This is a genomic window from Phyllobacterium sp. P30BS-XVII, assembly GCF_014138335.1.
Lineage (GTDB): Bacteria > Pseudomonadota > Alphaproteobacteria > Rhizobiales > Rhizobiaceae > Phyllobacterium > Phyllobacterium meliloti.
Genome location: NZ_JACGXO010000011.1, coordinates 57672 through 108982, shown reverse-complemented (window position 1 = coordinate 108982; position 51311 = coordinate 57672). Strand labels below are relative to the sequence as shown.

Genomic DNA, 51311 nt, shown 5'->3' with positions numbered 1-51311 from the left:
CCACGACCGATCCCGTATTCCAATCGCCGGAATATTGGCAATACCAACCCGAATTTTGCTATTTTGTACAAACTAGAAAGTTGTCAGAAAATGAATGGTTGTAAACGCCGTTAAGGCGGAAGCAGGGTGAGCGAGCCGATGAGGTGTTAACGTGGAGTGGACGGGAGAGCCGGGGAAAACCCAATAAAAGCAGTGCTGTAGCGCCGAGCAGATGCAGGAAAATCAAACCAATCGACCTTCAGTGCAGCCACAGAGCGAAATAAGCTTTATAAGACAGCGTAGCAACGGGAGTAACTAATGAGGAGAGAGTATGTCAGTCCACAGCAAGGAAATTATCATTGCGATAATTGCGGAATAAGTGAAATAACACAATAAAAACAACAATGATCTGCTATTGAGAAGAGTAAAGTTAAGCGGCCAATGTGCGATAAGTAGGACAAATTAGGTAGTGATGGCGTTTGAGAATAGGCTAAGACGATGTCGGCTCGGTTCGAGCCCCTGCTGCAACGAGATTGGCCAAAGGCGGAATCGATTTGACGCCAGTTACTCAGATAATGATAGAGGGATAGTCTTGCCTTTCTGTCGGTCTTCATGAGACCGGGCATGGTGTAGCGTGCGATGCTACTATCATGGCGGACCTGAAGTATTCCTATTGACGGTAGTCAAACCAATCGAACGGCAATCGTTCAATGTGACGCCGAAAACAGTCTCCAGGAATAGGATCCAACCGCCGGAACATCGATTGCAATCCGATCTAGCAAATATATGAACAACAATATCGAGCAGGATCACAGACGCATTAAACGGAGGGCACGTTCAATTCTTGGCTTCAAGAGTCTGAGAGAGCGGGTCATGCCAGAGTCCTGGCACCGCCTGCTTCGCGCATTGCCGCAGGCAGGGTTTCCCATGCGCGGATCAATTCTCCTATTGAAGCAGCCTCCATCTTGCGCATGACGTTGCTGCGGTGCAGCTTGACTGTCACTTCGCTGATACCGAGATCGAATGCGATCTGCTTGTTGAGGCGTCCGCGTGCTACTTCATGCAGTACTTCACGCTCGCGCTGTGTTAGTGTTTCGAGATGTTCGATATTGCGGTTGGCGATCAATGCCTCAGCCCGTCGTTCGGCATCCATTGCTATCCCCGCAAGCACAGCATCGAGCAACGTTTGGTCTCGTACCGGTTTGGTAAGAAAGTCCACAGCGCCTGCCTTCATTGCCTGAACCGTCATCGGGATATCGCCATGACCGGTCAGAAAGATAATCGGTTTGGGATTGCCGTTTTTCGCCAGATGACGTTGCAGATGGAGTCCACTTGTACCCGGCATACGCACATCGAGGATCAAGCAGCCTGGACTTTGCAGGATATTGGCGTCGAGCAACTCGCGGGTCGACGCAAAGCTGACAGGCTGGAAACCGGCCGAAAGGATCAGCTCTGACAGAGCCTCCCGAACGGAAGCGTCATCATCCACAATCATGACGAGCGGCTGATCCTCTTCAGTTTTCCGCTGCGGTAATGGCGGTGTCGATTTCTGCAGCAACGGTTGGTCGACTCTCATGTTACCCCTCCATCTCTTGATTGCGTAAAGCATCAGCAATAGCAGCGAGCAGGGCTTGAGCATCGAAGGGTTTGCGGAAACATCCGCTAAAGCCTTGAGCGCGTCCTTGGTCTGCTATCTCGTGGCGGCCCGTGATCAGGAATACCGGCAGATCCGGACGTAACTTCCTCACCAGTTCACGAAGTTCAAAGCCATCGATGCCAGGCATGCCGATGTCTGTGATAAGCACATCTATATCCGATAGACCGTTGACGAGCAGAGATTCTGCCGATGGAAAACAGCAAGATGCGTAGCCCGCGGATTCCAGAAGATCGCCCACCGATTCAAGCAACCTCGGATCATCATCAACGATTGCCACGACATGTCTTGTAATATTCATCTTCAATTTCCTCCCCCTCGGCGCGAGTGGGTAATCGGTATTTCTAATCTTTCTGCAATGCGCACCAGATCGGCGAGCGACGCCGCTGCCATCTTCTGCATTACGTTTCGCCTGTGGATTTGCAGTGTAACTTCGCTGATCCCCAGTTCAGCGGCAGCTTGCTTATTGAGAAGACCGCTCACGACAAGAGGCAACACCTCGCGCTCTCGCGGCGTCAGTTCGACGTAACGTTGTCTCAATTCGCCGAGTTCAGAGCGTTCCGATCTTTTTTGCCGATCCCGTGCGATTGCCGCGTGGATTGCCAACATGAGGTCCGCATCGCTGAAGGGTTTGGTCAGAAAGTCCACAGCGCCGTGTTTGATGGCTTGAACGGATGACGGTATATCGCCATGCCCTGTTATGAACACGATCGGCGGGTGGTCATGGGTCCCGATCTGCGTCTGCAACTCGAGACCATTGATGTCTGGTAGTTGGACATCGAGGATGAGACAGGCTGAGATATCGGGTTTTTCTGCATTGATATACTCGCCCGCCGATCCGAACGCCTTGGCGCGCATGCCGTGTGAGGCCAGCAGCTCGCACAACGCTTCTTGAATGCTCTGGTCATCATCAACAATGAAGACAATATGTTCTTCCATCGTCATGGTGCCGCCTTCATTTCGATCGGCAACGTGAAGATAAACGTGGCTCCATGCGGTTCATTGTTTTCCTCCCACAACCGTCCACCATGGGATTCTATGATCGAACGGCAGATCGAGAGCCCCATGCCCATGCCTTGGTCTTTCGTGGTGAAGAACGGCTCGAATATCCTATCGGGAAACGCGATACCCGGTCCGTAATCGCTAATTTCCGTTCGAACTACGTCACCTAAGTATCGTACCCGCATCCTAAGAACACGGTCGCCCGCGGCAGAATCCATCGCGTCCATGCCGTTGCGCATCAGGTTGATCAACACTTGCTGTATTTGAATGCGATCAATTGCAACAGGCGGAAGATTCCTTTCAACATCGACATTGACGCGGATGCGACGCCGGACAGCCTCTTCGGTCAAGAGTTCACGTGCTTCGGCAACGACGCCGTCGAGCATTGTAATGGTCCTCGTCTCCACAGATTGCTTGAACAAGGCGCGGATGCGGCTCACGACGTCGGCAGCCGAGTTGGCGTCGCGAATAATGCGCTCGACCGTTTTATTCGCGCGCTCGAGATTTGGTGGCTCAGCAGTAAGCCAGCGCTGGCAGGCATGCGAGTTTGCCACGACGGCCGCCAGTGGCTGGTTCACCTCATGTGCGATCGAAGCAGAGAGCTCGGCAAGGCTGGCCGCCTGGCTTGCGCGCGCCAAACTCTCTTGCGCCAAACGCAATTCTCCCTGCGCGCGAACCTCGCCATCAATATCCAGGCAAATGACATTCCATTGCACAATGTTGCCCTCAGAGTCGCGCATGGGAGCTGCACGTGTCTCGACCCAACGATATTCGCCATCGAAGCGCCGCAGACGGTGCCTGCGTGCGTAAGGCTCGCCGGTCGACAGGCATTGGGCGTACTGTTCCTTGACCCCGGCGAGATCGTCCGGATGGACACCGGCGTCAAGTGTACCGTCCAGCCGTGACTTTATCGCACCGTCAAGCTCTTCAAGCTCATAGCCGAGGAATTCACGGAGCTGCTGACTACGATAGACTGGCTCGCCATTTGGCGCCGCGCAATCAATCATTGCCGGCAGCGTTTCCACGAGTTGCCAGAGAAAACGTTCTCTTTCTCGCAACGCTTCCTGCGCCTGCATCTCGTCTTCTATGTCGATTGAAGCAATGTACCATTGCACGATCGAGCCATCCACATCGCGCAGTGGTTGCGCTCGCGCTTCTATCCAGCGATAACTGCCATCCTTCAAGCGCCGGCGAAAACGGTTCACGAAAGGCTGGCCGGTTGCAAAGCCATTCTTCGCTCTTCTGAACATTGTTGGAAAGTCTTCAGGATGTGCCACGTCTCGGGCCAACGCGTCGAAGTCCTGGATCTGCTCCGCCGGCGATCCGACCTGATCTTGATATCGTTGGCTGGCATAGGTCATCCTGCCAGAAGGTGCGAAGCTCAGAACATTGAAAGGAACGGCGTCGATCATCTGTTCCAGCTGCTGCTTGCTGCTCCGAAGCTCTTCTTCGGCCTGCAATTGGTCTTCAATGTCATGCGAAAGGCCGTACCACTGAAGGATGCGACCGCTCTCATCGCGCAATGGTTCTGCACTGCCTTCGACCCAACGGTAAACGCCATCGGCGCGGCGTAGACGAAACCTCTTGAAGAACCGTTCGCCGGTGGCAAGGGATCGGTTGAGTTTTTCCAAAAGGCCGGCTGCGTCTTCAGGATGGATTGCGGCCTTCAGGATGGCGGCCAACTGGCTCGCATATGGCTTGTCTCTATACGCGGCGTCGACGCCGAGAAAACGTATCAGGCGCTTGTTGAAGAAGGTCGGTTCGCCTATCGGGTTTAATCGCCAGAGTAAGCTCGGAACCATGTCCACAAGTTGTGAGAGTTCCCGTTCCCGGTCGTGCAGTGCTTCCTGTGCACGCATCTCATCATCTATGTCGATGGAGATTGCATACCATTGAATGATCGCTCCGCTTTGATCTCGAAGCGGCTCCCCGCGTCCATCAACCCAGCGGTACGCACCATCCGCACGACGCATTCGATACTTCATGGAGTAAGGCTCGCCGCTGGCCAGCGAATGGCGGATCGCCTTTGTGAGAAGATCTGAGTCTTCGGGATGAACAAGGGTCTGCATTGCCGACGCCAAGCGGCTCGTTCCTGCCCCACCCAATTGTGCGACGTCGTTCAAACCAAAGAAATCGAGCAAGCGTTTGTTAAAGTAGGTCGGCTCCCCTTCCGGGGTCAAACGTCTAATCTGAACCGGGACCATATCGACGAGCTGGGAAAGCTCCCGCTCGCGGCCACGCAGCGCCGCTACGGTTTTCTTGTAAACATCATTATCAAGGGCTATGCCGTACCATCCCGTGATACGGCCTTTTTTGTCGCGCGATGGCCGCGCCGCGGTTCGAGCCCAGACATAGTTGCCACTCGCGCGCCGGAAACGAAACTCCACGTTGAAATGATCACCGGTCTCCAGGCAATGACGCCATGTGGCGGCGATTTGGTCGTAATCATCAGGATGAAGCAAACGCTTCCAGGCCGTATGCCCATCCTTCAACGAGGCGTTCAGATCGTCGAGTGTCACTCCAAGGGAATTCTGTGCAAACGGATGTAGATATATCCACCTACCGGTCGCATCGAATGCCCAGCCATTGCCAAAAATACTCTCAACGACGCTTGCCGACCGAATTGGCCCTTCTTCGCTTTCGTCCACAAGGTCTGGTACCGTCGTAACCAGCGGCTCTCTATCTGTCGCCAGATCGTCGATGTCGACACTTACACTATACCCGGGCTCCGAACGGGTCTCGGTCCACCGATAACTGCCTTCGGCGTCGAGTTGTCGATGTCTCGTGATTTGAGGGACGCCCGTCCAGAAGGCACGCGCGTCTGCATGGGCTGCAGTTGTGCGGTCATCCGGATGGATAAGGATAAGTGAATGCGGAACATCTGGAGCTGCTTTTTCTTTGAGAGCAGCACTTGTCACATCAGCAAATCGCTCTTTAGCGGTGGACGAAATATCACCGTCAATCACCGTGCCATACCATGCAATGACTTGGCCGTGGTGATCGCGCAACGGTTGCCCCGAGCTTCGGCTCCACCCGTAAGCACCACTCGCGCGTAACACCCGGTGCTCAACATTGTAATGTTCACCAGACTGTAAGCATCGATGCCATGTGGCGATGGTGCTGCCATAATCATCTGGATGGATTATCCGCTTCCAAAGAGAAACACTTTGTTCGGTAGGAGACCTGAGTTCCTCCAACGTCACACCGAGGACAAGCAGCGCTGCTGGACTCATATAAATGAATTTGCCCGCGGCGTCGGTTGCCCATGCGTTACCGACCACGTTTTCGATGATCCGCGCCGCTTGTAGTGCTTCGGATTCACTTTCGTCGGGTGAGTTGAACGCTATCGTCATTGCTTTCTCCTGCCGGACGAGGAAATCCTGCGAACTGCCTGCGCTTGGTGCAATACGTATCCTTATATCTGGCTGGCGAACTAACTGTCCTATCCTAGTCCCGCCTTGCGTCAACCGCACCCTATGGAAATCCATGAGACGGGATGAATCCTAACCAAGCCTTCGGGATAATTTGCCCAGACCAAGTGCGACGTTGCAGTACTGGCAGGCTAACGCATTCGTTGCATCCTCGCCATGATCTTGTGGCGGAAGTCTCGCTACCTGTGCCAAGATTAATGCGGCAAGCACCACCGCGGCAAACCACTGGACCAAATGTCTCGTACCCTAGACTTCAGCATGGGTCGACTAAACCTGATGACTAGTGCGTTATGCCCTCTGCACAATAGTATGATTTTCTCTCTCCGGTCACTGTTGGAAGCGATCGAAAGATCTGAAAGATTCACAACAATGAGAGATGATAATGGCTCAGCGCATCAACTATGCAGAACAGTCACCAGAGCTTCTCAGTAAATTCCCCGAATTTCTGTCGGAGCCCGTGAGAGTATGATCGAAGAGCCGATCCGCAATCTCGGGGTCGTTCCTACCGCTCAGCCGAACGGCTGTACGTTTTGCCTCGATATACACGCCATGCAGGCAAAGTTCGGCCTCGACAGGTCTGCGCTTAGCCAAAGGCGATAAGCGCAATACACGCTCGACTTGTCCAAGCCGCCAACATTCGTGCGACCAACTTTAGACAGTTGGAAATTTAAGTCACTGGCCCGACTGGGTCGAATTTGGGAGCCATATTATGAAAATTGTTGTTATAGGTGGGACCGGCCTTATCGGTTCTAAGACTGTCACGCGTCTGCGCAACAAGGGTCATGAAGTACTGGCCTCCTCGCCAAACTCCGGTGTCAATACCTTCACCGGCGAAGGCCTATCAGAAGCGCTTGCGGGGGCCGATGTAGTACTTGACCTCGCCAACTCGCCGTCTTTTGAAGATGCTGCTGTTCTTGAGTTTTTTGAAATCGCAGGACGCAACCTGCTTGCTGCCGAAGCAATGGCTGGTGTGAAGCACCACATCGCACTCTCCGTCGTCGGTACTGAACGTCTTCAGGAAAGCGGTTATTTCCGGGGTAAGCTTGCTCAAGAAAAAATCATCAAGGCCTCGCCAATTCCCTATACCATTGTCCATTCCACTCAGTTTATGGAATTTCTGAAGGGAATCTCGGATTCATCGACCATTGGCACCATTGTTCATATCTCGCCAGCTTACGTCCAGCCGATCGCAGCGGATGATGTTGCCGATGCAATGGCGGATATCGCGCTCGGTAGGCCCCTCAATGGAACCCTAGAGATTGCCGGTCCCGATCGTATCCGCCTGAGTGATCTCGTCGGCCGTTTCTTGAAGAACAGCAACGATCCACGCACGATCGAAGCCGATATTCATGCACGTTATTTCGGTGCAGAACTGAATGATAAATCGCTGGTGCCCGGTGAGGGCGCGCGTCTCGGCAAGATTGGATTTCAGGACTGGTTACATCAATCCCAGCACACTGAACCAGCGCAATAAATACCGCGAGAAAGCAGATGGGGATGGGTCAATAAACATCTCTCAGCTACCAACCAATTCGAGGATAAATAAAATGTTCCGGACCATCCTGATTTCGGCTGCTGTCATGATCGCCGCCAATGCAACGACCTTTGCTGGCGATGCTGACAAGGAGTCGAAAGTGACGCTCGTGTTTGATCATGAACTACCCAATGCTCCCGGAATGAGCATGAAGGGTGTCTTGGTCGAGTATGGACCGGGCGGCACATCCGTAGCTCACACGCATCCCAATTCGGCATTCATTTATGCGACCGTTCTGGAAGGTGCCATAAAAAGTCAGGTTAATGATGGACCCGTCAAGGTCTACAGCGCCGGAGAAAGTTTTGCCGAAAATCCCGGTGATCGCCATGGTCTCAGCGAAAATGCAAGCCAATCCAAGCCTGCAAGACTATTGGCGGTATTTGTCGTCGATACGAAGGAGCAAGACCTCGTACTGCCTTATCGCTAATAGAGACGCGAGCTGCAGTCCTCAACAATCGCTGTGACGATCCTGATGGCCCGCTCTTCCTTGCTGAATCAATAGAATCTGACGGCGGTTCCGAAGGCACGTCCAGACTTGGCCAACCATCTTTCTTCATCGCGCGAGTTGAGGTGTTGAAATGAACGGAGACCGTATTCCGGGTGTTTGACAGCGCCTGAATACCGCATCTGTCATTTTCGCGAGGCGGGTGAGGCCAAATTCAATCGAAAAGGGAGCAAATGATGAAAGTCACAGTTGTGGGAGCAAGCGGACTTATTGGAGCGCTGCTCGTTGGAAAGCTTCGTCAGCTGGGTTTGGAAGTGATCCAAGCTTCGCGTTCGTTTGGAATTAATACCATCACAGGTGACGGCCTCAATGTAGCGATGGCTGGTGCTGATATTGTCATTGATGTTACGAACTCCGCATCATTCGGCGACAGTTCCGCATTGGACTTTTTCAAAGTATCCACCGAGAATTTGCTGGCCGCGTCTGTCAGTGCTGATCATTATCTCGCGCTTTCTGTGGTGGGAACACCTCGCCTCGTCGAGAGCGATTATTTTCGCGCGAAAATGGTACAGGAAAACCTTATCAGAGCTGCAAGGAGGCCCTACACGCTCCTGCATTCCACGCAATTTTTTGAGTTTATCAGCGGCATAATTGACCAGGGTGCCGATGGAGATGTTCTGACATTGCCCTCTGCATCTGTCCGGCCCATTGCAGCTGCGGATGTGGTCGAAATTTTGGCCGAATTGGCGATCGGAACGCCGAAGAATTCCACCGTGGAGATCGGCGGGCCAGAACAATTTGGGCTCGATGAAATCGCACTTACAAATCTCGCAATCAATGAAGATACACGTCAAGTGATTAGCGACGATAGAGCGACTTACTATGGCGTGAAGCTGAACGATGACACGTTGCTCCCGCTAAAAGGGGCGCGTTTAGCGTCGATGCACTACGTCGACTGGTTGTATCGCTCCATGGCCAATTAGACGGCACCTCAGCTTTTGTTGCTCTGGCATTGAGCAGTCTTCTTCTTCAACCGTTTTCCAACAATCAACGTGAAAGGACGCACGACATGGGTCTCCTGAAAACCAAAGACGGCACGGATATCTCTTACAAGGATTGGGGATCGGGGCAACCGATCGTCTTCCATCACGGGTGGCCACTCTCAAGTGACGATTGGGATGCGCAAATGCTCTATTTTTTAGGCAAAGGTTATCGCGTAATTGCACATGATCGGCGTGGCCACGGACGATCCAGCCAAACCGCAACCGGACACGATATGGATACCTATGCTGCGGATTTTGCGGAGCTCGCTGGGGCGCTTGACTTGCGCAATGCAATTCACATTGGTCATTCGACCGGTGGTGGTGAAGCTGCTCGCTATGTCGCACAATATGGCAGGGACCGTGTAGCAAAATTAGTTTTGATAGGCGCCGTGCCTCCGATCATGGTAAAAACCGCTGCGAACCCCGCTGGTCTGCCAATCGAAGTTCTGGATAGCTTGCGCTCCCAATTGGCAGCCAACCGCTCGGAATTCTACTGGAACTTTCCTATTCCATTCTATGGTTTCAACCGCAAAGGAGCGGCGGTATCCGAGGCCGTGCGCGTGAACTGGTGGCGGCAAAGTATGATGGGCGGCGCCAAGGCACAGTATGACTGTATCAAAGCCTTCTCGGAAACAGATTTTACGGAAGACCTGAAGCGCATTGATGTGCCAACGCTTGTGATGCATGGGGACGACGACCAGATCGTGCCAATTGCCGATTCTGCGCTTCTGTCCATCAAGCTGCTCAAGAACGGCTCGCTGAAGATCTATGAAAACTACCCGCATGGCATGTGTACGACTCAGGCGGACATCGTCAATGCCGATCTCCTCGACTTTATCAAAAGTTAAGCCCGGATGGCTGATCGGCCGCCGGGTCTCTGGACTCGGCCGTCCAGCTCGCCAAACAAAGGAACAAAGAAAATGAAAATCGTTGTCATTGGAGGCAATGGCCTCATCGGTGCAAAACTTGTTGGCAGGTTGAAGGATCGTGGCCATGACGTCATCGCTGCCTCACCGCGAACCGGCGTCAATGCGGTAACGGGCGAAGGGTTGGACGAGGCGTTAAAGGGCGCGAACGTTGTTATTGACGTCTCCAACGCTCCCTCCTTCGAAGATCAGGCGGCAATGGAATTCTTCCAGAACTCGGCCCGAAATATAGCGGCGATTGAGATAGCGGAAGGCATTCATCACCACATAGCACTGTCGGTCGTGGGCACAGACGGCCTGCAGGAGAGCGGATACTTTCGAGCCAAGCTTGTTCAGGAAACTCTCATTAAATCCTCCGGTGTTCCCTACACGATCGTTCGGGCAACCCAGTTTTTCGAGTTTCTCGACTCAATTGTATCTTTTAGTTTTGTCGAAAACGCGATCCGCTTGCCAGCGGCGGCTTTCCAGCCAATCGCAGCAGGGGATGTGGCCGCCGCTTTGGAAGAGGTCGTTCTTGGCGAACCTGTAAATGGTACTGTAGAAATAGCCGGTCCAGATCGCGGCACGCTCATTGGTATTGTTGAATCTTACCTTCGCACAACTGGCGATACCCGATCGATCGTGACCGATCCAAATGCACCATATTTCGGGGTGTCGATCGATGAATTTTCTCTGGTTCCCGGACGGGGCGCAAGACTGCAGCCGACCACTCTGCAGCAATGGCTGCAGAAATCCTCCCACTGATCACGGAAAGAACTGACCTATGAAAATCTCTCTTCTGTCTAACCTGATTGCTCTTGGATTGACTTTCACGTCTTCCGCGTTCGCTACGGAAAGTAAGCCGACCATTGTTCTCGTGCATGGTGCATTTGCTGATGCGTCCAGTTGGAATGGCGTGATAACCCGCCTCGAGAAAGATGGCTATCCGGTCGTCGCTCTGGCTAATCCACTGCGTAGCGTTAAAACTGATGCCGCTTACGTGACAAATATCATCACCTCGTTGAAGACGCCTGTTGTGCTTGTGGGCCATTCATATGGCGGAACCATCATCAGCCAAGCGGCAGAAACTGCGGTCAATGTAACGTCGCTGGTTTATGTGTCGGCTTTTGCGCCCGATTTGGGTGAGACGGCAGCGAGCCTGTCCGGCAAGTTCCCGGGCGGTACACTGGGATCTGCGCTTGGCGCCGCCGTCAAATTGGAAGGTGGTACAGCAGATCTTTATATCCAACGGGACAAGTTTCACGATCAGTTCGCGGCGGATGTTCCTGAAGCTGAAACTCGTCTTATGGCGGCAACTCAGCGCCCTGTAACCGACGCTGCTTTGAATGAACCTGTAACCAGCGCCGCTTGGAAGAAGCTTCCCAGCTTCTTCATTTATGGTGATGCCGACAAGAATATTCCAGCGAAAGCGATCGCCTGGATGGCGGAACGCGCCAATTCAAAGGAAACCATCGTCATTAAAGGTGGGTCTCACGTTGTAATGATTTCACATCCAGACGCTGTAACCAAGCTCATCGAACATGCAGCGCAGTAAGCATTAATACGCTTTGGCTGGTCACTATTGCATCTGGCTGGCTGAAGCAAATTTGGCAAAGAACAAACGCCGCTTGTCCAAAAGGGCCAACAGGCTCATTTGGTTATTCAGAGAACCTTTTGGCTTCATCAGCAATGAAGTCACATAATAATCGAACCCGAGTGGGCACCGTGCTGCGGAAAGCATGGATTGCGCTAAAAGGCTGCGATGGCAAAGGCTCGCTAGCAAGAAGCTGGATCAAGCTACCTTTGCGCAGATCATCAGCAACGACAAACCGCATGAGATGCGCCACGCCCATTCCTTCAAGAGCGCTAACACGCAGCGCGTGACCCGAGTCGCAATCGATGCGCCCATGCGTGACGATGCTTTCTCCGTTTGAGAAGAGTATGGAATGAGGCCTGCCCGCGATTGCATATCGCGCAAATGGCAGTTTGCCGAGATCCAGGATTGTCCGCGGTGTTCCCCATTCAGCTATACATGAGGGCGATGCCACGAGCACCATGTCGATATCCGCCAGACGCCGTATCATGAGATCACTCTCAGCCATGTGGCCGACCCGAAAGACGACATCGTAGTCCTCCCTCACAAGATCGACGTAACGGTCGGTAATACCAACATCCAGATGAAGCCGAGGATAACGTTTGGCAAATCCCGTCACGATCGACGACATCAGGAAATGAGCAACCTCGCTTGGTAAGCTCACCCGCAACCGTCCCGTTGGTTCTGTGGCAGCCTGCAGGACTTCAGCGGAGGCGTTGATTTCCTTCAGAAGAGGCGCAACGCGTTCAAAAAAAGCCTGTCCGTCTGGCGTGAGTTGCAATGCTCGTGTCGACCTTAAGAACAATCTGGCACCAACGTGTTTTTCAAGCCGGGCAACAGCCTTTGACACCACAGATGGTGTCGTCTTGAGATCGCGCGCCGCTGCGGTGAAGGAACCCGCCTCCACTGTACGAACAAACGATAGCAATCCGGTCGCTTCGTTAATCAGCGTGGCCATTCATACCTCCAGGGAAAATGTCATGTTCGTTATCATCGGCTAATAGCGAAAGCATCTTGAGATTATTTCAGCTTCAATCAACAAGGAGAACTGAAAATGCGAAATCTCTCGGACAAAGTTGTCGTGATCACAGGCGGCAACAGCGGTATCGGCAAGGCCGCTGCCCAGCTTTTTGCAAAGGAAGGAGCACAGGTTGTCATCACTGGCCGCCGTCAGGATGCACTGGATTCCGTAGTGAAAGAAATAGGCTCAAACACTATCGGTATTTGCGGTGATGTCGCTGACATTTCTCATCACAATGCGGTTGCAGATGAAGTCCAACGCAAATTCGGCCGCTTGGATGTGTACATGGCAAATGCCGGTTACATTCATCTGACCTCGACAGACGCAGTTTCAGTGGAAGAATATGATCGGCATTTCGCTATCAATACACGCGGGGTCTTTTTCGGTGTTCAGGCGATAGCGCCATTGCTTGGGGCGGGGAGCAATATCATCCTGACCAGTTCGATGGCGGCAACAAAAGTGCTTGATAACCACGCGGTCTACGCGGGTTCGAAAGCCGCTATAGCGGCGTTTGCGCGCAACTGGGCACTTGAGTTTAAGGCGCAGGGAATTCGCGTCAATGTTCTGAGCCCAGGACCGATTGAGACGCCTATTTTGTCGAAACTTGGTGTAGCCGAGACTGAGCAGCCACGCTTTCTTGAAATGATGGCCGGCATGATTCCTGCTGGCCGGCTGGGCAGGGCAGAAGAGGTTGCCGAGGCCGCGCTTTTTCTGGCATCTGCATCCGGCAGCTTTGTGAATGGGGTCGAGCTCATCGTCGATGGAGGTATGGCTCTGACCTGAGCCCTGCAACCTGAATGAGTTGACCTATACCGGAGTATGGCTCGACCTATCACTCGACCCCAATAGACTGCAAACACTCCTCAACTTAGCGTTGTCGATACCGTGTTTAGGCGGCAGTCAGTCAGCAGGAGACAAACATGAACTTGGAAAACACTTCACACCTCAGTAGCCCTGGGCACGACGAATTGGTTCCGTCGCGCTATGCGCTAAAGATTGGCGAGATTGAAGTACTGGTGGTCAGCGATGGGGTGCTACCGCTCCCAACGGTGATGATGGGACACAATGCCGACCCAGCAGTCCGGGCAAACTGGATGAAGGACATGTTCCTGCCGCCGGATGCTTTCGACTGGCCACTAAATGCAGTGGTGGTGCGTAGCGGCAAGCAGACCATCCTCCTGGACGCCGGTCTGGGTCTGGACCCGGACTTGCACCTGCCACGGGCTGGACAACTGATCAAGCGGCTGGAGGCCGCCGAAATTGATCTTGCCTCCGTGACCGACATAGTGCTTACCCACTTGCACATGGACCACATCGGCGGGCTTCTCGTTGAAGGTGTGAAGGAGCGGCTGCGTCCCGACCTGAGAATCCACGTGGCGGCCGCCGAGGTCAAGTTCTGGGAGGCGCCTGATTTCACTCACACCAACATGCCGCAAGGATTCCCGGATGCGCTTCGCGCGACTTCCAAGCGGTTCTTGAACGAGTACCGCAGCCAGTTACGACTGTTCGATGAGGAGCACGTAGTGGCGCCGGGGGTGCTCGCCCGTCGTACGGGTGGGCATACACCCGGACACTGCGTGATCCGCGTGGCGTCTGGAGGCGAAGGGTTGACCTTTGCTGGCGACGCGGTGTTCCCAGTTGGTTTTGACCAGCCGGATTGGCACAACGGCTTCGAACATGACCCAGAGGAAGCGGCTCGCGTCCGGATCGGTCTCTTGCGGGAGCTAGCAGCGAGCGGCGAGTTGCTGGTTGCCACTCACCTGCCGTTCCCCTCAATCGGTCGGGTGGCGATCGCCGGCGAAGCCTTTCGCTGGGTACCGGTCTTCTGGGATTACTGAACTCTTGGTGGGTTAGGGTCGCGGTAACGCGACCCCAACCTCCATTCTTGATCGTGGAAGTACCCTCTCAAACTTCGATTTTATAGAATCAACTTGCTTCGGGTCCTCCTTATGTTGCCCGAATCTAATCTCCATGGAGTGTCATGATGCGCTTAACCGCAGCATTCGTTTTTATTTCCGCTGCTCTGCTCTCCGGACCTGTTATTGCTGATAGTGCTCAGCAAGCGCAATCATTCCTCGCAACACCTGGCGAAGCATTAGCGGGCATTTCCGACGGAAAGGCAGATGTTAATGGCGTGACTTACCATTACCTGCTTGCAAAGGGAGGGCCGCAGACTGTTGTACTCTTGCACGGGTGGGGCACAACTTCATTCATGTGGCGTTTCGTCATGCCGCAACTCGTCGCTCGCGGCTACACAGTGCTCGCACCGGACCTGCGTGGCCTTGGTGACACCGCCAAGCCCGCAACCGGCTATGAGAAGGCAACAATAGCAGGAGACATTTATCAGCTCGTCAAGCTGCTCAATCTCGGTTCAACTGTCAATCTTGTCGGCCACGATATGGGTGGCATGGTTGTATATGCTTATGCGGCTCAGCATCCCACTGAAGTTACGACCTTAACTATAATTGACGTTCCACTGCCAGGCATTGAACCATGGAACGAATTGGTCGAGAGCCCACGCACTTGGCATTTTCGGTTTCACGCGGTTCCCGACTTGCCAGAGATGCTGATTGCCGGTCGAGAGTTGGAATATCTTAAATGGTTCCACAACGCCGAAGGGGTTAACTCGCACGCATTCGACAACGAAACTGATGAAATATATGGCCGTTCATATGCTCAGCCGGGAGCATTACGCGCCGGGTTCGAATATTATCGGGCTTTCCCCCGGGATGTCGAAGCAAACAAAACCTTCTCACAACGCAAGTTAACCATGCCTGTGCTGGGCATTAGCGGCGCCGGCGGGCTAGGCTCAATGTACGGACGTCACCTTCAGCATGTTGCTGACAATGTGAGATCAACGGTGGTTGAGGGCTCGGGGCACTGGGTTCCGGAAGAGCAGCCAGCGGCGGTTATGGAAGCACTCTTGAATTTTCTGCCTTCCGTCGATTGATCTTCGTGAGATCCAATTGCAGAATTGCAAGTTCTTCGATGCTTCCAGGATTGGTTATACAATTTTCGTTTATAACTCCGACATTCATCCGGAGTGCGAGTATCTTTTGCGCAAGGACGAAAATGCCCGGCTCGCCAATAAGCGTGGGATTGAGTTTTTTGGTGCGGACAAGGACAAGGCACTTTTCGACAGGAATTAGTGGTTATCCCGGCTACTGTGGCGGTGCGAATTCTTAATTTCATCTAGTCGATCGACGGCCCTCACGTTATCCACCGAGGGACCGTTCGGATCGAAACCGGTTGCAAAGTATGTATCGAAGATTGCTTGGCGAACTTAGGCCCGATGGAATGGCGAGCTCGCGTTCAAGCCCACGGCTGGTATCAGCATGTCGGTCGCGCTCATCGAGATTCATTGCGCGGATGTTTCGAGCGCTCTGGCCAGCCTGTCGGCTGCAGGTCTGGTGTTGCGAAAAACAGGAACGGATAAAGACAGTATTCAATCACCGGTTCGTCCGGTGCTTGCGCTGCCGATTAGTTCGTTCATCCAGCTGCGCCGCGCGCAATGCGCCTGACCTCGCCAGCGGCTGCGTCAAGGATACCTTGCGACAAATTCTCGTCTCGCATGATGCGGGAAAGTGTGACGGCGCCCACCATCAGAGACAGTACGGCCATTGCCTTGGTGCTGGGATCGGAACTCTTGGCATCGTTCATTAGCTCATCCAGTACCCCAAAGTGATCGCGGATACCGTCCTCAAATGGACGCCTGACCTCTTCACTTTGTCGCGCCGCGTCGGCCCCCAACGCCACCAATGGGCAGCCGTCTGCCTTTTCCCCGCGATGATCTAGGGAAAGGTAGAACTCTATGACTGCTTCGAGGGGATCGGAGCTTGTTGCTGCAGCGGCCGACCATCTGTGCGTGGCGCTTTCCATCGCGCGCCTTGATGCGAGGGCGGCGAGGTCGTCCTTGGACGAGAACTGTTTATAGAACCCGCCTTGCGTCAGACCGGCACCCTTCATCAGGTCTTTCAGGCCAATCCCATCAAAGCCGTGTTCTCGAAACAGACGGCTCGCGACGTTGATTACCGTTTCCCGATTTTCCTCGGCCTGTATGCGGCTCACTCTCATGTCGATCTCCGATTAGATTTCATTTGACATCTATAACATAATTAGATTTAGATCGCAATCTAATTTGTGAAGATCACTCGTCACGTAGAGAATATAAAATGAAACGCAAATACGTCCTGATTTTTGTGGGTCTCCTGGGGATGGCGGCGGCTGGCGGCATTTTCCTTGTTTCCGAATCGACCGAACGGAGAGCCGAAGCCGCAGATCCGAGGACGGTTGCACCGCTGGTAAGCGTTGCAGAGGCTAAGAAGACCGAGACAGCGGAGAGGTCGTTTACCGGCACCGTCGCTTCGCGCGTGCAGAGCAACCTCGGGTTCCGGGTTCCAGGTAAGATCGTCCAGCGGATGGTCGATGTGGGTCAGCAGGTGAGACAAGGCCAGGCCCTGATGCGCATCGATGAAACCGATCTCCAGCTCGCGCTTACAGCGAAGCGCAATGCGGTCATTGCAGCGCAGGCTGTCCTGATCCAGGTACAAGCAGATGAGAAACGCTATGCGGCGCTGGTGAAGAATGGATTGGCTGCCACCCCACAGCGATATGAACAGGCGAAAGCCGCCCTCGACACAGCCTCCGCCCAGCTGGCCGCGGCTGAGGCCGACGCCAAGGTCGCAGAAAACGCAGCCACCTATACGGTTCTTCTTGCAGATTCGGATGGAACAGTCGTCGCAACGCTTGGAGACCCGGGACAGGTTGTGGCAGCGGGCCAGACAGTCATTCAACTCGCGCAGGCTGGTCCGCGTGAAGCCGTTGTCTGGCTACCTGAGACTTTGCACCCCGATATAGGATCCCAAGCGCAGGCAAGTATCTATGGAGGCGACGGCCTCAGCGGAAAGGCTAGGCTGAGACAGATCTCCGATGCAGCCGATCCGCAAACCCGTACTTACGAGGCACGCTATGTTCTCGACGGCGCTGCCGCCTCGGCTCCGCTCGGTTCGACGGTGACGATTAAAATCCTCGACGCGCACAGGCAGTCGGAGGTCGCTGTTCCCGTAGGCGCAATCCTGGACGATGGTAGCCGGACAGGCGTGTGGGTTGTCGACGCCGCTTCCACCGTGAAGTTCACACCAGTTGAAATTAAACAGATCAGTGAGGAAATGGCATTTATCACCGGTATCAGCATTGATGAGAAGGTTGTCGCCCTGGGCGCACATCTCTTGGAAAATGGCGCAGCTGTCAGAATTGCCTCACAGCAAGAGGTGACAAAATAATGAGCTTCAATCTCTCAGCCATCGCCGTTCGCGAACGCGCAGTTACCTTATTCTTTATCGTTCTGCTGGCGGCTGCAGGCGTATATGCCTTCGTCAAGCTGGGACGCGCCGAAGATCCTTCCTTCACTATCAAGACCCTGACGGTCACTTCAGTCTGGCCAGGTGCGACTGCGCGTGAAATGCAGGATCTTGTCGCTGAACCCCTTGAGAAGCGCATTCAGGAACTCACCTGGTATGATCGTGTCGAAACGACAACGCGGCCGGGCTACGCCTTCCTCACCGTGACTTTGAAAGATAGCATGCCGCCAGCCGCCGTCGAAGAAGAGTTCTATCAGGCTCGCAAGAAGCTTAGCGATGAAGCCCGAAACCTTCCGCCCGGCGTCATTGGTCCCTTCGTCAACGATGAATATTCTGATGTCAGCTTCGGACTTTATGCACTGAAGGCAAAAGGGATGCCGATGCGCGACCTCGTGCGACAGGCGGAGGTCATCCGTCAGGATCTCCTGCATGTTCCGGGTGTGAAGAAAATCAACATCCTCGGGGAACGCCCCGAACAGATCTTCGTTGAGTTCTCCTACGCCAAGCTGGCGACGCTTGGAATATCGGCAACCGATATCGCCGCGGCCTTGCAGAGACAGAATACCGTCACACCTGCCGGCTCCATCGATACGCGTGGGCCACAGGTATTCATCCGTTTCGACGGAGCCTACAACAGCGCGCAGGCGATTGCCGATACGCCGATCGCAGCGGCCGGACGCACCCTAAAACTTTCCGACCTGGCTGATATTCGACGGGGCTATGAAGATCCGGCGACCTACGTCATCCGCCATGAGGGCGAGCCGACAATCATGCTGGGTGCCGTGATGCAGCAGGGCTGGAATGGTCTTGATCTCGGCAAGGCGCTTGAAGCGCGATCCGCCGCAATCGCGCAGACATTGCCGCTGGGCATGGTGCTCACCAAAGTCAGCGATCAGGCCGTTAACATCGAAGAGGCGGTTGGCGAATTCATGCTCAAGTTCGCCATGGCGCTTGGCGTAGTACTGTTCGTGAGTCTGGTTGCCCTTGGTTGGCGCGTCGGTGTCGTTGTCGCGCTTGCTGTACCGCTGACGCTGGCCGTCGTCTTCCTCATCATGCTGGAAACCGGCCGGTTCTTCGATCGTATCACGCTCGGCGCGTTGATCCTTGCGCTGGGTCTCCTCGTGGATGATGCCATTATCGCCATCGAGGTGATGGTGGTGAAGATGGAGGAGGGTATGGACCGCATCAAGGCGGCCGCCTATGCCTGGAGCCATACGGCGGCGCCTATGCTGTCCGGTACACTCGTGACAATCATCGGGCTGATGCCCGTGGGCTTTGCAAGATCGACGGCCGGTGAATATGCCGGCAACATCTTCTGGGTCGTGGGCTTTGCCCTGATCGTATCATGGATTGTTGCAGTGATCTTCACGCCCTATCTGGGCGTCAAAATGCTGCCCGACATCAAAGCAGTCGAAGGTGGACATCATGCCATCTATGATACGACGAACTACCGTCGCCTGCGCTCCCTTATCGAGTTCGCGGTTCGGCATAAATTCATGACGTGCGCAGTGGTTGGCATCGCGATGGCTGTCTCAGTCGTCGGGATGGGAGGCGTAAAACAGCAGTTCTTCCCGACATCGGATCGGCCTGAGGTGCTGGTCGAAGTTCGCATGCCCGAAGGCACAAGCATCGAAACCACGACAGCCGCAGTGAAGAAAGTCGAAGGCTGGCTGCAAGCTCAGCCGGAAGCAAAAATCGTCACCAGCTATGTAGGGCAGGGCGCCCCACGCTTCTTCTTTGCCATGGCACCTGAATTGCCCGACCCTGCCTTCGCCAAGGTCGTTGTGCTCACCCCGGATGCGCACGCACGCGAGGCTTTGAAGCATCGCCTGCGGGCCGCCGTTTCGGACGGGCTTGTTCCTGAGGCATCTGTGCGCGTAACACAGCTTGTCTTTGGTCCCTACACGCCGTTTCCGGTCGAGTTTCGGATCATGGGACCAGATCCGGATGAACTTTACAAAATCTCCGAGCAGGCTCTTGCTGTCATGAAAAGTGTTCCAGATGTCCGACAACCCAACCGGGATTGGGGCAACCGAACTCCGGTGTTGCGGTTTGTTCCCGATCAGGATCGGCTCAATCTGATCGGCCTCTCACCCTCTGAGGCAGCCCGGCAAACGCAGTTGCTGCTCAGTGGCATCCCAGTCACCCAAGTGCGTGACAACATCCGCAATGTTCCTGTTGTCGCGCGTAGCGCGGGTGACAACCGGCTTGATCCTTCAAGGCTGGGCGATTTCTCGCTGATGAGTAGGGATGGCCATCAGGTCCCCCTTGATCAGATCGGCCATTCCGAGATCCGGTTTGAAGAGCCAATCCTGAAACGCCGCGATCGCACGCCGGTGATTACGGTACGCTCAGACATCAACGAAGCGACACAACCCCCAGAGATCTCACAGCAGGTCATGAAGGCGCTTCAGCCACTGATTGCCTCGCTTCCTGTCGGATACCGCATCGAAATGGGCGGCAACATCGAGGAATCCCTCAAGGCCAATGTCGCACTCGTCAAGATATTCCCGGCCATGATTGCAGCGATGTTGATCGTCATCATCCTCCAAGTTCGCAGCCTGTCAACGATGACGATGGTCATGTTGACTGCGCCACTTGGACTTGCCGGGGTAGTCCCGACGTTGCTTATCTTCAATCAACCGTTCGGCTTTAACGCCATTCTCGGGTTGATAGGATTGGCAGGTATCCTTATGCGCAATACGTTGATCCTGACAGAACAAATCAAGGAAAATCAAGCTGCCGGTCTTGATGACTATCACGCCGTTATTGAAGCGACGGTGCAGCGGACGCGTCCTGTCATCCTCACAGCATTGGCTGCGATCCTTGCCTTCATTCCTTTGACTCATTCAGTATTCTGGGGATCGATGGCCTATACGCTGATTGGCGGAACGGCTGCAGGCACCGTCATGATCCTGCTCTTCCTTCCAGCTCTGTACGCAGTGTGGTTCCGCATCAAGCCAACCGCGGATGAGGTGCCCAGGCCTGCTGTACTGGCAGACCCGCGTGCAATGAACACGCCAAGGGCCGCAGAATAGATAGAATGCTGCTGCTCTATGGGATGGATTTGCGGGCGGAACAACCTTGGATTCTACGAAAAGACAGGTAATGAAAATTGGAATTATAGGTGCTGGAAATATTGGTGCTACTCTGGCGAGAAAGCTCGTAGCCAGTGGCCATGGCGTCAAAATTTCCAATTCGAAGGGACCCGAGACCATCCGCGATATCGCCCGCCAAAGAGGAGCCAAAGCTGTTTCCAAAGAGGCGGCGGTACGAGACGTTGAGATAATCATTCTCTCAATCCCATTCGCCAGATATCCCGACGTGGCCCCGCTCTTCAAAAGCGTGCCTGAAGCCACTATCGTCATTGATACCTCCAACTATCATCCGTTTCGTGACGGCATGATAACCGATGTCGATAGTGGCAAACCGGAAAGCGTTTGGGTCAGCGAGCAGATCGGCCGTTCCGTCGTCAAAGCATGGAACGCCGTACTTGCCGTACAACTCGGCGAAGGGCGGTGACGGAGCCCGACAGGCGATCCGCTTCGATAGCAGTCGATCGCGCCAGTCCCCGTCATCCGCCGGGATCAGCCAGCTACTGGCGTATTGAGAAGCTGCTGCTCCCAGAAATAGGCGATTCCGCTGCCGGCCGAGTGCGGACCGATGACCTTGTTCAACTTCTCGGCGGACTCGGCGCGAGCCCAATCGCGTTGCCACTCGGCGGCCACCGCCACCCAGGTCATCACGTTCGCGCCGGCTGCGATCATCCGCTGGATGCCGACCTGATGTGCTTCAAGTGACGTGCCGCCTGACGCGTCGGTGACGACGGTCACGTCCCAACCTTCGCCCAGTGCCTGAATCGCAGGCATCGCGACGCAGATCTCGGTCCAAAGGCCCGCGATGATCAGTTGCTTACGGCCTGTCGCCTTGACCGCGTCCACGACCTTCTTGTCCTCCCAGGTGTTGATGAAGGTACGGTCGATCACCTCCTGGGCCGGGAACACTTCGGTAATCGACGGGAACAGGAGGCCGCCGCGCGCTGCGATCACACTGGTCAGGATGGTGGGGACGCCGAACACCTTGGCCGCCTTGGCGAGGCCGGTCGTATTGTTGACGACCATCTGCGGATCATGGCTGTTCAGATTGGCAAGTTGATAGGGCTGGTGGTCGATAAGTACGAGGACCGAATCTTCGGGACGAAGAAGTGAATCGAGGCCGTTGCGAAATGTCATAATAATTCCTTTGCTGCCGTTGAGTTGAATGAGTTGTTTGAGACAATTGCGAAGCGGCGTCTCTGACAGAGGATTGCCATTCCTGTTTCCGATGCGGTAGCGTCGCCTTGTGGCATGCTGTGTCGCAGATTGGGGAACGCTGAATGGATATCGAAGAGTTGCGTACGTTCGTCGAAGTTGCCGACGCGGGTGGGGTTTCGCCTGCCGCGCGACGACTGGGCGTGTCCAAATCGATCGTCAGTCGACGGCTTGCACGACTTGAAGCGGACTTGGGTGTCCAACTTCTGTCCCGCACAACGCGGGGAGCGGCGCTCACCGAAGCCGGGATCACGTTTCGAGACTATGCAGCGCGTGTATGTGGCGAAATCGATATAGCCAGAGAAACGATCCTGCCGGCGGGCGAGTTGCGAGGCCGCCTGCGCATCGCAGCGCCGCACTCGTTCGGTTCTACACATTTTGCACCGGCGATCGCGGAGTTGGCGCGCCGTCACACGGCGTTGCAGATTCAAGCCTGCTATACTGACCGGTTCGTCGATTTGCTCTCCGAAGGGTTCGACTGCGCTATAAGGGTTGGCACGCTTCCGGATTCGAGCCTGGTCGCCAGGCGGGTCGGGACGATATCTGCAAAATATGTCGCAAGCCCGGGATATATCGAAAGGCACGGAGCACCCGAGACGCCGGAGGAATTCATCACCCACCAAGCTGTGATGCAAGGAAATGAAACCTGGCCGGTGATGGATGGAGACACGCCCATCGCAATGAAAGTGCAAGGGCGGTTCAAGGCCGACAATGGCGTTGCTCTGGTCTCTGCAGCACTTGCCGGGATCGGTATCGCAGGACTGCCTGAAGACCTGATCTCGGAACATCTAGCTTCTGGGGCGCTCGTTCCAGTCATGGCACGCTTTCCAGCACCCGAGCTCGGCATCTTTGTCGTTCGCCCACCGGGTCAGCATCCAGCGCGCAAGATGCGAGTGCTTACCGAGATGCTGATCGAGTGCTTCAGGAACCCATCACATGTTGCGGACAACACCTCCGAGTGACTTATGGCGCGGATACGTTGAAGAGTTTGCTCTTATTCCATCGCGCGTCTGCGAGCAGATAGTTCAGCAAGCCCGTTACCGATCCGCCGCCGATGACAAACTCTCGCGTTCCCTCCCGAAACTGATCAACCTGATGCCGATCAACACAAGGGGGCAAAAATCATCGTATAATCATTATTAATCACTGTGATTAAATCCCATCAGAAGGAGATATCTCGCGGAAACCAAAGTCGTTACCGCGCATGTCCCACTGCCGCTCTAGCCAATCGATTGGACCGATCAAGGGGATGGATTGTCAAATAGGCTCTGTCGGCCTGAATTAAGGAGCTGCAGCGCGTACGGTGCAATTTTACTCACGTCCGCATCGGGACAATTACTGGTTCACCCTCTCACAGGGGAGGAACTTGATATTTTAGCTCCGCGAGGTACGCAGGATACTTATTGGCCGTTACGAGATGCGTTATGAAATCCAAGATAGGACCATTCACATTTTGCGGATATGGCACACACGCGAGGCAACTTGAAGTGAGTGGAGAGTATCCGTTGTAAGTTAGGTCAATTTCTGCCCATCAAAATTACCAACTTCCTTCAGCGCGATTCCAGAAAATTACTTAGTTTTTCAGATTCCCACTTTTTTTGCGCCGCCCTGAGAGTGGTCGTTTGGTGACCAAGTCATTGAAAATAGATCAAAATTTGAAATGCTTTTCATTATCCGACTGATTTGGCTGTTGTTTTTAAATCGTGCGTTCAACTGGAGACTACTTCGCACAAAATTCCGTAAGAGCTGCGAACATTTGGGCGTGATTTACAACATTTGAATAGTATGACTTAACATTCGGCACTGACAGGCAACGACGTTTGTTAGTTTGATGCTTCCGTTGAAAGCAGAGTGGGTCACATTGGATTGGCTGGAGTTCGATTGGATTCCGGGCTTCCCCGAGGTGTGCATGTGGCCGATTTGTCGGACAATAGAAGCGTTTCTCAATTGTTATAATCGAGCGGGTTCACGTGTGGCTTAGCTGAACTCGTAGGCGGGTATAGCGTGGGCAAGCGCGGTTTTTGCAAAGGACTGGTTGTGATTCATACCGCTGTTGAAGTTGACGTGAGCAATCAATCCGGATTGCTCTCTGATATTCCCATAGAGATTGGACCGCGGCGTGAAACATCTGTTGGCGCTGTCATGAACGCGTCGAGACCGGCTGGTTCGATGACTTTCCGAACCAATGCGGAATTTGCTACTGTAATCCTGTCTCCAGTAGCAATGGAAGCGGCCTTTTCCGGCGATCGTCTGCAAAGCTTCGAAGCCCCAATTGGTACGCTCGTCGTCAACCCTTCTAACGTTGAGCGTACGTTGCGTTGGACTGGGTTGAAACAGAACGCTGCGATTGCCTTCCAGCCCGCTGCATATTCAGATCTGGCAGCTGCGGAACTGGAAGGAGGCCACTGGGAGCTGCATCCACCCAAGTTCGGACATGTCGACCTTTGGGCACTGCGGTTGGCACAGGGTATGGCCGTAGAGCTATCTAGGCGATCGCGAAGCCCCCTTTATCTCGATTCATTGTTGACCGTTTTCGGTGTTCACATGCTCCGGCACTATTCCAGTGCCAAGCAGCAAATAACGCCTCCTGCAGCGCGGCTATTGTCGGTTCAGATGGCAAGACGTGTGGCTGAATATATGCAGCAAAACATATCCGGTAGTCTCCCCGTCAAGGAACTTGCAAATGTCTGCCGCATATCACCCAGTCATTTCATTCGTGCCTTCAAGCTGACGTTTGGCATGCCGCCACATCAGTATCTGATGCTCATCCGCTTGAAAAAAGCGGAACAACTGCTCCTGGAAACAGCGCTGCCCATTTCGGATATTGCGCTACAGACAGGTTTTGTCAGTCAAAGCCACCTTACGGATACCATGAAGCGCTACAAGCAAATTACTCCGGCAAAGATCAGATCTGCCAAATGATCGCGCACGTTCGGGAACTTAATCTGGCAATTAATCTTCATAACGACATTTACAATATAATGGATCAATACTCATCGCGATTCGCTTGCGCATAACAACTGGCCATGGTTCGTCTTCATGCGAAGAAATACCAACATTTGCTCAGGTGCCACTGTTCATCTCAAAAAAAGATGGAAAGGGCACGCCTAATATAATCAACAATATTGCGATTTTTTCTTCGATCACAACGACAAATTTCATTTTAAAGCAGGATTCTAGAAAAATGGCGATTTCGTGGAATATATTTGTCAAAAGCTGTGTCTCTATCGCCCGTACAAAGGGAGAAAGTTCGAGACACAGGTCGCAAGCATACATGCTCGATGAGCAACCAGTTGTCGTGTAAATTCTTTTCCCCAAGCTTTGAATAAACCATACCGCTTCGCGGCGAATAGGAGTGACACATTTGTCATTGGTGGAAACTCAGATTGTGGATTTCCGTAAACGTTTATGGCCCAAGGCTCAAAGTCAAATTGCGCGTTGCCTGAACTTGGTGAATGGATTGCAAGGGGGCCAGAAGAGGGCTGTATTTGATCTGTCTCCATCTCTTTTTCACGCATTCGATCGCCGTGTAAAATTCGTTGCCGCGTCTTTGGAGAAGCGGCAAAACATGGAACTACCGGAGTCGCGCCGGGACCTTTTGCTTGCGACCTATGTTCTAGGTCTCACATCTCCTTTCTATGAGGACGGGCCGGCCGACCAGCATCTCGAAGCAATCCGGAGGTTTCTGGCTCCTGTAATGCCGCCCGAACGGGTGACGCAAACCCTTCTCGCTGCGCCCGCGGAGGGGGACGACTGGTACGAAAGCGCACTTGATCCAATTGAGGCTATTGGCCGGAAAGATGGCCACGCACTTTTTATTCGTTACATCGGTGCCGATGGCACCACTTCAATTGAGAACTGACACCAATATCATACTGCACCGGAAGTGAACACGGGGTTCCAGGAAGGACCGGCCGTGACCAAATTGAGAGGGACTGCCAAATGATGCTCTTGTCTCGTGTAACTGCTCTTCGCAAGATCGCTCGCTTCACCGGAAATTGGGTGCGAAACGTGCCTGAAAACCGTTCGCTGCGACGCCGGCTAATGGCTGTGCTGCGGTCTGCCCACCGGCTCCTTGGCGCAAAGCGGAATCGATTGGGACTAGGGACAATGGGTGTCGGCGGGGCAGTGGCAGCTACGGTATTGGGCGTGTTGATAACGGGCATGGCCATGACGCCGGCTCAGGCGCAATACGCTGCGGGTGGTGGAACCGCAAATGGCAGTAATTCCGTGGCGGTAGGACCTGGCTCGACGGCAAATGGCCTGCGTGGAATCGCCGTTGGAAATGGTGCAGCGCAGGCCGGAATCGATTCCATCGCCCAGGGCACCAGCGCAAAAGCAGGCGACCAGAATGCAATTGCAATCGGCTTCCAATCCGTCGCGACGCAGTTGAACTCCATCTATCTTGGCGCGCGCACAGTTGTAGGAACAGGTGCCAATGCTGTGGGCGCTATCGGCATTGGTACAGATGTGACAGCATCTGATCTCAACGCCGTTGCGATCGGGACTAGATCGAGCGCATCAGGACAATATGCGGTGGCCCTCGGTCAGGATGCGAAAGCTTCCGGCACTGGTGGCGCAATGGCGCTGGGCTCGGGCACGATCTCGAGCGGTGTCAATTCGGTCGCGCTCGGCGTTCAGGCCAACGCCACCGGTGCTGGCGCCAGCGCCCTGGGTACTTTTGCCCTTGCTTCAGGAGGAAACTCCACTGCGCTCGGCGTCAGCTCCATGGCTAGTGCCAATTATGCAACCGCTATAAGCTGGGGATCTGTTGCCAGCGGCGGCAATTCCTTCGCTGGCGGTCGTCAGGCCAAGGCCGGTGGCGTCGATTCCATCGCCATCGGCACGCAGGCCAACTCGGCGGGGATAGGTTCGGCGGCGCTCGGTAACCTCTCCAACGCTTCGGCTGATTTCGCGGTGGCTTTCGGTAATGGGGCCGTGTCGAGTGGAACAGGCTCGGTGGCGCTGGGCTCGGGAGCCCAGGCCACGGGCATCTCTGCCACGGCGCTTGGCAATAACGCCCTTGCGACTGCCGCGCAAGCAACAGCGCTGGGACTGGGCGCGACGGCCAGCGCCACCAGCGCCGTTGCCATCGGCACGAACGTGTCGGCCACTTCCGCCGAAGCGGTTGCGATGGGCACCAATGCGGTGGCGGCAGGCGGCAAGGCAGTTTCCATCGGCTCAGGTAATACGGCATATGGCGATGGCGCTGTGGCGATCGGCGATCCGAGCTATGCCAGCGGCACCGGCGCCTTTGTTGGCGGCGCCAACAATATTGCCAATTCCGACGGCACGGCAAGCGCCACGGCTGCGAATGCTGCCAATGGCGCTGTGGCTATCGGCAACTCCAACAAGGCGGTCGGCCAGGGGGCGGTCGCACTAGGCAACACAAGCAGCGCTCTCGGTGTTGGCTCGCTCGCCTTCGGTAACACGGCAGTGGCCAATAATGCCGGTGATGTGGCTTTGGGCTCTGGCTCGGTGTCGGCGGTGGCCGTGGGAACCGCCAGTACGGTGGTCAATGGTGCTACCTATACCTTTGCGGGTACCGCTCCAACGTCGACCATCAGTATCGGCGCAGCTGGCGCGGAACGCACTATCACCAACCTGGCCGCCGGACAGATCAACGCAACGTCGACCGATGCAATCAACGGGTCGCAGCTCTACGCCACCAACACGGCCGTGGATAGTCTCGGCACAACGGTCAATAACATCAACAATGGCGGTGGCATCAAGTATTTCCACGCGAATTCAACGCTTGCGGATTCGTCAGCGATAGGGACAGATGCAGTTGCAATCGGCCCTGTTTCGACAGCAACCGGTGCTGGTTCGGTCTCGGTCGGTAACGGATCAAACGCGTCCAATGCGAATGATGTAGCGCTGGGTTCCGGCAGCCAGACGGCGGTAGCCGTTGCCACCACTGGAACCACAATTAACGGCGTCGCCTATACTTTTGCCGGCATAACACCAACATCGACCGTCAGCGTTGGGACGGTTGGTGCCGAACGCACGATAACCAACGTAGCGGCGGGACAGATCAACGGAACGTCAACTGATGCAGTCAATGGTTCACAGCTCTTCGCGACGAATCAGTCGATCAACGCGGTGTCCGGGCAGCTTACTCATTATTACAGTGTGAACGACGGTGGCACCCAGCAGGCTAACTATGCCAATAATGGCGCGACCGGGACCAACTCATTGGCGGCAGGTGTCGCCGCATTGTCAACTGCCGCAGACTCTCTCGCTTTGGGTTACAACACTCAAGCGACAGTACTTGGCGGCGTAGCGATCGGCGCAGGTTCGATATCGGATCGCACAGTCGCTCCGGCCACGGGTACGATTGGAACTTATATCCCCTATAACACCACCGACCTGACCTTGCTTGGCGCTGTGTCGGTCGGAAATTCGACCGGTTATCGACAAATCACCAATGTGGCCGATGGCACTCAGGCAAGCGACGCAGTGACGCTGCGCCAGCTTTCCGGGGCGCTCACCTCGTTTGCGACCACAACAGGCAAATATTTCCATGCCAACTCCACGCAGGCCGATTCATTGGCAGTAGGTACTGACTCCGTGGCCGTAGGCCCGTCAACCGTTGTCAATGGCGACAATGGCATCGGCATCGGTAATGGTGCGATTGTCCAACAAACTGCTCCGGGCGGCATCGCCCTTGGCCAAAACGCCACTGTAAGCTTCGCAGATTCGGTGGCTCTTGGGACCAACGCTCAGGCGAACGGCGTCCAGTCCATGGCGCTCGGTGCCGGTGCCTCAACAACCTATGCGACCAACGTTGCACTTGGAGCAGGTGCTCAAGCCACGGCGCAGGCTGGGGATGTGGCACTCGGCGCTGGTTCCACCACCTCGGCGGCGGTTGCAACCACCAGCACCACGATCAATGGCACGACCTATAACTTTGCCGGTACCAATCCAACTTCGACAGTCAGTGTCGGCAGTGCCGGTGCAGAGCGTACGGTCACCAATGTGGCTGCGGGCCAGATCAACGCGACATCAACAGATGCAATCAATGGAAGCCAGCTCTATGCAACGAACCAATCGATTGAAACTCTCACGACTGGCATTGGTAACCTTGGAGACTCTGCGGTCCAATATACCAAAAACGTAGATGGCTCGAAATCGAATACAGTCACGCTCCAAGGTGGTGATCCAAATGCTCCGGTGCTGATCAGCAATGTTGCTGCGGGTGTTGCCAATACCGATGCGGTGAACGTTCAACAGCTGAAAACCGGATTGGGTACGACACTGACTGACGCCAAATCCTATACTGATCAGATTGGTGCAACGACACTCAATACGGCCAATGCCTACACCGACTCCAAGTTTGGTCAGCTCAGTAACGATATTGGCGAGATTCGCAGCGAAGCCAGAAGGGCTGCGGCCATCGGTCTGGCTGCCGCGTCGCTGCGCTATGATGATCGTCCCGGCAAACTCAGTGTGTCGATGGGCGGCGGTTACTGGCGTAACGAAGGAGCCTTGGCCTTTGGTGCGGGCTATACTAGTGAGAATGGACGCGTGCGTGCCAATCTTTCTGGCGCCACAACGGGCGGCAGTGTTGGGGTTGGTGCCGGTGTTAGCGTAACCCTGAACTGAGACGTCTGGCGAAATGATGCGTAAGACATCTTCCGCAATAGCAAAGGTCCTGGTTTGCCTGCTCATCATGGGCAGCCAGGCCACTGCCGGGGGCTATAAAGTTAAACCGTCAGACGTACTGCTGCCAGAAGGCGTGCCCGTCGGGAAGTATCGCCGCATCATTCACCCATTCGAGAACTGGACGCTCATTTGTGACGAAAATCTGAAGACTAGACGCAAGGTGTGCAATATCAGCCAATCCTTCACCAATGACTCTGGAACTCAGGTGTTCAGTTGGTCGCTGGCAGCAAATGTGGATGGCAAACCCTTCATGATCTTGCGGGCGCCGGCTGCGGTTGGTGCAGGCAGCAAGATTTCGCTAAAGCTTGCAGGAATGGACCGCGACGTGAATGTCGAGGTGAAGGCTTGCGACGCGTTGGTCTGTATCGGCTATCAGCCTGTTGGACCGATGCTGCGGCAGCAGATTGTTAAAGAGACAACGGCCCGGCTTTCATATTCAGTGAGTTCGGGTGAACAAATCAGCATCGACGCCCCATTCAAAGGCCTGGCGGCTGCCCTGTCCGCAATCAGATAGTGAGAGAAAAACAATTGGCCAAGCAATCGATCAATGATCGCATCATATCGCGTTCGCCGAATAAGACGGATGAGGAAGCGCCCGCCCTCCCGCGCCAAAAATTGCGGTGGCGAGCTAAATTCTTTGGTGGCATCGGAGCGTTTCTGGTCGCCGGTGCGGCACTTGCATTTCATCTTTACCCGAATGTTGGTTCCATATTCTTTGCTGAAGCGACCGCGCAGTCCCAGACTCCTGAGGGCGTCACAGGCGACGTGCCATTCCGCTCACATATCAGCCAGGCAGGCATCCGCACCTGCGCCAATCTTTTCCCGGTGCTCGGACAGGCGCTGACTTTTGGCTCGACCTATGCTGTTAACACCCAGTGGAACGATAGCTTTCCCGACGCACATTCTATAAAGGCCGTAGCCGGGATGAGCTACGACACACCGGAGTATAAGGAACAAGCGGCTGGTGTTGTCGTTGCATCGCCGATGGCTGGGGGGTGCGAGGGGACTTTTGTCCGAGTGGCACCGTTTCAAAAGCCCTGTCAGGACGTGATTGCAACCTTGCCACAAGGAAGCAAGCTTGCCGAAACGCTCTCTGGAACGCCGTATTACAATCTCGCAAATAATTCCGGTCAGGCGTTGCTCATCTCCTCCGGTAACTCCTGTGTCGTTGTTTCCGTGGGGAGTTTGGCAGGATGAAAACGGCGTATTCTTCTCGCATACCAACCCCAAGACAATGGAGTGCTCGTATGTCTATCAATCGTATCCTCTCGATTGGACTGCTTTCAATGGTCGTTGGCCTTTCCCCAAGCAGCCACGCGGCCGATATGTCGGTGCTCGATCCTATTCCGGAACCGCATCTCGCAGAGAAAGGGATCTGGGGTGCGATTGCATATTCCACAACGGACAATCGCCACGGTTTCTTTTGGGGAGCGGACAAGCGGGATGAAGCAGAGAGCACTGCGCTCAAATATTGCAAGAATGCTGACGGAAAGAACTGCAAGGTTGTTACAGTCTTCCGCAATCATCGCCATTGGGATGATGATGGTACCAGCTTCCCCTATGAGCATTGTGCAGCCTTGTCTGTGGGTAAATCTATGGTTGGTGAAGTCTCCTATTGGGGCGCTGCTTCCGACGTAACCCGACAGAAAGCCGAGGAGAAGGCGACCAATCTCTGTGGGGGTGAGGGGAAAGAGTGCAAAATCCGCGAGTGGGTCTGCACTTAAGTTATTTGGTCTAGGAATTTAGAGCGTTCATCTGAGGTAATTCATCGTTCTGTACGATAGGATGGGGTATGAACGGGACCGCGGACGATGACACACACTGCGGCAGACTGGGCAACCAGTCGGTATTTTGCAGCTAACGCGTTAGTAACCGTTCGATGGCTAACGACTTTCGAGTTTTTTGCAAAGATTTTCGACACGGCATGGGTTGGCGTGACCTGCCAAGCTTGGAACTGTGAGGGTACCACCCTCATTTTACCGTAATAACAACCTTGCCTTTCGCCCGTCCTGTCTCGACATACGCCAGAGCCTCATTGGTCTGCTCGAACGGGAAGACCCGATCCACTATCGGCCGTATTACCCCGGCTTCGATCAGCGAGGCAATCTGGCGGAGCTGTTCGCCGCTTGGTGCCATGAAAAGGAATGAGTAGCTGACATGACGGTTCCTGGCTTTCCTTCGGATGCCAAAGCTGAGCAGACGCATGGCCTGCCGAAGCAGCCAGCCAGAACCGTTCTTCTTGGCGAAAGCCGGATCAGGCGGTCCGGAGATCGATATAAGTTTGCCGCCCGGTTTCAGCACGCGGAGCGATTTCTCCAGCGTATCTGTGCCGAGACTGTTCAGCACGACATCATAGCCGTGCAGGACCTTTTCGAAATCGTCTTTCTTGTAGTCGATGACGATATCTGCACCAAGACTTCGCACAAGGTCGACATTGGCTGTGCTCGTCGTGGTTGCCACGGTTGCTCTCAGATGCTTGGCAAGCTGGATTGCAATCATCCCGACGCCGCCGGAACCGGCATGTATTAGGACCTTCTGGCCACTCTTCAAGTTCCCACGCTCGACAAGCACCTGCCACGCCGTCAACGCGACGAGTGGGATTGACGCAGCCTCTTCCATTGTCAAGTTCTTCGGCTTCATAGCCACGTCGGCCTCATCCATCGCAATGAACTCGGCGAACGTGCCGATGCGATCCTTGCTCGGGCGCGCATAGACCTCGTCGCCCGGCTTGAAACGGCTGACTTTGGACCCGACCCTGACCACTATACCCGCCGCATCATTGCCGAGGATCAGTGGCAGGCGGTATGGCAGGATGAGCTTGAACTCACCATCCCTGATCTTGGCATCCAGGGGGTTCACGCTGGTGGCGTGGATCTGGACCATGACATCGGTTTCCCGCAGCTCCGGTTCAGAAACCTCGCCCATCCGCAAAGCGCCACCTTTTGTATAGCGATCAATCAGAAAAGCCTTCATGAGAATTAACTTTCGTATCTGAGTTGGCGAACTGCCGAAAAACCGGCCGGCTTAGGCCGGAAGCCTGCTGAATTTGCGAAGGTTCTTGTCGACAAACGACTCCGGCAGGAAGCGGCGCATGAAACGCACTTGCCCTGCTGCTTTTCCGGCGGTGTAGCGCCTCTTGGGTGAAACTGCATTTGCCGCCTTCACGACTATATCGGCAACCACCTCAGGTGCATCTCCTGCCTCAACAAGCTCACGTGTCAGCGTCTCCACACCGGCACGAGCGGTATCATACAAAGGAATCGGCTGATCCGCTCTCGTAAGGTTCTCCTCGAAGGCAGTGCGGGTGACACCGGGCTCAACGAGAACAACACGGATGCCTTGCGTGCGCACTTCGTGGTCCAGGGATTCAGAATAGCCCTCGATTGCGTGCTTTGTCGCCGCGTAGAGCGCGTTATAGGGTGCTGGGATCAGCCCGAGGATCGAGCTCATGTTGATAATCCTGCCCTTTTGCTGACGCCTCATGACCGGCAGGACGGCATTCGTCGCCAGCAGAACCCCGAATACATTCACATCGAAGAGAGCCCTGGCCTGTGTAGGCGAGGATTCTTCCGCACCGCCAAGCAACCCAATCCCCGCATTGTTGACGAGAAGGTCAATCCGTCCAGTAAGGCGTATAACCTCGTCAACCGCATTCTGTACGGATTCTTCATCGGTGACGTCGCAGATCAGCGATGTAATTCCATCCGAGACATCAGTCACAGCCTTACGGCTGGTTCCGAACACCCGGTAGCCATCGCGTTGCAATGCCCGTGCGGTTGCCAGCCCTATGCCGGAGAACGCCCCCGTAACCAGGGCAATACCCTTGTATTTCTCGTTCATTTCATTGTCTTTCTTTTGGTGTGGATTATTGCCTGAAGATTAGATACTATCATTTCGATATTAAGTCACTATCAAAAAGATACTAACATGGAAAAACTTTCAGACCAGCCATGTCTCATCGCCAGAAGCCTTGCACTTGTAGGTGATGCATGGAGCATGCTCATCATGCGGGATGCCCATGCAGGGCTCACGCGCTTTGACGATTTTCGCAAGAGTCTTGGCATCGCACCGACGATACTGACCCGCCGTCTGGCTGCCTTGACAGAAGATGGGTTGCTGGAGAAACGCCGCTACTTGGAGCGGCCCCCACGGGACGAGTACGTCCTGACGGCGGCGGGGCAGGACTTTTTGCCTGTACTGTTCGCAATCGGTGCTTGGGGACGCAAGCACCGTGGTGGTGGCGCAGAGGTGACGAGGTTCTTCGACGCCGAAACCGGAACAGAGATCGATCCTGTCACCATCGACCGCGCGACCGGTGCTGAGATCGGAACACGCCCCATTCGCATTGATGAACCCGAATAAATCTTCTCACTAGCAAGTAAGTATGAGGGGAGTGGCGGAATCACGTCCGCGCCCGCTAGCCGGACCCGACCACCATGGTCAAAAATTGGATAGCCTCCAAGCGTCAGTTCCTGGCAGTACGTCGCAAGGCTCAGAAGCCCTTCAGGCATCAACTTTCCTCCTCCCAGTAATAGATGCCGATGAAATTAATATGCTCCCAACAGGGCAGTGGAAGAAGATGGCGCGCTTGAGCTGGGCTGCATCAGCCATTGCGCATGAATATCCGTTTTGTAGCCAAAGGCGAGGGTGACACAAATGATGAAAAGGGCGATGCCGGACTGCACTGCCCACTCCGACCTGCATGCGGTCACGCCATAGATGTAAGGAACGTCATCATGGTTTGCCGCGCTGGATTTCTGTTCAATCCAACGTAGCAAAACGGTGCTATTGTTATTTGTATTACTATATTATAGTAATATGCTGAGGTCTGGGAGGATTTTGAAAATTTGACCAATTTCGGGAGGAGAAATCATGATTTCCATGAAGAGAATTCTGCTTGCCAGTACGATTGCCATGGCATTCGCTGGAACAGCGAGTGCTGCTGATTTGACTGTCGGTTTTTCACAAATCGGCTCAGAGTCCGGCTGGCGCGCGGCTGAAACATCCGTATCCAAGATTGAAGCCAAAAAACGGGGTGTGGAACTTAAGATTGCTGATGCGCAGCAGAAGCAGGAAAACCAGATCAAAGCGATCCGCGGCTTCGTTGCTCAAGGCGTCGACGCTATTTTCATTGCACCTGTCGTGGCGACGGGTTGGGATACGGTTCTTGCTGAGGCCAAGGAAGCCAAAATCCCGGTTATCCTTTTGGATCGTACAATCGAAACGACAAATGACAGTCTTTATCTGACTGCTGTAACGTCTGATACGGTGCATGAAGGAAAGGTGGCCGGTGAATGGCTCGCCAAAACCGTTGCTGGCAAGGACTGCAAGGTTGTTGAACTTCAGGGCACGGTTGGCTCCAGCCCAGCCATCAACCGCAAGAAAGGTTTTGAAGAAGGCATCGCATCTGCCTCCAACATCAAGATCGTCCGAAGCCAGACAGGCGATTTTACCAGGTCCAAAGGTAAGGAAGTAATGGAAGGTTTTCTTAAGGCCGAAAACGGCGGCAAGAATATCTGTGCCCTCTACGCACACAATGACGATATGGCGGTAGGTGCAATTCAGGCCATCAAAGAGGCTGGTTTGAAGCCGGGCAAGGATATCCTCGTCGTATCGGTTGATGCCGTTCCTGATATCTTCAAGGCAATGTCTGAGGGTGAAGCGAATGCGACCGTTGAGCTTACGCCTAATATGGCTGGCCCCGCGTTTGATGCTCTGAAGGCATTCAAGGACAGCGGCAAGGCTCCTGCAAAGTGGATACAAACGGAATCGAAACTGTACACGCAGGCCGACGATCCGAAGAAGGTCTATGAGGAGAAAAAGGGTCTGGGCTACTGATTAAGCCCGTCGTGCCAGTCGCTTTATTTTAAGCGGCTGGCCACTGATCGACATTTGGCTCACCGGAGAGCGCAATGACGGACAAACCCAGTCTTCTGGCCGCTGAACATATTGGCAAGTCATTCATCGGAATGAAAGCACTTGATGATGTCAGTTTTGATGTAAGAGTCGGTGAAATTCATGCGCTTCTTGGTGAAAACGGCGCGGGGAAATCTACCCTTATTAAGGTTTTGACAGGTGTGCATCGACCAGATGCGGGTGTCATCAAACTTGATGGGCAGGCCGTGAACGTGCGTGACACGCAGCATGCCCAGAAACTCGGGATCGGCACTGTCTATCAGGAAGTAAACCTGCTCCCCAATATGTCCGTTGCCGATAATCTCTTCATCGGCCGCCAGCCAATGCGATTTGGTTTTACCGATCGGCGATTAATGGAAAAACGTTCCCGGGAAATATTGGCTCAATACGACCTTGATCTCGATGTTACGTCGGATTTGTCGCGTTATTCAGTCGCCGTCCAACAACTCGTCGCTATCGCGCGTGCTGTCGATATGTCCGGTCGCATTCTCATTCTGGATGAGCCGACAGCCAGCCTTGATAGCCACGAAACCGAGATTCTGTTTGCCATACTACGCCAGCTGAAGGCTCGTGGTCTTGGTATCGTCTTCATTACGCATTTTCTCGACCAGGTCTATAAAATCTGTGATCGGGTTACAGTCCTGCGCAACGGCAAGCTGGCCGGCTGTGCGACGACTGCGGCCTTGCCCAAAATTGAGCTTGTTTCATTGATGCTGGGGCGGACTCTTGCGGTTGTCACGCACAATGTGCGTCGTGACCGACCTACGCCAAAGATAAGGCAATTTTCGTTCAAAGGTCTCGGACGCAGCCGCAGCATAGCGCCGTTCGATCTCGATATCGGCCAGGGAGAAGTAATCGGTATGGCGGGTCTGTTGGGATCGGGCCGCACCGAAACAGCCAAGCTTTTGTTCGGAATCGATGCCGCCGACAAGGGACAGGCATTCATAGAAGGTAAACCAGTTCATATTCGAACGCCGCGGGAAGCTGTCACACTAGGCTTTGCACTGTGTCCGGAAGATCGCAAGTCCGATGGAATTATAGGTGACCTTTCTGTGCGGGAGAATATTTCGCTGGCGCTGCAGGCGCAACGAGGCTGGTTCAACCGGTTGTCGCGCCGTGAGCAGATCGCTTTGGCTGACAAGTTCGTGCGGGCACTCGATATCCGAACCACCGACATTGAAAAGCCGGTCAAACTTTTGTCAGGCGGAAACCAGCAGAAGGTCATTTTGGCTCGCTGGCTCGTCACAAATCCGCGTTTCCTCATTCTCGATGAGCCAACCCGCGGCATTGATGTGGGGGCGCATGCCGAGATCATCACGCTGATCAATCAGCTTTGTGATGACGGCATGGCGCTCCTTGTTATTTCTTCGGAGATTGATGAGATCGTTGCTTACAGCACACGGGTTGTCGTCCTGCGGGACCGCGTGCATCGGGGTGAGCTTTCCGGCGATGACATCACCACTTCAAACATAATGCAGATGATCGCGGCTGATCCGGAAGGAGCCACGACATGAACCGCCTGAATAAAGCTGCGTTGACGAAAGCAGCACCGCAGCTCCTGTCGCTCGCTCTGATCCTTTTTCTCAACTATCTGGCATTTCCCGGGTTTTTTGAAATACGCCTTCAAGACGGTCGACTGTTCGGCAGTCTGATTGACGTTCTAAACCGTGGTGCGCCCGTCATTATTCTTGCGATAGGGATGACCACTGTAATCGCCAGTCGTGGCGTCGACCTCTCCGTTGGAGCTGTTATGGCTGTTTCAGGAGCACTCGCCGCCACAATGACAGTGGCAGGCTACCCCGTGCCTGTCGTTATTCTCGCCGCGCTTGGAGCAGGTTTGTTGTGCGGCTTATGGAACGGCATTCTTGTCGCTTATTTCGATTTGCAGCCAATAGTGGCGACATTGATCCTCATGGTTGCAGGACGCGGTATCGCACAGTTAATTACAGAAGGCTCCATTGTGACCTTCAATGAGCCGGGACTGATCTTCTTCGGAACCGGCTCATTTGCCTGCATTCCCATGCCCATACTGATTGCTGCATTGCTTTTATTCGTGGCGATAGCCGTGGTGCGGCGGACAGCACTTGGATTGTTGGTTGAATCCATCGGTGTCAACAGGAGTGCCAGCAGTTATGCCGGACTGAATAGCAAACTTTTGCTGCTTGTTATCTATAGTTTTTGCGGGTTTTGCGCTGCACTCGCCGGGATCATTATAGCCGCTGATATCCGCGGAGCGGATGCCAATAATGCCGGCCTCTGGCTGGAGTTGGACGCAATTCTGGCGGTCGTTATCGGTGGTACGTCGCTTTTCGGTGGCCGTTTCTCAATTCTGATGTCGGCGCTTGGCGCTATTATTATTCAGGCGATGAACACGGGTATTCTGCTGTCCGGCTTCCCGCCGGAATACAACCTTATCTTGAAAGCCTTGGTCATCATTATGATTTTGCTGGCACAATCGTTTTCATCTCTGGGCGGATGGGCGTTTCTCAAGGCAGAGTTCCGCTTGAGGGGGGCAAAGCGATAATGAGCACACGACTTCTACCGTTCTATGTGACACTACTGATTTGTGCGCTCGCTTTCGCTGCGTGTGTGTTTCAATTCCCGTCAATGCTCTCATTCCGCGTTGCAGGCAATCTGCTAACGGACAATGCATTTCTTGGTATCGCCGCTGTCGGCATGACTTTCATCATTCTTTCCGGTGGCATTGATCTGTCCGTGGGGTCAGTGATCGCTTTTACAGGCGTGCTGCTCGCAGTCCTCATTACGCATTATGGCGTTCATCCGCTGATTGCTTTTGCAATCGCGCTGTCGATAACCACAGCCTTCGGCGCAGGTATGGGTGCGATTATCCACTATCTCGAAGTGCCTGCCTTTATCGTAACATTGGCGGGGATGTTTCTGGCGCGCGGCATGTGCTTTGTGATGACAACGGATTCAATACCGATTGATCACGAATTCTATACGGCCTTGCAGGGGCTTTTTTATCGACTTCCTGGCGGTGGCAGACTGACCTTCATTGGCTGCCTTATGATCCTCGTATTCATCGCTGGCATCGTGATGGCGCATTTCAGCAAGTTTGGTTCTTATATTTACGCGGTCGGTGGCAACCGGACATCGGCTGAACTGATGGGTGTACCGGTGGCCAGAACCACGATTGGAATTTATGCGATGTCGGGCTTCCTCTCGGGGCTCGCAGGTATTGTTTTTTCCCTTTACACCTCTGCCGGCTATTCTCTGGCAGCTGTCGGCGTCGAGCTTGATACCATTGCTGCCGTTGTCATCGGGGGAACGTTGCTGACAGGAGGGGTCGGCTATGTCGCGGGTACTTTCATCGGTGTGATTATCCAAGGTATTATTCAAACCTACATCGTCTTCGATGGTACATTGTCCAGCTGGTGGACAAAGATTGTTGTCGGTGTCCTGCTTTTCTCGTTCATTGCCATGCAGCGTATATTGGTGTTCCTATCGTCGAAAAGAACAACGGCTATCGGTGGGGGATGAATTGCCACGCAACGACCTTTCAAACTATGATTTTCGCACAGCTGGTTATTCGCATACCCATCATGGTCATGTCATGCGTGCGCTTGGCTTGCGCATTATCAACGGTGATTATGCTGAAAACAGTATTTTGCCCGGTGATGCAGAATTGTTCGAAAAGTTCGGCGTGTCCAGAACTGTGGTACGCGAGGCCCTCAAGACATTGGCAGCCAAGGGGTTAATTCAGCCTCGAGCCAAGATTGGCACGCGTGTACTGGAGCGTTCCCATTGGAATCTGTTCGACCCGGACATTCTGGTCTGGCATTTCGAAGCAGGTCCCACTCCGCAGTTCCTTTCAAGCCTTCTTGAAATGCGGTTGGCACTGGAGCCAGAAGCCGCAGGTCTCGCCGCCCTGCGCAGAACCGATGTACAATTGGAAAATCTCTATCATTGGGTTGAGAAAATGGGAGAGGCAGGCCAATCGGCATCCAGCTTTGTTGATAGCGATCTTCAGTTTCATATCGCGATTGCTGATGCATCCCATAATCCATTCATGCGCTCGATCAGCGCGCTCATCGAAGTGGCTTTAGTGACTACATTCACGATCAGCTCGCCAATACCCAATCCCGAGAAACACAGCTATTCGGTCGCACGGCATAGAGCCATTGCCGACGCGATCAAGGATCGCAATGTTGGAGCTGCAAAGGACGCCATGCGCGGTGTCATTGACGATGGTGCGGAACGCGTGCTGGCCGCGACAAAGAGCGAAACGCACTAGTGGTCAAAGGGGCATGAAGCAGTTACCGAAACAAGCACCTTAAGAAGCTTAGTCGTTTGCACATCACAAACGGCCTACCAGCTCTCGGATCGTTCGCATCAAAGCGGTCGGCTATGCCGAGTGTAGGATGCTGCCGTATTTTAGGCACCCATCAAAACGGCACATGAGCAATGTTTACAAGAAAAGTAATCAGCCATTCAGCCCGACCAGGTGCCAATCAACATGTGCAAAAATCGCTCGGCAGCCGGTGACAGCGTTCCTGCGCGCCGTCTCACGATACCGATGGTTCGCGAAATCTCTGGGTTACGGATTGGCCGGGTTACGAGAAATGGATGATCCTCCTGTGGCGTTGCCAGTTTGGGCAATACGGAAATACCCAAACCTGCTTCGACCAGGCCAAGCGACGTCGATAGATGTGTCACCTCATAAAACCAGCGAAGTTTGAGGTTTGATTTTGCCAACGCTGCGTCCAAAAGGGTTCGATTACCACTGGATCGGTGAACGGTAATGAGCGGGTAAGGTGTTAGATCTTGCCAACCTAGTTCGATTTTTGCTGCGAGCGGATGATCCTTACGCACCGCAAGCACAAAGGGATCCTCAATCAGCCTGTCAAATGTGAGATCTGGATCTGCTGCTCCCATAATGTTGATGCCGAATTCCACTTCGCCGCGCGCAACCGCTAAAAGCCCGTCGGTCGCAGGAAGATCAAGAATACGGAAGCGGATATTGGGATACTCGGCATTAAACTGCTTGATCACTGTGGGCAAAAAATAGAAGGCAGCAGTAGGCAGGCAGGCAATTGTCACGAGACCGCTGCGCTGGGCTCCAATGTCCCGCACGGCAAAAAGCGAGCCGTCAAATTCCTCCAGCATGCGTTGAACGAGCGGAATGAGCTCACTCCCCACCGCCGTTGCCGATACATGGCGCGTCGTCCTTTCCAGAAGTGGCGCACCGATTGTTGCCTCGAGCTTCTGTATGCGTCGGCTTAAGGCCGGTTGCGACAGATTCAGTGCCTCTGCGGCCCGGTGAAAGCTCTCGAGCTCCACCACGAAGAGAAACGCCCGCAGGTCCAGGATCTCACAATTAATGCTCATTACACATCAATCCTTGTAAACTTTGCATTTCACATATCAATGATTTTTCTGCAAAGTGCAAGAAACCAATAGATTGTTCTGCTACACGCATGAATTGAAGAGCAATGCGCCATGAATGACCTCATTCGTATACCCTGTGTCCTCATGAGGGGCGGCACGTCCAAAGGGCCGTTTTTTCTTGCATCGGACATTCCTTCCGATCCGCATCAACGCGATCAGATTCTGCTGTCAGTGATGGGTTCCGGCCATCCACTGCAAATCGATGGCATTGGCGGCGGCAACCCTGTAACGAGCAAGGTTGCCATAGTCGGCCCGGCAACGGTATCCGGTGCAGACGTAGATTATCTTTTCGCCCAAGTCCGCATTGACCAGCAAATGGTCGACACGTCCCCCAATTGCGGCAACATGCTTGCGGCTGTCGGCCCCTTTGCCATCGAAGCCGGTCTCGTCAGGGCGACCGGACCGGTAACACGTGTGCGGATACACAATGTCAATACCGGTAAGCTCATTGAGGCGGAGGTACCGACCCCCGACGGATGTGTGGCCTATCTGGGTGACGCATCCATTGACGGGGTGCCTGGATACGCAGCGCCAATTGCACTGACATTCATGGATGCTGCCGGAGCACGGACAGGCAGATTGTTTCCAACAGGCCATCCTCGCGAAATCATCGATGGTATCGACGTCACCTGTATCGATTGTGCCATGCCCATGATGATACTCGAGGCGACGGCTATCGGGGCAACCGGGTATGAGACAGCAGCTGAACTCAATGCCAACCGCGCTCTGCTGGAGCGGCTGGAAAATTTGCGGCTCCAGGCCGGCCAGCGCATGGGGATGGGTGATGTGCAAACACAGGTCACGCCCAAACCGGTCCTTATCTCGAAGCCCAAAGCGGGCGGTGATCTGCATGTGCGTTATTTCATGCCGCACCAGTGTCATCCCTCACTTGCAACAACGGGGGCCGTCGGCATCGCTACAGCCTGCATCAGCGATGGCACTGTGGCATCACGTCTGATCGGTGGGCGCAAACTTCCGATCAATCTGGTTCTTGAACATCCAAGCGGCAGTCTGGAGGTAAAGCTGGAATCCCGGAATGGGAAAACGGCTGCCGGTATTCTTCGGACTGCGCGCCGCCTGTTTGAGGGCCAAGTCTTTGCCAAACCCGTAGCGCAAATGGTTTGCGCAGCATAATTGAACGCGGTTGCCGGGAGGGCATCGCACATCTGGGAGGAAATACCATGCGTAAACTTATACTCGCTCTAGCGGCGACTGCTGGATTTACAGGGTCAGCGTTTGCCGAGCCTGTCCGCATCAGCGTCGGCTCTTACAATCTCAACAATCTGCCATTTCCGGTAGCATCCGGCTTGGGCCTTTACGAAAAGGAGGGGCTTGAAGTCACCGTCGAGAATTTTGCCTCAGGCGGCTCCAAAACGCTGCAGGCGCTTGTGGCCGGCTCTACAGATATAGCCGTCGGCTTCTACGATCATACAATCCAGATGCAAGCACAAAAGAAAGACGTCGTTGGTATTGTGCTGCTGGCGCGCAATTCGGGTCTGGTGCTTGCAGGCGGCAAGAATTCGACATTCGACCCGGCAAAACCTGAAACCATCAAGGGTGCAAAGATCGGCATCACTGCGCCTGGCTCCTCGTCGGATTTCTTCGTTCGGTATTATCTGCAGCGCCACAAGCTTTCGGCCAACGACGTCTCGCTCATTGGCGTCGGTTCCGGCTCGGCTGCCGTTGCTGCCCTCGAACAGGGAAAGGTTGACCTGCTGGTCAATTATGATCCTGCAGCCACCTTCATTGAAGCCAAAGGTGTTGGCAAGATCCTGATCGACGCGCGTAGCGACGACGGTGCCAAGGAAATTTACGGCGGCATTTATCCAACCTCCGTTCTCTATGCTACACAGTCCTATATCGACAAGCATCCCGAAACGATCCAGAAGGTTGTCAATGCGACCGTCAAGGCACTGGAGTGGATGAACAAAAGTGCACCTGAAGAAATCGTTCAAAAGCTGCCTGAAGCGTTCATTTCCGGTGATAAGGAAACCTACATAAAAGCCGTGGCGAACGCCAAGCCGATCTTCTCCACCGATGGGCGCTTCAACGATATCGAAGTTGAAACCCCGTTGGCTGTTCTCAAAAGCTTCAATGACAAGGTGGCCGCAACGGAGATCGACCTGAAGAAGACTTACACCAACAATTTCGTCGATAAAGCGCCCCACGACGGCACGAACTAAGGGAGAGAACAATGGCCTTGGCGATGTTAAAGCCGGATGTGCAGGCAACTATTCCGCAACCACGAAAAGCGATGGTATCCATTGATTCCCTGACGATGTCCTTTGGTACATTTGTTGCGGTAGAGAACGTCAATCTGACAATAGCTGATGGGGAGTTCCTCGCCATCGTTGGGCCTACGGGATGTGGCAAAAGCACGATACTGAATGCGATTGCCGGACTGCTCAAGCCATCCAACGGCCGTGTTTCGATCGATGACAAACAAGTATCGGGCATTCAGAACGATATCGGATATTTGTTTCAACAGAATGCCCTGTTGCCGTGGAAAACCGCCATCGAAAATGTGGAACTCGGGCTTTTGTTCAAAGGGGTTGCGACAGCAGAGCGTCGCGAACGATCTTTGATGTGGCTTGCCAAAGTTGGCCTGAAAGGCTTCGAACATCGATACCCGCACCAACTTTCGGGCGGTCAAAGAAAGCGCGTGCAGATGGCGCAGGCTTTGATCAGCGGCCCAAAGGTCATTCTGATGGACGAGCCATTTTCGGCGCTTGATATCCATACCCGGCATTTGATGCAGAACGAGCTCTTGCGCCTGTGGCAGGAGGAGCGCCGCGCTGTGGTGATGATCACGCATGATTTGGAAGAAGCTATAGCACTCGGTGACCGGGTGGCAGTGCTTGCCGCGGGACCCCGCAGCCGCGTCATCAACAGTTTCGACGTCGATCTCGAACGACCTCGCGACGTTGCCGAAATCAAATTGGATCCACGCTTCATGGATCTCTACCGTAACATCTGGGCGTCGCTACGCGGCGAAGTGGAGAAGAGCTATGAACGTCGCGACTGAACGTTTTATTCAACTGGGCTTGCTTGTTGCCATTCTTGGCGGCTGGCAGATCGGAGTATCGACCGGCGTCATCGACGTATTCTTTTTCCCGGCACCCATAGACATCTTCAACCAAATCATTAGTTGGGTCATTGATCCCAATTTTTATCGTCATGTGACGATCACGTTAACCGAGACCGTACTGGGTTATGCTATCGGAACAGGTCTGGGCGTGGCCGCAGGTGTGTGGCTTGGCCTTAGCCGCAGCGCCGCGCGTATTCTGGATCCCTTCATCAAAGGGCTCAATGCTATCCCTCGCGTTGTGCTTGCACCGATCTTTGTTCTTTGGCTGGGACTCGGCCTTTGGTCCAAGGTTGCACTTGCCGTAACGCTTGTCTTCTTCATCACATTTTTCAATGCGATGCAGGGAGTGCGTGAAGTCAACCCGGTGGTATTGGCCAATGCACGTATTCTCGGTGCGAAACGGTCCGAACTTCTGCGCCACGTTTATTTCCCGGCAGCAGCAAGTTGGATTCTGTCTTCTTTGCGCACCTCTGTTGGTTTTGCGGTCGTCGGGGCCATTATTGGTGAATATCTGGGTGCGTCTGCGGGCCTCGGCTATCTGATTGCCCAAGCCGAAGGCAATTTCGATGCCGTGGGTGTCTTCGCCGGCATTATCATTCTGGCCATCTTCGTCCTCGTAATCGATCGCGTCCTTGATATGGTGGAAAGCCGCCTGATCAAATGGCGTCCCAATGCCTCTGAAGAGAGAGCAACATGATACGAACGAAGACTGTGTGGGTGGATATGTCTGCGTCAGGCGGTCATACCTCTGGAAGTGTCCAGAATTACAGTAGGTTGCGTTGCAAATGTTTCATCAATGGTGACTGTGCCATTGATGAAAAGCTTTCAACAGATCCCTTTCAAGAGGCAGCCCAGAGAAGCTGTGGAATATGATCGCACAGTCCTATCGGCCTATTAACGTTCAAGGCGACGTCTCCCGCGTCGCGCCATGCGTCCCTGAATAGGTCCCCTACTCCACCGATAGAGGCCTACGCATAAATCACAGTGGCATCAGAATGCGTTGCATCTGGTTGAAGTTGGGGGCTCTAGGCGCGCCAAGAGTTATCGTCGGTCAGATGACCGAATGACGGCCTTCAGGAGCAAAGAACGTTGGCACGGATGGCTGGGATGGGGGCGCAAAGCAGGCATCGCATCAGCACACGTGCTTAGGTTCTTGAACCTCAACATGCTTAGACAGTTTGTACAAAAATGCTGATATACCACGCGAATTGTGCCAAACGTTCCGGAACACATTTCCCCTCACAGTACAAAGCGGTCTGTGGATAATCATTTCGATACAAGACTTTAATGGGAATTGTAGACATCTGCGCTACAATCGAAAATGGGTGAAAATCGCTTATTATCGGCATTGTCAAAGGAAGCTTACTTATAGCCTTTATGGCATTTCTGTTGTGTTAGCTTTTCAAAGGATTTCTGTAATGCGGAAGAGTTGGAAAACGTGTCGACCTTCTGTTGTCCTCTTGTGCCAATTCTCCCCCAGTTGCGCACGAGCGATATCTCACCAAAAAGGGTTGGCTGCATGATCAGGCTATAATAGCGCGCCATGTTGCGATCGGGATCACAACGCGTGACATGGAATGATTGGGGGCTGTCAGACATGCCCTCCAGGATCCTGCTTTCAGAAGCAATCGTCCAATGATAAATTTGAATCTGTTGAGCTTCATCGATTCAAATCTTTGATGAGAATGTCGCGCTGCGAAGCAACTATCGGCAAGTTAAACCGAACGATTTCTGACCACGGGTGAGTGCGGACAATGCTAATAAATCTGGATCATTCCCGCCATTTGATAGTTGTCATAACCTTCTTAGCATTGTGGAATAGCTCGGCGGGGAGGCCCTGCTGGCCATCATAAACAAAGTCGATATTGGCAACAGAGCCTTAGTCGCGCGATCTCCTCACACTTGCCAATTAATATGGCCGGTGTAATGGTCCGCGGGTCAAAGCCACAGGGTAAAAGCATGAAACTTTCATCTCGAATGATTAAAGACTATCCAAATTTATCAAAATGGATATCCGAAAATATTCCGAAGACAAAGTATAACACAAAGATATTCAAGGCGTTCATGCGGCACTCTCAGCTAAGCGAGGCAGCCGCCAACTCCGCTCTGACACTCGGCAGCCTGCCGACGATAGACTGTCGGGCTATGGTTCAAACACCCCAGAAACGAAAACCTGGCCACATGTTAAACGGCCAGTTTGATCATAGGTACAAGAATACCGTTTTTATCGCATTGAGTGTTTGTGACAGTATCGAGAAGTCGGGCATATATGAAGACCCCGAAACAATGCGCCTTATGATTGAACGCACGGTTCTACATGAGATGGTTCATTGGGGAGATCTCAAGGATGGCACGTCTCTTCCGGGGGAAGCAGGTCGTGAATTCGAGAAGGAAGCATATGGAGGACGGTTAGTCCCCATATTTTGACCCTGCGAGTGGCACATTGATGCCGTCGGGATATCGCGCGTCGCGTACCTCGTCTGGTCTTTCAAATCCAAAATCGCATATGTGGAACGGCCCCGTTTGCAAGGCTTTTTTTCATGCGTTCACCCGGTTGGACGGTGCAGTCATATGTCCGGCCTATTTATGGATCGTTAGCCCACTGGCCACGATGATATCCGCGAAGCAAATCGCCTGATCACGTTCTCGCGCTAAAATGCGCCTGCGATTTTACGGTCTGATTTGCGTCGGGATGCTGTCCCTCTGGGTTCATCACGTTTCAAGCACCTTGCCCTTTTTCCCGGTGAATTTGCACCGGAAAGCCTATTGCCGAGTTCTATTCACCGGCGTCGCTATGAGTGGTGTGCGATAGATCCCACCCTTAACCAGAAGAGCCCAGATGATGCGCGCGATCCTGTTGGCCAAGGCAACAGCCACAACCTTGAAGGGTCGGCGCTGCAAGAGTGCAACAATCCATTGCGGCATCTTAAAACCAGTACGGGCAAGTTTGAGGACTGCTGTCGCGCCAAGAACAAGCAACGTTCGTAATTGCTGGTTTCCTCGTTTGGAGATGGATCCAATTCGTTCCTTTCCTCCACTGGAATGGGCGCGAGGTGTTAACCCAATCCATGCAGCAAAATCACGACCAGTCCGGAAACCAGCAGGATCGGGCACTGCTGACCGCACTGTTGCGGCGATGATTGGACCAACACCAGGAATGCTGATCAATCGACGAGCAGCTTCGTCGGCTTTCACACTGGTAAGGATTTCCTTGTCCAGCCTTTCGATACTATCCGCCAGTAATTCGATCTGTTCAGCTATTTCCATCAGCGCCATGCGTGCGGCATCTGGCAATCGATTATCAGTTGCATCACGTACGATGGCTGAGAGCTTGGCGATGCTGGTCATCCCTGTGGCTGCTACAATTCCAACTTCAGCCAGATGTGATCTCAAGGCATTGACGGCTTGAGTGCGTTGGCGGATCAGCAATTCGCGGGTCTTCAACACCATGCCCGCCGCTTGCTCGTCCTCTGCCTTGATCGGAACGAAGCGCATGGTGGGGCGGGTCACTGCCTCACAAATCGCTTCTGCGTCCGCCGCATCGGTCTTGTTGCGCTTAACGTATGCCTTGACATACGCCGGCGGCATTAACCGAACATCGTGACCCAATTCTTGCAACTGTCGTGCCCAATAATTGGCGCTGGCACACGCTTCTATCCCGACGAGACAAGGCGATAGTTTCTTGAAGAACGGCAGCACCTGCGAGCGCCGCAACGTTCGGCGCTCAATCACTTTTCCATCGCCAGCAATGGCATGTACCTGAAAAATCGACTTGGCTAAATCCAGCCCGACTGTGGTAATCATGGAACGGTCCTTTCTTATCTCCCGTTGCAAACGGCAACCTTAGGCACTTTTGATGCCGTTCGGGAGGGGCCGTTCCACATCATCACGTTCGGGCCTATTGGTGTTGAGGTTCACCAGCTCCTAATGTGCTCAAGCCCAGTCAAATGCGGGCTCGAAAGAAAGCAAAGTGCAAGGGCAGTAGACATTTACGCAATTCTCTGAGTTCCATAAATTCCGTACTGCGATCCGTGGCATCGGATTTGGCGAAGCCTTTTGTCAATTGCATGGCTTTCGGTTCGTACCCGTTCAAGGCGTTAGCAATTGGACTGTGCCAACATGGCTCGTCCGGTTTCAGTCTTGCTCAAAGAACAGTTGCCCTTCGGCAACCGACCTCACGCCAACTGCCGATAGGTAGTGGTGCCGATTCCAAAAGCTGTTATCTCATTTCAATGGGATCAGGCCGGCGTTCGTCGGTTTGAAGCCACAGGCGTCGAAATAAAACGGCCTGAGATGTGGATCGAAGTCTACATGCAGCCACTCGCAGTCGGTCCGCCTTGCATGGGCGACAGCCTCTTCGATCAGGGCCTTCGCAATACCCTGGCGTTGGAAAGCGGGATCGACCATGGTGTCCAGAATAAAAGCATGCACTCCCCCATCCCACGCCACGTTCACGAACCCGACCAACCTTGCGGATCGACGAATGCAAACCCATCCGAGACTGAAGTGATTGACTTGGGCCCACCAGTCGTCCGCCGACGCCCGGTGTTCAAAGCATTTCGCGTGGAGAGCGTTGACCTCCGCGTTCTCGAAGGCTCCGCGCCATTCAGCAATTCCCGAATTGAGAGATGAAGGAAAAGGCATACTCACCCTTAGATCGTCGCCGTTGTTCAGGCAAGGTCCGCATCCATCCAATATTGCCTTAACGAAGACAGTCCACTTTCCACCTCAAACCAGACAGCCAGATCCCGTACGCAGAACGGCAGCTTTAAGGAAATGTCGTAGCTTGGTTTAACGACCGGATGCGTGCGCAAAGTGGCCAATGATTGTTTGGTCTCCCTAGTCCTCATTATTGCGAACGATCACGGCCATATCGGAATAGATATCCAGCGAACTATTTCAGCGGCAGAAACAGGTCTGTAATCACCTCATATGCTGATGCCTCTGGAATGAACGACAGCCGGCGTTGACAATAGATCGGGAAATCACGTGCTTCTTCGCCGCTGGCCGGAAGCCAATCCCGATAAAGGTAGAACGCAGCAGGCTCCAGATTGTTGGTATTGCCTGGATAACGCAATACCGCGCAACGTCCGCCAGGAATTTCGCCGGCCTTCATGCGCTCATGGTTCGCCTCAATCGGCCGATCAGTACTGATACATAGATCCATGCTATAATCGGCAGCGATCGCAGGCTCTCTTTCGGAGCGGAAGACCATGAACGTAGAACTTGTCTCCGGCGATAAGCCGTTTGCCTTGCTCCAGGCCCTGAAGCGCTTGAATGTCTCCGCAAGTCCTGCCCGGTCACCCCGATGCTGCATGATAGCCACCGGCGTTGCAGGGACATCTCTTATAGTTACGTCATCGTGGTCAAAGATTATATGCATGAACTTATTCCTTGCGTTGTCGATCGGCCCGAAGGCCACAAGCCACGTTGCCCAATCGGGAGATTTACGGAATGACGACGGCGATTGTCCTAACCGTTGCCGAAATGCGCGGGCGAAGGCATCCGGTGCTTCGTAACCAGCATCCATAGCGATGTCGGTGACGCTCTGTCCGTCTCTGCAGGCAAGCCCGTGTGACGCACGCTTCATACGCGAGAGCTGGATATAGCGGTGCATGGACAATCCAAAGGTTGCCATGAATTGCCGCTGGAAATGGAACTTCGAGAATGCCGCGATGCGGCTCACAGTTTCCAGATCCAGATCGTCATCAAGGTGTTCATCTATATGGGTTAGCACCCGCTGCATTCGGGCACGGTAGTTTTTAAGCGCTATCTTCATCGTCTCTTTCTTCGTGACGACATCAGTTACACCTTTCCGTGCATTTTGCGCTCGACCGATCTTGCGATTTTGGGTCTGTGAACTTTGCAGAAGTACGGATAACGCGCTTTGTTTGTTCGAGACGCCTGCGCGGCACTTGTACATTCGAACATTTCATTCGAGAGGGATTGTTGAGTTTATCGCCCACCTGACGTTCATTGAACCGGCACTGGGGCTGCGGTCTGGCTACAGGAGACAGCCCCAAAATCGATCCTCGCAAAGGTATCGCGGCAATACGGAGCAATGTTGAAAATTTACTTGGGTATCCGAATTCCCGGGGGCGAATACGAAGCGATGTTTGATCTGAAAAGTGCTCATTTTGCTGGAGCTGCTCTCACGATCAAATCAGTCTCATGGTCAGCAGGATAGAGCATTTCAAGCGCGATTTCCGAGATCGTGATATCCACTGGCGTGCCGAAGACAGTGACCGTGCTGAAGAATGACAGAAGGCCTAGTCTTGTCTGGATACGCAACGGGATCGCGAATGCGGAAGCGTGATGTGAATGAGCCGGTTTCCCGGATGATCCATGCAATGCCTCGGCTTCCTTCAGCAGGTCACACAGTCGTGGGTCGGCGGTCAGTTCGACTTCGCGTCGCAATCTTGTCAGAAGATGATCGGCCCAGTCGTCGAGATTGAATATTCGCGGTGCAAGACCATCGGGATGGAGCGATAGACGCATAACGTTGACGGGAGGCTCCAGCAACTCGGCACTGACCCCCTCATATAACTCCTGAAGAGCGGCATTTGACGCCACCACATTCCAATGCCGATCAATTGCAAATGCGGGAAAGGGCTTATGCGCCTCGATAGTGCGTCCGATAGCGGACAGTAAAGGCTGGATCGAAGGATCGTGAAGCGGCGTTTCATGAAAGACAGGCGCAAAGCCCGCTGCAATCAACCAGACATTCCGTTCGCGCAAAGGAATATCCAGTTCCTCCGCCAGGCGCAGCACCAGACCACGGCTCGGCGCTGCACGGCCCAATTCCAGGAAGCCCAGATGGCGCACAGATACGCTGACCTGCAATGCGAGGGCCAGTTGCGAAAGCCTGCGCCGTCGGCGCCATTCGCAAAGTTGTTTCCCGAAGCTTACGGTCGCTTGTAGCATCTCTATCTGTACTTCCAATGATTGGGCGTGT

General features: G+C 53.9%; 46 protein-coding genes and 3 pseudogenes. 34 read left to right on the top strand and 15 right to left on the bottom strand.

What is annotated here, in order from left to right; translation table 11 throughout:
- Positions 1-738 precede the first annotated feature (738 nt).
- A pseudogene (locus FHW17_RS25300) lies at positions 739-843 on the top strand (DDE-type integrase/transposase/recombinase); the annotation flags it as partial.
- A gap of 7 nt (positions 844-850) precedes the next feature.
- Here the strand turns inward: FHW17_RS25300 and FHW17_RS23585 are convergent.
- Genes FHW17_RS23585 through FHW17_RS23570 form a run of 4 tightly spaced genes read right to left on the bottom strand, consistent with a single transcriptional unit; the run spans position 851 to position 5988 of the window.
- Positions 851-1555, bottom strand: coding sequence for a response regulator transcription factor (locus FHW17_RS23585; RefSeq protein ID WP_112526457.1), 705 nt, complete (start codon positions 1553-1555; stop codon positions 851-853).
- Between the two features lies 1 nt (position 1556).
- Positions 1557-1934, bottom strand: coding sequence for a response regulator (locus tag FHW17_RS23580; protein WP_112526459.1), 378 nt, complete (start codon positions 1932-1934; stop codon positions 1557-1559).
- Between the two features lie 2 nt (positions 1935-1936).
- A complete protein-coding gene (locus FHW17_RS23575; RefSeq protein WP_112526461.1) occupies positions 1937-2578 on the bottom strand; it encodes a response regulator in 642 nt (213 codons plus the stop codon).
- Positions 2575-5988: a PAS domain-containing protein gene (locus tag FHW17_RS23570; RefSeq protein WP_113097247.1), complete on the bottom strand. Its 3414-nt coding sequence runs from the start codon at positions 5986-5988 to the stop codon at positions 2575-2577. The genes FHW17_RS23575 and FHW17_RS23570 overlap by 4 nt, the downstream gene beginning before the upstream one ends.
- A gap of 787 nt (positions 5989-6775) precedes the next feature.
- Between FHW17_RS23570 and FHW17_RS23565 the strand changes: the two genes are divergently transcribed.
- The 6 genes from FHW17_RS23565 to FHW17_RS23540 all read left to right on the top strand — a co-directional run bounded on the left by FHW17_RS23565 (position 6776) and on the right by FHW17_RS23540 (position 11548).
- Entirely contained in the window at positions 6776-7540 is a 765-nt protein-coding gene (locus FHW17_RS23565; RefSeq protein ID WP_113097246.1) for an SDR family oxidoreductase, read from the top strand.
- 73 nt (positions 7541-7613) lie between these two features.
- A complete protein-coding gene (locus FHW17_RS23560; RefSeq protein WP_112526469.1) occupies positions 7614-8027 on the top strand; it encodes a cupin domain-containing protein in 414 nt (137 codons plus the stop codon).
- Positions 8028-8281: 254 nt separating this feature from the next.
- Positions 8282-9028 (top strand): SDR family oxidoreductase, encoded by a 747-nt coding sequence (locus tag FHW17_RS23555; protein WP_182510940.1) that lies wholly within the window; start codon positions 8282-8284, stop codon positions 9026-9028.
- Positions 9029-9114: 86 nt separating this feature from the next.
- On the top strand, positions 9115-9936 hold the full coding sequence (locus FHW17_RS23550; RefSeq protein WP_112526473.1) for an alpha/beta hydrolase: 822 nt from the start codon (positions 9115-9117) through the stop codon (positions 9934-9936).
- 72 nt (positions 9937-10008) lie between these two features.
- Positions 10009-10758, top strand: coding sequence for an SDR family oxidoreductase (locus FHW17_RS23545; protein ID WP_112526475.1), 750 nt, complete (start codon positions 10009-10011; stop codon positions 10756-10758).
- 19 nt (positions 10759-10777) lie between these two features.
- Positions 10778-11548 carry an alpha/beta hydrolase gene (locus FHW17_RS23540; RefSeq protein WP_112526477.1) on the top strand — a complete coding sequence of 257 codons (771 nt, stop codon included), beginning with the start codon at positions 10778-10780 and terminating at the stop codon, positions 11546-11548.
- A gap of 103 nt (positions 11549-11651) precedes the next feature.
- Here FHW17_RS23540 and FHW17_RS23535 read toward each other — a convergent pair whose 3' ends face one another.
- Entirely contained in the window at positions 11652-12545 is an 894-nt protein-coding gene (locus FHW17_RS23535) for a LysR family transcriptional regulator (protein WP_112526479.1), read from the bottom strand.
- Between the two features lie 96 nt (positions 12546-12641).
- On the opposite strand from FHW17_RS23535, the gene FHW17_RS23530 reads away from it, so the two are divergent.
- The 5 genes from FHW17_RS23530 to FHW17_RS23510 all read left to right on the top strand — a co-directional run bounded on the left by FHW17_RS23530 (position 12642) and on the right by FHW17_RS23510 (position 16129).
- Positions 12642-13391 carry an SDR family oxidoreductase gene (locus tag FHW17_RS23530; RefSeq protein ID WP_113097243.1) on the top strand — a complete coding sequence of 250 codons (750 nt, stop codon included), beginning with the start codon at positions 12642-12644 and terminating at the stop codon, positions 13389-13391.
- Between the two features lie 137 nt (positions 13392-13528).
- A complete protein-coding gene (locus FHW17_RS23525) occupies positions 13529-14446 on the top strand; it encodes an MBL fold metallo-hydrolase (protein ID WP_112526483.1) in 918 nt (305 codons plus the stop codon).
- 143 nt (positions 14447-14589) lie between these two features.
- A complete protein-coding gene (locus FHW17_RS23520) occupies positions 14590-15558 on the top strand; it encodes an alpha/beta hydrolase (protein ID WP_246707005.1) in 969 nt (322 codons plus the stop codon).
- A gap of 16 nt (positions 15559-15574) precedes the next feature.
- Entirely contained in the window at positions 15575-15757 is a 183-nt protein-coding gene (locus FHW17_RS23515) for an epoxyqueuosine reductase QueH (RefSeq protein ID WP_210276007.1), read from the top strand.
- A gap of 186 nt (positions 15758-15943) precedes the next feature.
- On the top strand, positions 15944-16129 hold the full coding sequence (locus FHW17_RS23510) for a hypothetical protein (RefSeq protein ID WP_182510933.1): 186 nt from the start codon (positions 15944-15946) through the stop codon (positions 16127-16129).
- On the opposite strand, the gene FHW17_RS23505 is transcribed toward FHW17_RS23510, so the two are convergent.
- A complete protein-coding gene (locus tag FHW17_RS23505; protein ID WP_182510932.1) occupies positions 16098-16682 on the bottom strand; it encodes a TetR/AcrR family transcriptional regulator in 585 nt (194 codons plus the stop codon). The two genes, FHW17_RS23510 and FHW17_RS23505, sit on opposite strands and share 32 nt — an antisense overlap.
- A gap of 98 nt (positions 16683-16780) precedes the next feature.
- On the opposite strand from FHW17_RS23505, the gene FHW17_RS23500 reads away from it, so the two are divergent.
- From FHW17_RS23500 to FHW17_RS23490, 3 genes and pseudogenes are all read left to right on the top strand, one after another.
- The gene (locus tag FHW17_RS23500) at positions 16781-17890 is read left to right on the top strand and encodes an efflux RND transporter periplasmic adaptor subunit (protein ID WP_182510931.1); all 1110 of its coding nucleotides are present in this window, start codon (positions 16781-16783) and stop codon (positions 17888-17890) included.
- A complete protein-coding gene (locus FHW17_RS23495; protein WP_182510930.1) occupies positions 17890-21006 on the top strand; it encodes an efflux RND transporter permease subunit in 3117 nt (1038 codons plus the stop codon). Before FHW17_RS23500 ends, FHW17_RS23495 begins: the two co-directional genes overlap by 1 nt.
- A gap of 70 nt (positions 21007-21076) precedes the next feature.
- Positions 21077-21466: pseudogene (locus tag FHW17_RS23490) on the top strand (NAD(P)-binding domain-containing protein); the annotation flags it as partial.
- An 89-nt stretch (positions 21467-21555) separates the two neighbouring features.
- On the opposite strand, the gene FHW17_RS23485 reads toward FHW17_RS23490, so the two are convergent.
- A complete protein-coding gene (locus FHW17_RS23485; RefSeq protein ID WP_182510928.1) occupies positions 21556-22200 on the bottom strand; it encodes a hydrolase in 645 nt (214 codons plus the stop codon).
- Between the two features lie 143 nt (positions 22201-22343).
- Between FHW17_RS23485 and FHW17_RS23480 the strand changes: the two genes are divergently transcribed.
- The 8 genes and pseudogenes from FHW17_RS23480 to FHW17_RS23445 all read left to right on the top strand — a co-directional run bounded on the left by FHW17_RS23480 (position 22344) and on the right by FHW17_RS23445 (position 31667).
- On the top strand, positions 22344-23240 hold the full coding sequence (locus FHW17_RS23480; protein WP_112526497.1) for a LysR family transcriptional regulator: 897 nt from the start codon (positions 22344-22346) through the stop codon (positions 23238-23240).
- Positions 23241-23592: 352 nt separating this feature from the next.
- Positions 23593-23764, top strand: a pseudogene (locus FHW17_RS23475) (type II toxin-antitoxin system RelE/ParE family toxin); the annotation flags it as partial.
- A 518-nt stretch (positions 23765-24282) separates the two neighbouring features.
- Complete coding sequence (locus tag FHW17_RS23470; protein WP_348643775.1) at positions 24283-25200, top strand: AraC family transcriptional regulator; 918 nt, start codon at positions 24283-24285, stop codon at positions 25198-25200.
- Positions 25201-25642: 442 nt separating this feature from the next.
- Complete coding sequence (locus FHW17_RS23465) at positions 25643-26140, top strand: hypothetical protein (protein WP_112526503.1); 498 nt, start codon at positions 25643-25645, stop codon at positions 26138-26140.
- A gap of 182 nt (positions 26141-26322) precedes the next feature.
- Entirely contained in the window at positions 26323-29883 is a 3561-nt protein-coding gene (locus FHW17_RS23460) for a YadA-like family protein (RefSeq protein WP_246707010.1), read from the top strand.
- A gap of 13 nt (positions 29884-29896) precedes the next feature.
- Positions 29897-30457 (top strand): invasion associated locus B family protein, encoded by a 561-nt coding sequence (locus FHW17_RS23455; protein ID WP_112526505.1) that lies wholly within the window; start codon positions 29897-29899, stop codon positions 30455-30457.
- A gap of 14 nt (positions 30458-30471) precedes the next feature.
- Positions 30472-31140: a hypothetical protein gene (locus tag FHW17_RS23450; RefSeq protein ID WP_112526507.1), complete on the top strand. Its 669-nt coding sequence runs from the start codon at positions 30472-30474 to the stop codon at positions 31138-31140.
- A 50-nt stretch (positions 31141-31190) separates the two neighbouring features.
- The gene (locus tag FHW17_RS23445; protein ID WP_162700449.1) at positions 31191-31667 is read left to right on the top strand and encodes a DUF4189 domain-containing protein; all 477 of its coding nucleotides are present in this window, start codon (positions 31191-31193) and stop codon (positions 31665-31667) included.
- A 247-nt stretch (positions 31668-31914) separates the two neighbouring features.
- Here FHW17_RS23445 and FHW17_RS23440 read toward each other — a convergent pair whose 3' ends face one another.
- Both FHW17_RS23440 and FHW17_RS23435 read right to left on the bottom strand, forming a co-directional pair.
- On the bottom strand, positions 31915-32916 hold the full coding sequence (locus FHW17_RS23440) for an NADP-dependent oxidoreductase (protein ID WP_112526509.1): 1002 nt from the start codon (positions 32914-32916) through the stop codon (positions 31915-31917).
- 51 nt (positions 32917-32967) lie between these two features.
- Positions 32968-33783, bottom strand: coding sequence for an oxidoreductase (locus FHW17_RS23435; protein ID WP_112526511.1), 816 nt, complete (start codon positions 33781-33783; stop codon positions 32968-32970).
- A gap of 87 nt (positions 33784-33870) precedes the next feature.
- On the opposite strand from FHW17_RS23435, the gene FHW17_RS23430 reads away from it, so the two are divergent.
- The 6 genes from FHW17_RS23430 to FHW17_RS23405 all read left to right on the top strand — a co-directional run bounded on the left by FHW17_RS23430 (position 33871) and on the right by FHW17_RS23405 (position 40114).
- Positions 33871-34305, top strand: coding sequence for a helix-turn-helix domain-containing protein (locus FHW17_RS23430; protein WP_112526513.1), 435 nt, complete (start codon positions 33871-33873; stop codon positions 34303-34305).
- A 519-nt stretch (positions 34306-34824) separates the two neighbouring features.
- A complete protein-coding gene (gene ytfQ / locus FHW17_RS23425) occupies positions 34825-35781 on the top strand; it encodes a galactofuranose ABC transporter, galactofuranose-binding protein YtfQ (protein ID WP_210276010.1) in 957 nt (318 codons plus the stop codon).
- Between the two features lie 74 nt (positions 35782-35855).
- Positions 35856-37373, top strand: coding sequence for a sugar ABC transporter ATP-binding protein (locus FHW17_RS23420; RefSeq protein ID WP_112526517.1), 1518 nt, complete (start codon positions 35856-35858; stop codon positions 37371-37373).
- On the top strand, positions 37370-38383 hold the full coding sequence (locus tag FHW17_RS23415; protein WP_112526519.1) for an ABC transporter permease: 1014 nt from the start codon (positions 37370-37372) through the stop codon (positions 38381-38383). Before FHW17_RS23420 ends, FHW17_RS23415 begins: the two co-directional genes overlap by 4 nt.
- Entirely contained in the window at positions 38383-39360 is a 978-nt protein-coding gene (gene yjfF, locus FHW17_RS23410) for a galactofuranose ABC transporter, permease protein YjfF (protein ID WP_112526521.1), read from the top strand. Before FHW17_RS23415 ends, yjfF begins: the two co-directional genes overlap by 1 nt.
- Before the next feature lies 1 nt (position 39361).
- Positions 39362-40114 (top strand): FadR/GntR family transcriptional regulator, encoded by a 753-nt coding sequence (locus tag FHW17_RS23405; protein WP_182510941.1) that lies wholly within the window; start codon positions 39362-39364, stop codon positions 40112-40114.
- 197 nt (positions 40115-40311) lie between these two features.
- Here the strand turns inward: FHW17_RS23405 and FHW17_RS23400 are convergent, their stop codons facing one another.
- Complete coding sequence (locus FHW17_RS23400) at positions 40312-41208, bottom strand: LysR family transcriptional regulator (protein ID WP_112526525.1); 897 nt, start codon at positions 41206-41208, stop codon at positions 40312-40314.
- Between the two features lie 111 nt (positions 41209-41319).
- Between FHW17_RS23400 and FHW17_RS23395 the strand changes: the two genes are divergently transcribed.
- The 4 genes from FHW17_RS23395 to FHW17_RS23380 are packed head-to-tail and all read left to right on the top strand — an operon-like array spanning position 41320 to position 45053.
- The gene (locus FHW17_RS23395) at positions 41320-42402 is read left to right on the top strand and encodes a 4-oxalomesaconate tautomerase (protein WP_112526527.1); all 1083 of its coding nucleotides are present in this window, start codon (positions 41320-41322) and stop codon (positions 42400-42402) included.
- 47 nt (positions 42403-42449) lie between these two features.
- Complete coding sequence (locus FHW17_RS23390; protein WP_112526529.1) at positions 42450-43451, top strand: ABC transporter substrate-binding protein; 1002 nt, start codon at positions 42450-42452, stop codon at positions 43449-43451.
- An 11-nt stretch (positions 43452-43462) separates the two neighbouring features.
- Positions 43463-44293, top strand: coding sequence for an ABC transporter ATP-binding protein (locus FHW17_RS23385; protein WP_112526531.1), 831 nt, complete (start codon positions 43463-43465; stop codon positions 44291-44293).
- Positions 44277-45053 (top strand): ABC transporter permease, encoded by a 777-nt coding sequence (locus FHW17_RS23380; RefSeq protein WP_112526533.1) that lies wholly within the window; start codon positions 44277-44279, stop codon positions 45051-45053. The genes FHW17_RS23385 and FHW17_RS23380 overlap by 17 nt, the downstream gene beginning before the upstream one ends.
- Positions 45054-45718: 665 nt before the next feature.
- Here FHW17_RS23380 and FHW17_RS23375 read toward each other — a convergent pair.
- A complete protein-coding gene (locus FHW17_RS23375) occupies positions 45719-45955 on the bottom strand; it encodes a WGR domain-containing protein (protein ID WP_112526535.1) in 237 nt (78 codons plus the stop codon).
- A gap of 360 nt (positions 45956-46315) precedes the next feature.
- Here FHW17_RS23375 and FHW17_RS23370 point away from each other — a divergent pair, with 360 nt between their 5' ends.
- Complete coding sequence (locus tag FHW17_RS23370; protein ID WP_162700448.1) at positions 46316-46783, top strand: hypothetical protein; 468 nt, start codon at positions 46316-46318, stop codon at positions 46781-46783.
- Positions 46784-47119: 336 nt separating this feature from the next.
- Here the strand turns inward: FHW17_RS23370 and FHW17_RS23365 are convergent, their stop codons facing one another.
- The 4 genes from FHW17_RS23365 to FHW17_RS23350 all read right to left on the bottom strand — a co-directional run bounded on the left by FHW17_RS23365 (position 47120) and on the right by FHW17_RS23350 (position 51280).
- A complete protein-coding gene (locus FHW17_RS23365; RefSeq protein WP_112526539.1) occupies positions 47120-48160 on the bottom strand; it encodes an IS110 family transposase in 1041 nt (346 codons plus the stop codon).
- A gap of 420 nt (positions 48161-48580) precedes the next feature.
- Positions 48581-49000, bottom strand: coding sequence for a GNAT family N-acetyltransferase (locus FHW17_RS23360; RefSeq protein WP_182510927.1), 420 nt, complete (start codon positions 48998-49000; stop codon positions 48581-48583).
- Between the two features lie 250 nt (positions 49001-49250).
- On the bottom strand, positions 49251-50135 hold the full coding sequence (locus FHW17_RS23355; protein ID WP_182510937.1) for an AraC family transcriptional regulator: 885 nt from the start codon (positions 50133-50135) through the stop codon (positions 49251-49253).
- Between the two features lie 353 nt (positions 50136-50488).
- Complete coding sequence (locus tag FHW17_RS23350; RefSeq protein WP_112526543.1) at positions 50489-51280, bottom strand: helix-turn-helix domain-containing protein; 792 nt, start codon at positions 51278-51280, stop codon at positions 50489-50491.
- Positions 51281-51311 lie beyond the last annotated feature (31 nt).

Coding starts and splice junctions, on each gene's coding strand:
- FHW17_RS23420 (WP_112526517.1), top strand. CDS start 35,856: ATGACGGACAAACCCAGTCTTCTGGCCGCTGAACATATTGGCAAGTCA.
- FHW17_RS23370 (WP_162700448.1), top strand. CDS start 46,316: ATGAAACTTTCATCTCGAATGATTAAAGACTATCCAAATTTATCAAAA.
- FHW17_RS23455 (WP_112526505.1), top strand. CDS start 29,897: ATGATGCGTAAGACATCTTCCGCAATAGCAAAGGTCCTGGTTTGCCTG.
- FHW17_RS23510 (WP_182510933.1), top strand. CDS start 15,944: ATGTCGGTCGCGCTCATCGAGATTCATTGCGCGGATGTTTCGAGCGCT.
- FHW17_RS23545 (WP_112526475.1), top strand. CDS start 10,009: ATGAAAATCGTTGTCATTGGAGGCAATGGCCTCATCGGTGCAAAACTT.
- FHW17_RS23460 (WP_246707010.1), top strand. CDS start 26,323: ATGGCTGTGCTGCGGTCTGCCCACCGGCTCCTTGGCGCAAAGCGGAAT.
- FHW17_RS23435 (WP_112526511.1), bottom strand. CDS start 33,783: ATGAACGAGAAATACAAGGGTATTGCCCTGGTTACGGGGGCGTTCTCC.
- FHW17_RS23525 (WP_112526483.1), top strand. CDS start 13,529: ATGAACTTGGAAAACACTTCACACCTCAGTAGCCCTGGGCACGACGAA.
- FHW17_RS23560 (WP_112526469.1), top strand. CDS start 7,614: ATGTTCCGGACCATCCTGATTTCGGCTGCTGTCATGATCGCCGCCAAT.
- FHW17_RS23480 (WP_112526497.1), top strand. CDS start 22,344: ATGGATATCGAAGAGTTGCGTACGTTCGTCGAAGTTGCCGACGCGGGT.
- FHW17_RS23550 (WP_112526473.1), top strand. CDS start 9,115: ATGGGTCTCCTGAAAACCAAAGACGGCACGGATATCTCTTACAAGGAT.
- FHW17_RS23350 (WP_112526543.1), bottom strand. CDS start 51,280: ATGCTACAAGCGACCGTAAGCTTCGGGAAACAACTTTGCGAATGGCGC.
- yjfF (WP_112526521.1), top strand. CDS start 38,383: ATGAGCACACGACTTCTACCGTTCTATGTGACACTACTGATTTGTGCG.
- FHW17_RS23375 (WP_112526535.1), bottom strand. CDS start 45,955: ATGTCTGACAGCCCCCAATCATTCCATGTCACGCGTTGTGATCCCGAT.
- FHW17_RS23495 (WP_182510930.1), top strand. CDS start 17,890: ATGAGCTTCAATCTCTCAGCCATCGCCGTTCGCGAACGCGCAGTTACC.
- FHW17_RS23385 (WP_112526531.1), top strand. CDS start 43,463: ATGGCCTTGGCGATGTTAAAGCCGGATGTGCAGGCAACTATTCCGCAA.
- FHW17_RS23485 (WP_182510928.1), bottom strand. CDS start 22,200: ATGACATTTCGCAACGGCCTCGATTCACTTCTTCGTCCCGAAGATTCG.
- FHW17_RS23400 (WP_112526525.1), bottom strand. CDS start 41,208: ATGAGCATTAATTGTGAGATCCTGGACCTGCGGGCGTTTCTCTTCGTG.
- FHW17_RS23390 (WP_112526529.1), top strand. CDS start 42,450: ATGCGTAAACTTATACTCGCTCTAGCGGCGACTGCTGGATTTACAGGG.
- FHW17_RS23580 (WP_112526459.1), bottom strand. CDS start 1,934: ATGAATATTACAAGACATGTCGTGGCAATCGTTGATGATGATCCGAGG.
- FHW17_RS23360 (WP_182510927.1), bottom strand. CDS start 49,000: ATGCCTTTTCCTTCATCTCTCAATTCGGGAATTGCTGAATGGCGCGGA.
- FHW17_RS23570 (WP_113097247.1), bottom strand. CDS start 5,988: ATGACGATAGCGTTCAACTCACCCGACGAAAGTGAATCCGAAGCACTA.
- FHW17_RS23520 (WP_246707005.1), top strand. CDS start 14,590: ATGATGCGCTTAACCGCAGCATTCGTTTTTATTTCCGCTGCTCTGCTC.
- FHW17_RS23585 (WP_112526457.1), bottom strand. CDS start 1,555: ATGAGAGTCGACCAACCGTTGCTGCAGAAATCGACACCGCCATTACCG.
- FHW17_RS23505 (WP_182510932.1), bottom strand. CDS start 16,682: ATGAGAGTGAGCCGCATACAGGCCGAGGAAAATCGGGAAACGGTAATC.
- FHW17_RS23530 (WP_113097243.1), top strand. CDS start 12,642: ATGCGAAATCTCTCGGACAAAGTTGTCGTGATCACAGGCGGCAACAGC.
- FHW17_RS23365 (WP_112526539.1), bottom strand. CDS start 48,160: ATGATTACCACAGTCGGGCTGGATTTAGCCAAGTCGATTTTTCAGGTA.
- ytfQ (WP_210276010.1), top strand. CDS start 34,825: ATGAAGAGAATTCTGCTTGCCAGTACGATTGCCATGGCATTCGCTGGA.
- FHW17_RS23395 (WP_112526527.1), top strand. CDS start 41,320: ATGAATGACCTCATTCGTATACCCTGTGTCCTCATGAGGGGCGGCACG.
- FHW17_RS23445 (WP_162700449.1), top strand. CDS start 31,191: ATGTCTATCAATCGTATCCTCTCGATTGGACTGCTTTCAATGGTCGTT.
- FHW17_RS23565 (WP_113097246.1), top strand. CDS start 6,776: ATGAAAATTGTTGTTATAGGTGGGACCGGCCTTATCGGTTCTAAGACT.
- FHW17_RS23555 (WP_182510940.1), top strand. CDS start 8,282: ATGAAAGTCACAGTTGTGGGAGCAAGCGGACTTATTGGAGCGCTGCTC.
- FHW17_RS23380 (WP_112526533.1), top strand. CDS start 44,277: ATGAACGTCGCGACTGAACGTTTTATTCAACTGGGCTTGCTTGTTGCC.
- FHW17_RS23415 (WP_112526519.1), top strand. CDS start 37,370: ATGAACCGCCTGAATAAAGCTGCGTTGACGAAAGCAGCACCGCAGCTC.
- FHW17_RS23535 (WP_112526479.1), bottom strand. CDS start 12,545: ATGGCCACGCTGATTAACGAAGCGACCGGATTGCTATCGTTTGTTCGT.
- FHW17_RS23440 (WP_112526509.1), bottom strand. CDS start 32,916: ATGAAGGCTTTTCTGATTGATCGCTATACAAAAGGTGGCGCTTTGCGG.
- FHW17_RS23430 (WP_112526513.1), top strand. CDS start 33,871: ATGGAAAAACTTTCAGACCAGCCATGTCTCATCGCCAGAAGCCTTGCA.
- FHW17_RS23540 (WP_112526477.1), top strand. CDS start 10,778: ATGAAAATCTCTCTTCTGTCTAACCTGATTGCTCTTGGATTGACTTTC.
- FHW17_RS23500 (WP_182510931.1), top strand. CDS start 16,781: ATGAAACGCAAATACGTCCTGATTTTTGTGGGTCTCCTGGGGATGGCG.
- FHW17_RS23575 (WP_112526461.1), bottom strand. CDS start 2,578: ATGACGATGGAAGAACATATTGTCTTCATTGTTGATGATGACCAGAGC.
- FHW17_RS23355 (WP_182510937.1), bottom strand. CDS start 50,135: ATGAAGATAGCGCTTAAAAACTACCGTGCCCGAATGCAGCGGGTGCTA.